Source organism: Pseudoalteromonas phenolica, from assembly GCF_005886345.1.
GTDB classification, from domain to species: Bacteria; Pseudomonadota; Gammaproteobacteria; order Enterobacterales; family Alteromonadaceae; genus Pseudoalteromonas; species Pseudoalteromonas phenolica_A.
This window is the reverse complement of sequence record NZ_PNEC01000048.1, coordinates 1-54178: the sequence shown is the minus strand read 5'-3', so window position 1 is coordinate 54178 and position 54178 is coordinate 1. Positions and strand designations below refer to the sequence as shown.

The 54178-nt window shown below is 41.9% G+C and carries 55 protein-coding genes and 2 tRNA genes; 32 read left to right on the top strand and 25 right to left on the bottom strand.

Features of this window, described 5'->3' with window-relative positions; all coding sequences use genetic code 11:
- Positions 1 to 492: 492 nt before the first annotated feature.
- Positions 493 to 1983 (bottom strand): guanosine-5'-triphosphate,3'-diphosphate diphosphatase, encoded by a 1491-nt coding sequence (gene gppA, locus CWB72_RS16460; protein ID WP_138633612.1) that lies wholly within the window; start codon positions 1981 to 1983, stop codon positions 493 to 495.
- A gap of 39 nt (positions 1984 to 2022) precedes the next feature.
- Entirely contained in the window at positions 2023 to 3291 is a 1269-nt protein-coding gene (gene rhlB, locus CWB72_RS16455) for an ATP-dependent RNA helicase RhlB (protein ID WP_138633609.1), read from the bottom strand.
- Positions 3292 to 3381: 90 nt separating this feature from the next.
- Here rhlB and trxA point away from each other — a divergent pair, with 90 nt between their 5' ends.
- The 3 genes from trxA (at position 3382) to CWB72_RS16440 (ending at position 6542) form a co-directional block, all read left to right on the top strand.
- Positions 3382 to 3708 (top strand): thioredoxin TrxA, encoded by a 327-nt coding sequence (trxA, locus tag CWB72_RS16450; protein WP_058028399.1) that lies wholly within the window; start codon positions 3382 to 3384, stop codon positions 3706 to 3708.
- A gap of 191 nt (positions 3709 to 3899) precedes the next feature.
- Positions 3900 to 5159 (top strand): transcription termination factor Rho, encoded by a 1260-nt coding sequence (gene rho, locus CWB72_RS16445; RefSeq protein WP_058028397.1) that lies wholly within the window; start codon positions 3900 to 3902, stop codon positions 5157 to 5159.
- Between the two features lie 120 nt (positions 5160 to 5279).
- A complete protein-coding gene (locus CWB72_RS16440) occupies positions 5280 to 6542 on the top strand; it encodes a methyl-accepting chemotaxis protein (protein ID WP_138633606.1) in 1263 nt (420 codons plus the stop codon).
- On the opposite strand, the gene CWB72_RS16435 is transcribed toward CWB72_RS16440, so the two are convergent.
- A complete protein-coding gene (locus CWB72_RS16435; protein WP_171037340.1) occupies positions 6519 to 9326 on the bottom strand; it encodes a tetratricopeptide repeat-containing hybrid sensor histidine kinase/response regulator in 2808 nt (935 codons plus the stop codon). The genes CWB72_RS16440 and CWB72_RS16435 overlap by 24 nt on opposite strands.
- Positions 9327 to 9450: 124 nt before the next feature.
- Between CWB72_RS16435 and CWB72_RS16430 the strand changes: the two genes are divergently transcribed.
- Positions 9451 to 10035: a DNA-J related domain-containing protein gene (locus tag CWB72_RS16430; protein WP_138633600.1), complete on the top strand. Its 585-nt coding sequence runs from the start codon at positions 9451 to 9453 to the stop codon at positions 10033 to 10035.
- Here the strand turns inward: CWB72_RS16430 and dbpA are convergent.
- Positions 10032 to 11417, bottom strand: coding sequence for an ATP-dependent RNA helicase DbpA (dbpA, locus tag CWB72_RS16425; protein ID WP_171037342.1), 1386 nt, complete (start codon positions 11415 to 11417; stop codon positions 10032 to 10034). The two genes, CWB72_RS16430 and dbpA, sit on opposite strands and share 4 nt — an antisense overlap.
- Positions 11418 to 11588: 171 nt before the next feature.
- Here dbpA and CWB72_RS16420 point away from each other — a divergent pair, with 171 nt between their 5' ends.
- The 3 genes from CWB72_RS16420 (at position 11589) to fre (ending at position 14835) form a co-directional block, all read left to right on the top strand.
- Entirely contained in the window at positions 11589 to 12377 is a 789-nt protein-coding gene (locus tag CWB72_RS16420) for a tetratricopeptide repeat protein (RefSeq protein ID WP_138633593.1), read from the top strand.
- Positions 12378 to 12613: 236 nt separating this feature from the next.
- Positions 12614 to 14092, top strand: coding sequence for a 4-hydroxy-3-polyprenylbenzoate decarboxylase (gene ubiD, locus CWB72_RS16415; protein WP_138633621.1), 1479 nt, complete (start codon positions 12614 to 12616; stop codon positions 14090 to 14092).
- A gap of 29 nt (positions 14093 to 14121) precedes the next feature.
- Positions 14122 to 14835, top strand: a complete 714-nt coding sequence (fre, locus tag CWB72_RS16410; protein ID WP_138633590.1) for an NAD(P)H-flavin reductase — start codon at positions 14122 to 14124, stop codon at positions 14833 to 14835.
- A gap of 52 nt (positions 14836 to 14887) precedes the next feature.
- Here the strand turns inward: fre and CWB72_RS16405 are convergent, their stop codons facing one another.
- The gene (locus tag CWB72_RS16405) at positions 14888 to 15181 is read right to left on the bottom strand and encodes a hypothetical protein (protein ID WP_138633587.1); all 294 of its coding nucleotides are present in this window, start codon (positions 15179 to 15181) and stop codon (positions 14888 to 14890) included.
- 332 nt (positions 15182 to 15513) lie between these two features.
- Here CWB72_RS16405 and CWB72_RS16400 point away from each other — a divergent pair, with 332 nt between their 5' ends.
- The 3 genes from CWB72_RS16400 to CWB72_RS16390 all read left to right on the top strand — a co-directional run bounded on the left by CWB72_RS16400 (position 15514) and on the right by CWB72_RS16390 (position 16949).
- Positions 15514 to 15837, top strand: a complete 324-nt coding sequence (locus tag CWB72_RS16400) for a hypothetical protein (protein WP_138633585.1) — start codon at positions 15514 to 15516, stop codon at positions 15835 to 15837.
- A 46-nt stretch (positions 15838 to 15883) separates the two neighbouring features.
- Positions 15884 to 16576, top strand: coding sequence for a helix-turn-helix transcriptional regulator (locus tag CWB72_RS16395; RefSeq protein ID WP_138633582.1), 693 nt, complete (start codon positions 15884 to 15886; stop codon positions 16574 to 16576).
- A 166-nt stretch (positions 16577 to 16742) separates the two neighbouring features.
- Positions 16743 to 16949, top strand: a complete 207-nt coding sequence (locus tag CWB72_RS16390) for a hypothetical protein (protein WP_138568805.1) — start codon at positions 16743 to 16745, stop codon at positions 16947 to 16949.
- A gap of 168 nt (positions 16950 to 17117) precedes the next feature.
- Here CWB72_RS16390 and CWB72_RS16385 read toward each other — a convergent pair whose 3' ends face one another.
- On the bottom strand, positions 17118 to 17297 hold the full coding sequence (locus CWB72_RS16385) for a hypothetical protein (RefSeq protein WP_138633579.1): 180 nt from the start codon (positions 17295 to 17297) through the stop codon (positions 17118 to 17120).
- Between the two features lie 202 nt (positions 17298 to 17499).
- On the opposite strand from CWB72_RS16385, the gene CWB72_RS16380 reads away from it, so the two are divergent.
- A complete protein-coding gene (locus CWB72_RS16380) occupies positions 17500 to 17907 on the top strand; it encodes a CBS domain-containing protein (RefSeq protein WP_138633576.1) in 408 nt (135 codons plus the stop codon).
- Positions 17908 to 17982: 75 nt separating this feature from the next.
- Here the strand turns inward: CWB72_RS16380 and add are convergent, their stop codons facing one another.
- The 7 genes from add to cyaY form a co-directional block, all read right to left on the bottom strand.
- Complete coding sequence (gene add / locus CWB72_RS16375; RefSeq protein ID WP_138633573.1) at positions 17983 to 18981, bottom strand: adenosine deaminase; 999 nt, start codon at positions 18979 to 18981, stop codon at positions 17983 to 17985.
- A gap of 303 nt (positions 18982 to 19284) precedes the next feature.
- Positions 19285 to 20391, bottom strand: coding sequence for a heme biosynthesis HemY N-terminal domain-containing protein (locus tag CWB72_RS16370; RefSeq protein ID WP_138633569.1), 1107 nt, complete (start codon positions 20389 to 20391; stop codon positions 19285 to 19287).
- Positions 20388 to 22217: a uroporphyrinogen-III C-methyltransferase gene (locus CWB72_RS16365; protein WP_138633566.1), complete on the bottom strand. Its 1830-nt coding sequence runs from the start codon at positions 22215 to 22217 to the stop codon at positions 20388 to 20390. The genes CWB72_RS16370 and CWB72_RS16365 overlap by 4 nt, the downstream gene beginning before the upstream one ends.
- A 16-nt stretch (positions 22218 to 22233) precedes the next feature.
- The gene (gene hemC, locus CWB72_RS16360; RefSeq protein ID WP_058028367.1) at positions 22234 to 23172 is read right to left on the bottom strand and encodes a hydroxymethylbilane synthase; all 939 of its coding nucleotides are present in this window, start codon (positions 23170 to 23172) and stop codon (positions 22234 to 22236) included.
- A gap of 21 nt (positions 23173 to 23193) precedes the next feature.
- Positions 23194 to 24147 (bottom strand): DUF2914 domain-containing protein, encoded by a 954-nt coding sequence (locus CWB72_RS16355; RefSeq protein WP_138633563.1) that lies wholly within the window; start codon positions 24145 to 24147, stop codon positions 23194 to 23196.
- 16 nt (positions 24148 to 24163) lie between these two features.
- Positions 24164 to 24817 (bottom strand): alpha/beta hydrolase, encoded by a 654-nt coding sequence (locus CWB72_RS16350; protein ID WP_130255689.1) that lies wholly within the window; start codon positions 24815 to 24817, stop codon positions 24164 to 24166.
- Positions 24817 to 25137 carry an iron donor protein CyaY gene (cyaY, locus tag CWB72_RS16345; protein WP_058028361.1) on the bottom strand — a complete coding sequence of 107 codons (321 nt, stop codon included), beginning with the start codon at positions 25135 to 25137 and terminating at the stop codon, positions 24817 to 24819. Before cyaY ends, CWB72_RS16350 begins: the two co-directional genes overlap by 1 nt.
- 121 nt (positions 25138 to 25258) lie before the next feature.
- Here cyaY and lptM point away from each other — a divergent pair, with 121 nt between their 5' ends.
- The 5 genes from lptM (at position 25259) to xerC (ending at position 29225) form a co-directional block, all read left to right on the top strand.
- On the top strand, positions 25259 to 25441 hold the full coding sequence (gene lptM / locus CWB72_RS16340) for an LPS translocon maturation chaperone LptM (RefSeq protein ID WP_138568812.1): 183 nt from the start codon (positions 25259 to 25261) through the stop codon (positions 25439 to 25441).
- Position 25442: 1 nt separating this feature from the next.
- Positions 25443 to 26696, top strand: a complete 1254-nt coding sequence (lysA, locus tag CWB72_RS16335; RefSeq protein ID WP_138633560.1) for a diaminopimelate decarboxylase — start codon at positions 25443 to 25445, stop codon at positions 26694 to 26696.
- A gap of 96 nt (positions 26697 to 26792) precedes the next feature.
- Positions 26793 to 27623, top strand: a complete 831-nt coding sequence (gene dapF, locus CWB72_RS16330) for a diaminopimelate epimerase (protein WP_138484661.1) — start codon at positions 26793 to 26795, stop codon at positions 27621 to 27623.
- A gap of 48 nt (positions 27624 to 27671) precedes the next feature.
- Positions 27672 to 28280 (top strand): DUF484 family protein, encoded by a 609-nt coding sequence (locus CWB72_RS16325; RefSeq protein WP_138633557.1) that lies wholly within the window; start codon positions 27672 to 27674, stop codon positions 28278 to 28280.
- Positions 28281 to 28355: 75 nt separating this feature from the next.
- Positions 28356 to 29225 carry a tyrosine recombinase XerC gene (xerC, locus tag CWB72_RS16320; RefSeq protein ID WP_138633618.1) on the top strand — a complete coding sequence of 290 codons (870 nt, stop codon included), beginning with the start codon at positions 28356 to 28358 and terminating at the stop codon, positions 29223 to 29225.
- Between the two features lie 2 nt (positions 29226 to 29227).
- Here the strand turns inward: xerC and CWB72_RS16315 are convergent, their stop codons facing one another.
- Entirely contained in the window at positions 29228 to 30526 is a 1299-nt protein-coding gene (locus CWB72_RS16315) for a hypothetical protein (protein ID WP_138633553.1), read from the bottom strand.
- A 136-nt stretch (positions 30527 to 30662) separates the two neighbouring features.
- On the opposite strand from CWB72_RS16315, the gene CWB72_RS16310 reads away from it, so the two are divergent.
- Together CWB72_RS16310 and CWB72_RS16305 are read left to right on the top strand one after the other, a co-directional pair.
- Positions 30663 to 31367, top strand: a complete 705-nt coding sequence (locus tag CWB72_RS16310; RefSeq protein WP_138633550.1) for an HAD-IA family hydrolase — start codon at positions 30663 to 30665, stop codon at positions 31365 to 31367.
- A 26-nt stretch (positions 31368 to 31393) separates the two neighbouring features.
- Entirely contained in the window at positions 31394 to 32290 is an 897-nt protein-coding gene (locus CWB72_RS16305) for a dTDP-4-dehydrorhamnose reductase family protein (protein ID WP_138633547.1), read from the top strand.
- A gap of 57 nt (positions 32291 to 32347) precedes the next feature.
- Here the strand turns inward: CWB72_RS16305 and CWB72_RS16300 are convergent, their stop codons facing one another.
- Positions 32348 to 33187, bottom strand: a complete 840-nt coding sequence (locus tag CWB72_RS16300) for a glycosyltransferase family 8 protein (RefSeq protein WP_138633544.1) — start codon at positions 33185 to 33187, stop codon at positions 32348 to 32350.
- Positions 33188 to 33253: 66 nt separating this feature from the next.
- Here CWB72_RS16300 and CWB72_RS16295 point away from each other — a divergent pair, with 66 nt between their 5' ends.
- Positions 33254 to 33937, top strand: coding sequence for a pseudouridine synthase (locus tag CWB72_RS16295; RefSeq protein WP_138633541.1), 684 nt, complete (start codon positions 33254 to 33256; stop codon positions 33935 to 33937).
- Between the two features lies 1 nt (position 33938).
- Here CWB72_RS16295 and CWB72_RS16290 read toward each other — a convergent pair whose 3' ends face one another.
- A complete protein-coding gene (locus tag CWB72_RS16290; RefSeq protein WP_138633538.1) occupies positions 33939 to 34322 on the bottom strand; it encodes an MAPEG family protein in 384 nt (127 codons plus the stop codon).
- 453 nt (positions 34323 to 34775) lie between these two features.
- Here CWB72_RS16290 and CWB72_RS16285 point away from each other — a divergent pair, with 453 nt between their 5' ends.
- The gene (locus tag CWB72_RS16285) at positions 34776 to 35648 is read left to right on the top strand and encodes a DMT family transporter (RefSeq protein ID WP_138633535.1); all 873 of its coding nucleotides are present in this window, start codon (positions 34776 to 34778) and stop codon (positions 35646 to 35648) included.
- A gap of 73 nt (positions 35649 to 35721) precedes the next feature.
- Here CWB72_RS16285 and CWB72_RS16280 read toward each other — a convergent pair whose 3' ends face one another.
- Both CWB72_RS16280 and CWB72_RS16275 read right to left on the bottom strand, forming a co-directional pair.
- The gene (locus tag CWB72_RS16280) at positions 35722 to 36651 is read right to left on the bottom strand and encodes an SPFH domain-containing protein (RefSeq protein WP_130255702.1); all 930 of its coding nucleotides are present in this window, start codon (positions 36649 to 36651) and stop codon (positions 35722 to 35724) included.
- Between the two features lie 80 nt (positions 36652 to 36731).
- Positions 36732 to 39026 (bottom strand): penicillin acylase family protein, encoded by a 2295-nt coding sequence (locus CWB72_RS16275; RefSeq protein ID WP_138633532.1) that lies wholly within the window; start codon positions 39024 to 39026, stop codon positions 36732 to 36734.
- A 376-nt stretch (positions 39027 to 39402) separates the two neighbouring features.
- On the opposite strand from CWB72_RS16275, the gene CWB72_RS16270 reads away from it, so the two are divergent.
- A complete protein-coding gene (locus tag CWB72_RS16270; RefSeq protein WP_138633529.1) occupies positions 39403 to 40023 on the top strand; it encodes a YceH family protein in 621 nt (206 codons plus the stop codon).
- An 87-nt stretch (positions 40024 to 40110) separates the two neighbouring features.
- Positions 40111 to 40947 carry an ammonia-dependent NAD(+) synthetase gene (gene nadE / locus CWB72_RS16265; RefSeq protein ID WP_138568824.1) on the top strand — a complete coding sequence of 279 codons (837 nt, stop codon included), beginning with the start codon at positions 40111 to 40113 and terminating at the stop codon, positions 40945 to 40947.
- A gap of 18 nt (positions 40948 to 40965) precedes the next feature.
- Here nadE and CWB72_RS16260 read toward each other — a convergent pair whose 3' ends face one another.
- On the bottom strand, positions 40966 to 41853 hold the full coding sequence (locus CWB72_RS16260; RefSeq protein ID WP_138633526.1) for a sulfite exporter TauE/SafE family protein: 888 nt from the start codon (positions 41851 to 41853) through the stop codon (positions 40966 to 40968).
- Positions 41854 to 42018: 165 nt separating this feature from the next.
- Here CWB72_RS16260 and folM point away from each other — a divergent pair, with 165 nt between their 5' ends.
- The 3 genes from folM to folX are packed head-to-tail and all read left to right on the top strand — an operon-like array spanning position 42019 to position 43665.
- The gene (folM, locus tag CWB72_RS16255; RefSeq protein WP_138633523.1) at positions 42019 to 42726 is read left to right on the top strand and encodes a dihydromonapterin reductase; all 708 of its coding nucleotides are present in this window, start codon (positions 42019 to 42021) and stop codon (positions 42724 to 42726) included.
- An 11-nt stretch (positions 42727 to 42737) separates the two neighbouring features.
- Positions 42738 to 43292: a GTP cyclohydrolase I FolE gene (folE, locus tag CWB72_RS16250; RefSeq protein WP_058028330.1), complete on the top strand. Its 555-nt coding sequence runs from the start codon at positions 42738 to 42740 to the stop codon at positions 43290 to 43292.
- Positions 43293 to 43302: 10 nt separating this feature from the next.
- Entirely contained in the window at positions 43303 to 43665 is a 363-nt protein-coding gene (gene folX, locus CWB72_RS16245) for a dihydroneopterin triphosphate 2'-epimerase (RefSeq protein WP_138633520.1), read from the top strand.
- Between the two features lie 21 nt (positions 43666 to 43686).
- On the opposite strand, the gene CWB72_RS16240 is transcribed toward folX, so the two are convergent.
- Both CWB72_RS16240 and CWB72_RS16235 read right to left on the bottom strand, forming a co-directional pair.
- On the bottom strand, positions 43687 to 44127 hold the full coding sequence (locus CWB72_RS16240; RefSeq protein WP_252371577.1) for a YqaA family protein: 441 nt from the start codon (positions 44125 to 44127) through the stop codon (positions 43687 to 43689).
- 257 nt (positions 44128 to 44384) lie between these two features.
- Positions 44385 to 47879 (bottom strand): S8 family serine peptidase, encoded by a 3495-nt coding sequence (locus CWB72_RS16235; RefSeq protein WP_138633517.1) that lies wholly within the window; start codon positions 47877 to 47879, stop codon positions 44385 to 44387.
- A gap of 383 nt (positions 47880 to 48262) precedes the next feature.
- Between CWB72_RS16235 and CWB72_RS16230 the strand changes: the two genes are divergently transcribed.
- Positions 48263 to 48712, top strand: a complete 450-nt coding sequence (locus CWB72_RS16230) for a c-type cytochrome (RefSeq protein ID WP_138633514.1) — start codon at positions 48263 to 48265, stop codon at positions 48710 to 48712.
- A gap of 58 nt (positions 48713 to 48770) precedes the next feature.
- Here the strand turns inward: CWB72_RS16230 and CWB72_RS16225 are convergent, their stop codons facing one another.
- Complete coding sequence (locus CWB72_RS16225) at positions 48771 to 49421, bottom strand: cytochrome b/b6 domain-containing protein (RefSeq protein ID WP_138633511.1); 651 nt, start codon at positions 49419 to 49421, stop codon at positions 48771 to 48773.
- Positions 49422 to 49500: 79 nt separating this feature from the next.
- Positions 49501 to 49683: a PA3496 family putative envelope integrity protein gene (locus CWB72_RS16220; RefSeq protein ID WP_138633508.1), complete on the bottom strand. Its 183-nt coding sequence runs from the start codon at positions 49681 to 49683 to the stop codon at positions 49501 to 49503.
- A gap of 252 nt (positions 49684 to 49935) precedes the next feature.
- Here CWB72_RS16220 and CWB72_RS16215 point away from each other — a divergent pair, with 252 nt between their 5' ends.
- On the top strand, positions 49936 to 50724 hold the full coding sequence (locus CWB72_RS16215; RefSeq protein WP_138633505.1) for a YggN family protein: 789 nt from the start codon (positions 49936 to 49938) through the stop codon (positions 50722 to 50724).
- 51 nt (positions 50725 to 50775) lie between these two features.
- On the opposite strand, the gene CWB72_RS16210 is transcribed toward CWB72_RS16215, so the two are convergent.
- Positions 50776 to 51555, bottom strand: coding sequence for a diacylglycerol/lipid kinase family protein (locus CWB72_RS16210; protein WP_212747898.1), 780 nt, complete (start codon positions 51553 to 51555; stop codon positions 50776 to 50778).
- Between the two features lie 266 nt (positions 51556 to 51821).
- Between CWB72_RS16210 and CWB72_RS20640 the strand changes: the two genes are divergently transcribed.
- From CWB72_RS20640 to CWB72_RS16190, 5 genes are all read left to right on the top strand, one after another.
- Positions 51822 to 51965 (top strand): hypothetical protein, encoded by a 144-nt coding sequence (locus tag CWB72_RS20640; RefSeq protein WP_171037339.1) that lies wholly within the window; start codon positions 51822 to 51824, stop codon positions 51963 to 51965.
- Positions 51966 to 52131: 166 nt separating this feature from the next.
- Positions 52132 to 52222: transfer RNA gene (locus CWB72_RS16205), tRNA-Ser, on the top strand.
- 17 nt (positions 52223 to 52239) lie between these two features.
- Positions 52240 to 52332 (top strand) — tRNA-Ser (locus CWB72_RS16200).
- Between the two features lie 190 nt (positions 52333 to 52522).
- Positions 52523 to 53047, top strand: coding sequence for a hypothetical protein (locus tag CWB72_RS16195; protein ID WP_138633499.1), 525 nt, complete (start codon positions 52523 to 52525; stop codon positions 53045 to 53047).
- 13 nt (positions 53048 to 53060) lie between these two features.
- Positions 53061 to 53432, top strand: coding sequence for a hypothetical protein (locus CWB72_RS16190; RefSeq protein ID WP_138633495.1), 372 nt, complete (start codon positions 53061 to 53063; stop codon positions 53430 to 53432).
- On the opposite strand, the gene CWB72_RS16185 is transcribed toward CWB72_RS16190, so the two are convergent.
- Positions 53429 to 53614, bottom strand: a complete 186-nt coding sequence (locus CWB72_RS16185; RefSeq protein ID WP_138633492.1) for a hypothetical protein — start codon at positions 53612 to 53614, stop codon at positions 53429 to 53431. The genes CWB72_RS16190 and CWB72_RS16185 overlap by 4 nt on opposite strands.
- Positions 53615 to 54178 lie beyond the last annotated feature (564 nt).

The following is a 54178-nucleotide window of genomic DNA, read 5'->3' as shown; positions in this document are numbered from 1 at the left end:
AAGTTTTTTGAATCCGAAGATCCGTGCTCAATGAATTCTGTATAAATTGACTATATAGTCACTCATAAGAAATTGAGACTCTAAATTTTTTTGCTCCTGAATCAAGAGCTGTTAGAACTCAACCTGTACGAGTGCCCACACAGATGATTGCTTCATATTTTTAAAGAACATTCCGGTTACCCGGGTGTAACTCGATGAGTTACCGCAGCCTTGCTGCGAAGTGGAGCGCCATGATAACGACTTCACTTTTTATGTCAACACTTAATTTAATCTTTTTCTTAAAAGAAAGGTTAAAGCTAAGTTTTATTTGACTCAACATCGTTTTGATTTGCTTTTCAGCGTCTCGCCCCGTGTCAGTGGGGTCGCATTATAGGGTGAGCAGAAAATTACGCAACCCCTTTTTTAAAGAAAAATGCAAAAAACTAACTATTCGCGTGTATTTTGAACGAAACTGTATAATTTCGATGTTTTAAGTAGAATTTATGAGCTGTTTTAGCTACTAAACTGCCAATTTAACTTTGATTGATACACGCTTTCTTGCTCAAGCTCACTTTTCATAAGTGGGTGTTGAGCTAACCAGTCTTCAGAAAAGCTAATATTAAGTCTGTTTTTATCTGCTTTTACTTCAAAGGTAGGTAAAACATCATCTTTACGACGCATAGATAAGATAACGGCTAGCCTAATTATGCGTACTAACTTTTCGGTCAGTGCTTTATTAGCACCAAGATGTGAAAACAGTGCATCATTTAAATCAGCACGGTGGCCTTTTAAAAGACTGACAATAACTTTCTTTTCTGCTGGCGAGTAACCCGGCATATCGGTGTTACTTAATATATAGGCACTGTGATGATGATATTGTTTGTAATCTATAAGCAAACCAATTTCATGCAAGTGCGCTGTTGCGCAAAGCAACACATTAACTTGCTGTAAATCTAGTTGCCAGGCATGATTAAGTTGTTTTGCTATTAATAAGGCAACATCTGAAACGCGTTTAGCTTGCTCTTTATCGGTATGAAAACGCAGCGCAAAGCTTTCAAGCGTTCTTTCACGGATATTCGAATGGTGTAGATCTGAAATCATGCTATACAGCACACCTTCACGAAGTGCGCCACCTGCCAGCCCCATCTGCTGAATATTCAGCGCTTCAAATAATGCAATGAGAATTGCTAATCCAGAGACAAACACCAAGCGACGTTCTTCGCTCAGACCAGGCAAAGAAAGTGTTGATACATTCTTATGCTTTATCGCTTCGGCTTTTATAAACTGTAACTTTTCTAAAGAAAGCAGATCGGTTTGACCTGTCGCAGCTAAAATTTCTTGAATTGCTTGCACAGTACCAGATGCGCCAATAGCAAGCTCCCAACCAGTCTCAATATATTGAGATTTAATTGGTGTAATCACAGTATGTGCTGCGGCAATTGCTTGCTCAAAATTCTTCTCAGACAGTAAACCATTTTGAAAATAACGCTCTAAATAAGTGACACACCCCATGTCTAGGCTTTTATAGAGCAGCGCTTCAAACCCTTTACCTATGACAACCTCGGTACTGGCACCACCAATATCGATTACCAATTGTTTCCCTTGGCATGCAGAAGTATGTGCCACACCTTTATATATAGTGCGCGCTTCTAATTCGCCACTGATGATATTGATTTTGTGATTGAGGATTTTTTCGGCTTGGGCTTTGAACTCTTGGGCATTGGTAGCAAGTCTCAGCGTTGCCGTTGCGACAATGCTGATATTTTGCTTCGGTATATCTTGCAACCTTTCGGCAAATAGTGCCAAACACTCCCAACCTCGTTGCATTGCATCAGAAGATAACATGTTGTTTTCGTCTAAGCCTGCAGCCAGTCGAACTTTACGTTTAACTCGGCCGATGGTGTGAACACCACCGGCAATGTGTTTTGCAATCAACATATGAAAGCTATTAGAGCCTAAATCAATAACGGCAAAAACGTTATTATTGTCTATATTTTTGGCCACTTTGTACCTCTAGCTGCAAGATCCCGCAATTACAACTTCTTAAGTGTTCGCTTTCGATTTATTGTAATTTGATTGACGTCGATTGTTTCCCTTTCTTGGGCCAGAGTGATGACGTCTTCTCTGTGTATTCGGTTTAGGTAAATCTTCAATTAATGCTGTTTTATCATAATGAGACAGAGGAATCGAATGTTCTATATATTCTTCAATCTCATGTAAGTTGTATGCATACTGTTCACACGCAAAACTAATTGCATGACCTGATGCACCAGCACGACCTGTACGACCAATTCTGTGAACGTAGTCTTCACAGTCATCCGGTAAATCAAAGTTGAACACATGACTTACTTCAGGGATATGCAAACCACGCGCAGCCACATCGGTTGCCACAAGAATATCTAAATCGCCTTTAGTAAATTGCGCCAAAATTGACTGACGTTTCTTTTGATTTACATCACCTGTTAATAGACCAACACGATGTTTATCCGCTTTTAGCCACGCATACACGTTTTCACAACTTTGCTTAGTATTTGCGAATACGATTGCTTTATCAGGCCACTCTTCTTCTATTAATGTTAGAAGTAACGGAATTTTGTCGTCATGAGATGAATGGAATAACTCTTCTTGAATACGTTTACCGGTTTTTACATCTGGCTCAATTTGAACATGCTCTGGGTTAGTCATGTGCTCAAAAGCCAATTCTTGTACGCGGTAAGATAAAGTTGCAGAGAAAAGTAGATTTAATCTTTCTGCTGTCGGAGGCATACGATTAAATAGATAACGGATATCTTTAATGAAGCCCAGATCAAACATACGATCTGCTTCATCAAGCACAACAACTTCGATTTCATTAAGGCTATAAGCACCTTGCTTATAGAAGTCGATTAAGCGGCCTGTAGTACCAATTAAAATATCGACACCTTTTTCGAGTTGCGCCCGTTGTTTTTCGTAATCTTCGCCACCATATACTAAACCTAAGTTTAGACCACAGTGTGGCGCAATAATTTTTGCATCTTTATGGATCTGAATCGCAAGCTCTCTCGTAGGAGCCATGATCAGCGCTCTTGGGTGCTTTCTGGATTGACCTTCTGTTTGCATTAAACGGTGGCAAGTGGCAGTTAAAAACGCCAATGTTTTGCCAGTACCGGTTTGTGCTTGACCAGCGATATCTCGCCCGTCACAGACAAAAGGTAAACACTTTGCTTGGATTGGCGTGCAATATTCAAAGCCATTCGCAGCTAAACCGGCGACCACTTCCGGTGCAATAGCAAAGTCAGAAAATTTTTTATTGGTCAAATGTGTCTTAGTCATAGCAATTAAGCATAACGTTTAAACTTGCAATAAGAAACAAGAGTGTTTAAATACGCAGTAAATAATTCGCCAATTCTAACGGAGAACGCAATGAGCGACAAAATTATCCAGCTTACTGACGACAGCTTTGAAGCTGATGTAATTAAATCAGATCTACCAGTACTAGTAGACTTTTGGGCAGAATGGTGTGGCCCTTGTAAAATGATCGCGCCAATCTTAGACGAAGTTGCTGAAGAATTTGCAGGTAAAGCAGTTATCGGTAAATTAAATATCGACCAAAACGCTGGTACACCACCTAAGTTCGGTATTCGTGGTATTCCTACACTGCTACTTTTCAAAGATGGTGCTGTAGCTGCGACTAAAGTTGGCGCGTTATCAAAGACTCAGTTAGTTGAGTTCTTAAACGACAACATCTAAGTCTGTATATGTACGCCTCGCCTTTGCTAGGCGTATATCCCACCTATCTGCCCATAGTTTTTTCTACTAAATTTGTTTAAAGACTGGACGACTAGCAAGCTAACTGCTAATTTATAAAGCCACTAACCTTTAGCTTTATCAAATCAACCTCTCATCACTGAGATGACAATTGTTATAAAGAACCCACCAATATGCATTTACGCGAATTAAAAGACAAGTCAATCAACGAACTTGTAAAACTAGCTGAGTCCATGGGACTTGAAAACGTAGCCCGTCTAAGAAAACAAGACATTATTTTTGCCATTCTAAAAGCACACGCTAAAAGCGGTGAAAACATTTATGGCGGCGGCGTTTTAGAAATTCTACAAGATGGCTTCGGCTTTTTACGTTCATCAGAAGCATCTTACCTAGCTGGTCCTGATGATATTTATGTTTCACCAAGTCAAATTCGACGCTTCAGCATGCGTACTGGTGACACAATTAGCGGTCTTATCCGCCCACCTAAAGATGGTGAGCGTTACTTCGCACTACTTAAAGTAAATGAAGTTAACTTCGATAGACCTGAAAACTCTCGTACTAAGATCTTATTTGAAAACTTAACGCCTATTCATGCGAATGAGCGTTTTGTGATGGAACGTGGTAATGGTAGTACAGAAGATATTACTGCCCGTGTTCTTGACTTAGCATCTCCAATTGGTAAAGGTCAGCGTGCTCTGATTGTAGCTCCGCCGAAAGCGGGTAAAACAATGCTGCTACAAAATATCGCGCAATCGATTACCTACAACAACCCAGATGCAACACTGATGGTGTTACTGATCGATGAGCGTCCGGAAGAAGTAACTGAAATGCAGCGCCTTGTAAAAGGTGAGGTTGTTGCTTCAACGTTCGATGAGCCAGCAAGCCGTCACGTACAAGTTGCCGAAATGGTTATCGAAAAAGCAAAACGCCTAGTTGAACACAAGAAAGACGTTATCATCCTGCTTGATTCAATCACACGTTTGGCACGTGCTTATAACACCGTTATTCCTTCATCGGGTAAGGTACTAACAGGTGGTGTTGATGCGAATGCACTACATAAACCTAAGCGTTTCTTCGGTGCTGCACGTAATGTTGAAGAAGGTGGTAGCTTAACAATTATCGCAACGGCTCTTATCGATACAGGCTCTAAGATGGATGAAGTTATCTACGAAGAGTTCAAAGGTACTGGTAACATGGAATTACACCTAAATCGTAAGATTGCTGAAAAGCGTGTATTCCCTGCTATTGACTTCAACCGCTCAGGTACACGTCGCGAAGAATTACTCACTAAGGCGGATGAGCTTCAAAAGATGTGGATCTTGCGTAAGATTGTTCATGAAATGAGTGAAATTGATGCGATGGAATTCCTCATAGACAAACTTTCTATGAGTAAAACCAACGACGAATTCTTTGAATTAATGAGAAGAAAGTAAAACGAAATTCAAAAGCCCGCTGATGCGGGCTTTTTTGTGCTTGTCTGACCTAGTATTCATGCTTATTTTTTACTATCTTAGTTATAGAAATGCATGCTTAGACAGGGAGCAATTCGATTCATGAAACCCTTTCGAATAATTCTAACAATTCTGATTGCAAATGTTTTTTCTATACTCATTATTTTGCCACTACTGTCTATTTCTTGGTCAAAGATCGGTATTATCATCGCAATCCAATGTACAATTGCAATATGCTTTTTTTTGTATCTTAAACAACAAGGCATTAGTAATGATAATTTGCAAGCACTAATTAACTCAATCAATAACGATAATCTTATTGATCTCACTTTTCGTTATGATGAGCACCAAAAGACTTTACCTGCTTCATGCCTTGCAGTTAATGCTAGTCTTGCAACTATGGAACATATCATCAGTGAAGTTCATACTTCTTCATCGCGCCTTTCTCCAATGGCTGCTAGCCTTAAAGACACCTATGCTTCAATGACACAAAAAGCAACAATCCAACACGTGCATGGTGAGGATCTAGCAAATTCAATTCAAAGAATGCTAAAAGTCTCCAGAGACTTAGATGATAATTTAGATAGAATCTACACTTCAGTTGAAGATGCAACTACAGCTGTTAAACAGACACGTATAGATACTGATAAAAGCCAAGATAGCTTAATAAGTTTAGCTAAAAATATTGAAGAAACTAGCAAACAGATTGAAACGCTAAAAGTTGACTCAGATGCAATTAGTTCAGTGATAGAAGTAATCAATTCAATTGCTGAACAAACGAACCTACTAGCACTTAACGCCGCAATCGAGGCAGCGCGTGCTGGTGAACAAGGCCGAGGTTTTGCAGTTGTGGCAGACGAAGTAAGGAGTCTCGCAGCACGAACAAGTCAATCAACTCAGCAAGTTCGAGAAGTAGTTAACAAAATTCAAGTTGGGACAGATAGCGCTCATCAGCTTATGCTAAATGCGTTAGAAGAAACAAAGAAAACAGTCACTCTATCCGAAGCATCAACAAAAGAAGTGGACCAAATTGAGTCAGCGATGCTCAACATAAACGATATGTCACATAATATTCATGAGCAAATTCAAGATCAAAAAGCCGTTTCAGATGAAGCACAACTGAGCATTGAATCAATGGTTGAGCTTAATTCAGACGCTCTTTCAAACTCAAAAATTCAAGCGGTATCGAGTAATGATCTGCTTGCGCTTGCACAGAGCATCCAAGAAAAGCTAGGGATATTTAAGGTGAATGAGAAAACCTTTGAGCTAACACCTAGGACTGATAATACTCGGTTAAATCAATCACAAACAATCTCTGAACCTCAGCCATTACCTGAGGAGTCAGGAGATGTTGAGTTGTTCTGATAATTCTATTTGCTGCATTTCATTACAAAGCATTAAATACCAATGCTGTAACCCATGAGGGTCAACTTCTTTTGGGTTTTTTAGAGCCAGTTCTATATGTTTCGCAATCTTCGCTATATCCTCAAAACCAAAGGTACTGGCAGCACCGGTTAAACGATGACATACAGCTTTTAACTCAGTCCAATCTTGCTTCTGCCAAAGTTCAATAACTTTATGCCTTTCTTGATCCATACTGAGAGCAAAACTTGCCACTAGATCGCTCATATCAACTTTTATATCAAACTCTGAAGCCTCAGCCTCTCGCTCTAAATGTTCGCTCAACACTTGGACTAGTTTATCGCGATTTAAAGGCTTACCTAAATGACCAGCAAAGCCCAGCGTTAGATAAGATTGGATTTCATGCTGCATAACATTCGCCGTAAGAGCAAATATGGGTCTATCAAACCCTGCTCTCTGCAGCAAGTCGAACGCTTCCAATCCATCTAGAACTGGCATCTGAATGTCCATCAAGATCATATCTGGAAACTCACTTAGAGCCTTTTCTAATGCGACTTGGCCATTTTCAGCCGTGATCACTTCGACACCTAATTGCGTTAGTATTCTCTCAAATAAAGCTCGATTATCATCGTGATCTTCTGCAATGAGAACTGTGCCTGAAAATTGACTAACTTGGCTAATTTCCTGAGCCGGATTAACTAGATTATTTATTTCAAAGCCCGGTTCTAAACGCGCACAAGGTATAACAATATAGAACTGACTTCCCTGTTTCGGTACGCTTTTTACCTGAATACTGCCCCCCATCATAGTGGCAAGTTGCTGAGATAAACATAAACCTAGCCCAGAGCCACCAAAGCGACGAGTAATGCTATTATCTCCTTGCTGAAAACAATCAAAAATATGCTGAAGTTGCACCGTATCCATGCCTATACCCGTGTCATTAACGGAGAATTTAACTCCATTATTTTTTTGGCTCACCACCAGCTCAACATGGCCAAATTCTGTGAATTTAACAGCATTACCGAGTAAGTTAATTAATACCTGTTTAAGGCGAACATAATCCAATCGAACGGCATAAGGAGAAGGTAACTGATTGTCCACAAAGAAGTTTAAGCCTTTGGCCTCGCAAACATGTTGGAACATATCTGTGACATCCTCTAGCAACTGGTCTAAGGTAAATTCAGTAAACTCAAGTTCGAAGCGCTGTGCTTCTATTTTACTTAGATCGAGTACATCACTGACCAGCCCCTTCAAATGTTCACCTTGCCTTTGTATAACCTGCAAAGATGCTTGAATACGCTTATCGTACTGATACTCATGTAAGAGCGCTTCACTGTTACCAATAATAGATGTGAGCGGTGTGCGGATCTCATGGCTGATATTGGCTAGGAACTGACTTTTTACTTTGTTAGCCTCGCCTAATTCATCTGCTAACTTTTGTAATTCGGCGGTGCGCTTAGCAACTTGCTGACTCAACTCAATATTGGCCACATGCTCCATGCGCTTTCTATACATACTAACAATCGCAACAGAGCCCGTGATAAAAAGCAAAATAATTAACCAAGTCAACTGCTCTCGCTGCTCCATTTGCAAAGTCTGAACTTCTTGCTGTTGTTTCAGCGAAGCTATTTCTTGGTTGAGCTCAGTGGCCTCTATTTTGCTCTGATACTCATTTAATCGAGCCACAAGCTGATCATTGAGCAGTTGCCTTTGTAACTTTTGGAATGCGGAAAATGTTTCAAGTGATTTTTTGTGTTCACCTAAGGCGGCCTGTACGACAGCTAAAATTGCTAAACTTTCTTTTTCTCGCAGCTTTGAGCCCTGTGCCCGAGCTAGCTCAATTGAAGCTTCAATACTCTCTAATGCGGCGGTAAAGTCACCGAGATACACCTGCAACTTAGCCAGCGGATAGAGTGCTTCCATACGGCCTGAATCTAAATCAACTTGCTCAGCATATTGCAATGCTTTTTGTGCCTCTTCATAGCCACGTTCCATTTCACCCAGCGCTACACTCAGATTTGCTAAATTACTGTACTCAAAACTTAGCCGCCTTGCCGAGCCTATCTTCTCATAATAAGCCACTGCGGCTTGCAAGCTCGCTCTAGCCAAACTACTTTGTCCTGTTTCACTATAAATCACACCTAAATTTGCCTGAGCTAATGCTACGCCGTATTCATCATTCAATTGATTAAATAAGCGAATTGCTCTAAGCAACATATCTTTGGCAATTTCATAACGATATTGACGAATGTAGGCACCTGATAAATTTAGTAGCATATCTGCTTTGTCTTGCGCTGTGCCATGTAACTCATACAAGCGGTGTGCTTCAACATAATGGCGGATAGTACTTTCTAAATCATGCGCTTTGAGTAATGCTAACCCCAAATTGTTGTGGATATTGGCCAATTCTAAAGGGTTATTTCTTAATTTTGCGATATTAAGCGCAGTTTGATAATGATTGATAGATTTATCGTATTCTCCTTGATAATACGCAGTGATCCCTAGCATTTTAAATGCGGTAAACTTCTCATTACTACTCAGAGGCTCAGGGTTGATGTCTGCAAGTTCAGTAAAATACGCCTCTGCATCTTTCAGCTTCTCACGATTTAACGACTCTCTACCCATTTGCGTTAATAAAATACTATACTCTGGGATATTGAATTTAATTGAGTCAGCTAGCTTTTTAGCTTCAAGTTGCGCAAATTGCCAATCAGAGAGCTGCTTAATTGATTCTAACTTAGTTAATAATGGCGCTGTAGAATTGGCTAAAACTGAAGTAGATGCCAAACCCAAATTCAGAAGCAAAAGAAATATGTATTTACGCAGTGGCTTTATCAACATCCCTGCCCTCATTGCCTGCTAAAAAATAATCATGTTAAAGTGAAGATACACCAACACACTAAGAGGGACAATGTTGCGCCCGATTCTAGATGAAATTTTTTCAGTACTGAGTAATGGTGCACACTTTAAGGTGCATACGCTGGCAGCTCATTTGCAAGCTGTTGAATTGCTTCAGCAACTTGACGACGACCCCAATCAAGATTTATTCAAGCGTAACTTTGTGTTGATGAATAGCTTATATACTTTGCAGGCTGAGTTAATTGAAGACGATATCTACTTACATATAGATAGCATGGATATTTACCTTGCAGACAAAGGCCAAGCCCCTGAATTAAACACACCTCTCAGCACTTATTATTTAGATTGGCAGAACTACCAAACAGATAATGAAGAAATAACATCATTGCTAGATTCTTTTTGGCAGCGATATACTCAAAGCATTCATCGCCCTCAGCATACATTGAGCAAAACCCACTTCGATGAGCTTTGTCTGCAATGGCAGTTAACAAAGCCACTGGAAGAAAAAACCATTCGACGACGTTGGCGGAAACTTGCCATTCAGTACCACCCAGATAAAGGCAATAATGACGATACACGATTCAAGCAGTTACAGAATGAGTATCAACAACTGCTTGGGCACATTAAATCAATTTAATTGACGCGGCGTACTTGGTATTTCTTACCTTTGATTTTGTTATCTCGCAGCTTTCTAAAAGCCGGTTTACTTGCTTCGCGCTTCACAGCAACAAACGATTGGTTTTCAAAAGTATTAATTTTACCAATTTGCGAAAAGCCAATGCCCTCTTCACCCGTTAAGCAACCCACTATGTCACCCGCTCTCAGCTTTTGCTTTTTACCGCCGTCAATATAAAGGGTTTGCATTTCAGGTTTATAAGGTGGTTTATCTAATAAGCTCAGCGAGGGTAAAACCGCAGGCTCAAATTCACGATCATATAGCTGCTCAATTTGCTTAACTCTGAACGCCTCTTTTTCACCAAAGATAGAACATGCCAAACCTTTTTTATCACCACGACCTGTTCGGCCCACCCGATGAACATGGGTTTTAGGGTCAAGTGCGAGATGATAGTTAATCACCATGTCCATATCATCAATATCCAAGCCTCGCGCCGCAACATCAGTCGCCACTAAAATAGAGGCGCTCTTATTGGCAAAACGCATCAACATCATGGCGCGCTCTTGCTGAGCTAAATCGCCATGCAGTGCCGAAGCATAAAAACCGACTTCTTTTAATTCTTCAAATAAGCGCTTAGCTTCCACCTTGGTATTACAAAACACCACACAACTTTGTGGTTGATGCTTCATCAGAAGTAATCGCAGTGTATTAAAACGCAGCTTGTTATTACTGAGCTTATAAAAAGTTTGTTGGATGCTTTTATTGATCCCCACTTCTTCAACTTTAACTAGCTGTGGGTTGCGCATCAGTTGCGCAGAAAGTGACTCAATATTTTTGGGATATGTTGCACTAAATAAGAGGCTTTGACGCTCAGGTGGTAAATAAGCAACGATGTTTTCTATCGCATCAGTAAAACCCATATCGAGCATTTGGTCGGCTTCATCAAGCACTAAGGTGTTTACTTGCGTTAAGTCGAGCGTGCCCTTAAACAAATGTTCTTCTATACGTCCTGGCGTACCAACAATGATGTGTGCACCATGTTCAAGAGAACTTATTTGCGGCCCAATAGGCACACCACCACAAAGGGTAAGAATTTTAACGTTTGCTGTGCCACTCGCCAGTTTTCTAATTCCTGTAGCCACTTGATCTGCCAATTCGCGTGTAGGGCAAAGTACTAAGCCTTGTACATGCATACTCGATACATCGAGTTTAGATAATACACCAAGCGCAAACGCCAGCGTTTTACCTGATCCCGTTTTCGCCTGTGCTATCACATCTTGTTGGTCGAGGATCAGTGGCAAGCTTTGCGCCTGAACCTCTGTCATCTGTTTAAACCCTAATTGCGCAATGGTCTCAAGTAATACGGGTGATAAAGCCAAGGTGTTAAATTGCATGATGCTTATCGTCTCTCTAACAAAGCCAATTTAATGGCTTAGTTTACCAGTAAATGCGCTCGACCACACATTTACAGCATTGTTATTAAGCTTCAAAATCAAACCGCTCAGTGTTTATGCACATGACTAGATTATAAACTTATGGCAGACTGAAGTTTTAATCGGTACAGGGAAGCTGTTATGCAAACCATTTTTCAAAAGTCTCTTTTTTACTTTCACGACCAAACTGACAAACTCTACAAACATCACCACCGCACTTTGTTTGTTATTGCACTCATTGTGATTGCTTACTTTGCTTACAGCATTTTTGAAAACAAGCAGCAACAGGCTGAGTTTTTATCAGCCCCCAAAGTCGATGATGTACTTATCTTAGATATGGGTCATCTGATTAAAGACCGCAAATACCAAACCCAATATCGTGTTGCACAAGTACTCTCTGTAGAAGAAGACTCCATCACCCTAAAACAAGGGAGTTACACTTATCGTAAAAAGCGTGGTGCAGAGCGTGCCATTAAACTAGACAGCTTAATGCTCAGTAACTATTTTCGCCCTGCATTAATTAGCTTTAAAAAATCAGAACTTGCAGCACTTCATGAACAGGGAGCAATCGACGAAATATTCCGCCCAACAGACATCTATGTGATGGGTGGCATAGTCAGACACAGAGCGGCTCCTGAACATATACCACATAAATTAAAGGTCTCATTTAATCAATTTAACCAAGAAGGCGTACGAGCCTATTTAGAAAGAGACTTCGAGGAAGCAAGAAAACTTTTCACACAGGCCGCTGAGCAAGGTTATGACTATGGACAATTCAACCTCGCCGATATGCTTGAGTACGGAGAAGGCGGTAATGTTGATTTAGCTGGTGCGTATAAATGGTATAAGGTCGCTGCAGCTCAAAACAATTTAAAGGCTAAGGCTGCGCTTGAGTCGTTTTGTAGAAAGCACAAAGCTATGTGCCGTTGAACCTACTTACCGGTATATTCGCTTTAATAACAAATATGCCGCTCCTTGTGGCAGCTGATCAAGATATTTCAATACGTTTCTACAGTGCACTTATTTTTCAACTAACTTAAACCATCCGAAAACAGATCAAACAAAATCACACCTTCTAACGTATAACTTGCTCAACCTAAGTGGTGATGCCATTTTCGCCACATCTTGATATACTTCGCGACAATGAAAAGTGCCCTATGCCAATGATGAAATACAAAGACTTAAGAGACTTTATTAAACGCTTAGAAGAACAAGGTGAACTTGTTCGGGTTAAACAACCTATCTCTACTAAGTTAGAGATGACCGAAATAGCCGATCGCACTCTTCGTGCTGGCGGCCCTGCAATTTTATTTGAAAACCCTGATGGGTTTGATATTCCTGTTTTAGCCAACTTATTTGGTACACCGAAGCGTGTTGCGATGGGCATGGGTCAAACCGATGTCAGCGAGCTGCGAGAAGTGGGTAAGTTATTGGCTTTCTTAAAAGAGCCAGAGCCACCAAAGGGCATTAAAGAAGCCTTAGGACAAATTCCCGTGTTCAAGCAAGTGCTAAATATGCCAGCCAAAGAAGTGCGCAAGGCACCTTGCCAGCAGGTTGTATTAAGTGGTGATGATGTTGATTTGACTAAATTGCCGATTCAACATTGTTGGCCTGGTGATGCGGCACCGCTGATCACATGGGGATTAACTGTTACTAAAGGACCATTTAAAAAGCGCCAGAACTTAGGCATCTATCGCCAACAATTGTTAGGTAAGAATAAGATCATCATGCGCTGGTTATCACACCGAGGTGGTGCACTTGACTATCAAGAGTGGTGTAAAGAGCACCCAGGAGAACCTTACCCTGTCTCGGTAGCACTAGGCGCAGACCCAGCAACAATTTTAGGCGCTGTCACGCCCGTACCAGATACGTTAAGTGAATATGCATTTGCAGGTTTGCTGCGCGGTTCAAAAACTGAAGTTGTTAAGTCTGTGTCTAACGACCTACAAGTACCTGCCAGTGCCGAGATTGTACTTGAAGGCTATATTGAACAAGGCGAGTTAGCACCTGAAGGCCCTTATGGTGACCACACGGGTTATTACAACGAAGTGGATGACTTCCCAGTGATGACCGTCACACATATTACCCATCGTGAAAACCCGATTTATCACAGCACTTATACAGGTCGTCCGCCTGATGAGCCAGCCATTTTAGGCGTGGCACTGAACGAAGTATTTGTGCCTATTTTACAAAAGCAATTCCCAGAAATTGTCGACTTTTATTTACCGCCTGAAGGCTGTTCATATCGAATGGCCGTGGTCACCATGAAGAAACAGTATCCAGGTCATGCGAAACGCGTGATGATGGGCGTTTGGTCGTTCTTACGTCAATTCATGTACACCAAGTTTGTCATTGTGTGTGACGATGATGTCAATGCGAGAGATTGGAATGATGTCATTTGGGCCATAACTACGCGAATGGATCCGGCACGTGACACCACCATGATCGAAAACACCCCGATTGATTACCTCGACTTTGCCTCTCCCGTGTCTGGTCTTGGCTCAAAAATGGGAATGGATGCCACCAATAAATGGCCAGGTGAAACCGATCGCGAGTGGGGTGAACCCATCGTGATGGATGAATCAACCAAACAACGAGTTGATGAAATTTGGGACTCGTTAAACATTATGTCTCTAAATAAATAAACGCAGCACGCGTCGTGAAAGGTTTAATAATGCAAGTGTTAAATGCAGAAGTAGTAAATATTACCCCCTTAACAGAATTTGTTTACAAGGTAGAGCTAAAACCAAGCGAGCCTGCAGAGTTTAAAGCAGGTCATTATCTTCAATTAGTACTTGGCGAAAAAGACAAACGCGCTTTTTCAATTGCCAGTCGCCCGAGCCAAAAAGAGCTGCTTGAGCTACACATTGGTGCCTCTGAAGAAAACAGCTATGCCATGCAAGCGCTTGATCATTTACGTGAGCACCACGCAAATGGCACACAAGCAATCGTAGAGGTGGGCTTAGGTATTTCTGAGTTACGTACTGAATCACAATTACCAATCGTGTTATTAGCGGGCGGTACAGGTTTTAGCTATGTAAAATCAATGGCCGACCATTTAGCTGAAGTTGACTCAGACCGTCAGGTACATTTTTACTGGGGGGTTCGTGACGAATCAGCGCTATATGCAGCAGAAGAGATGCAAGCTTGGGCTGCGAAAAAGCCAAACTTCACATTCGTACCTGTCGTTGATAATGCCAGCGACAACTGGGCAGGCCACACAGGTTTTGTGCACAAAGCGGTATTAAAAGATTTCGACTCGCTAGCAGCCTACGAAATCTATATGGCGGGCCGTTTCGATATGATTGGTCCAGTGCGTGATGACTTTATCGCTCATGGTGCAATTCGCGAGAACATGTACGCCGATGCCTTTGCGTACATTAAGTAACGCAACATCATATAAAAAACGCCAGCATATTTGCTGGCGTTTTTTATTATGTTTAATCTAGGCTAATGGAAAACTCGACTTGAGTTCTTTCTGGATTCATTTCACCGGTTTTCAGATAGTATGCAGTTTCACTAACAGTATTCTCTAGCAGAAAAGATGCAAACCGAGCTTTCATATGCGCATTTTGAACATCTAACTTTAAATCCTTCAGTAAACTTTGTTTATCAGTCGTTACTGAAAACTCTTTGAGAAACTTATTAAAGGAGCTTGGACCTATAAGCTCAGATGCTATCTGCGCATCATGGGTTGCTTTATAACTTGATGAAATAGTAATTAGCAGTTCCACAGGCACTTCTTTTAGTTCATCTCTCAGTAGTGCAAACTTCCACACACTAGAGTTAGTGTCTAAATATGCTATGGCTAGTTTGTTATTATCAGCTCAAAGGTGATTTTGCCTAAGCTTGCTCTTAATTTTTCTTTCATGTCCGTTGAAGCTTTACTACCAGTACCGATTTTCATCTTACCGCTTTGATAGACATAAGAAAACGGCAAAGTCTATAGCAGAGTCTAAATCGAATTGTCCTACTGACAGCTAATAAAACCCTACTGACACTCCCTGACATGACGCTGTGGTTTACTTATTTACGTCAACCAACAACAGTCAATACGGAGATAATTATGTCTAATAATGCCATTGAAATCGTGCAATTCAAGTTGCAAGAAAACGCAGATCTTGCTCAGTTCGAAGCAGTAAACACCGCTTTCCAAAACTTTATTGATCAACAACCTGGTGTGCTCTACCGCTCACTTGCAAAATTAGCAGATACCCACAGCTATGTTGATGTGGTGTATTATGAAACAATGGCTGATGCCAAGCGCATTGGTGATGCATTTATGGAAAACCCAATTTGTCAGCAGTTCGCGCAACTGATTGAGAAAGACACTGTGAAATTAGAGCGCTACAATGCTGTGAGTCAGACACCTTGTGAACAAAGTGCCTAAACATTTAATCACTCTAATCATCAAATAAAACAGAAAGGACAATGGTGTGCATAAATCTGAGCGGTTATTTCAACTGGTCAACATTCTAAAAAGTCGTCGACTCGCAACCCGAGCTTGTGACTTGGCAACACGTTTGAATGTGTCAGAGCGCACCATTTATCGTGACATCCAACACCTTCAAAGTTCGGGTGTGCCCATTGAAGGCGAAGCAGGCATTGGCTATCTCATTAGTGACTATGATTTGCCACCTATGATGTTCACCATGGATGAGCTGCAAGCGCTGTTACTTGGCAGTAAAATGGTCAGCGCATGGACAGATCCTGATTTAGCCGAAAAAGCACAAAGCGCCATCACCAAAATAGAAGCTGTACTGCCCGCCCAGTTAAAACAACAGACAACCGATCAGCCTTATTTAGTCTCAGGCTGGAGCCATAACACCGAGCATCAATCGCTTACTTATACCCTGCGCCAAGGTATCGAACAAAAACGTTGTGTAGATTTACATTACAGTGATGCCAAACAAGCGCTCACTTCACGCACTGTCGAACCGCTGGGGTTAGTTTATTGGGGTGGTAAATGGACACTGGTTGCTTATTGCCAGCTCAGAGCTGATTATCGTGAATTTAGACTCGATAGAATTCAAGGTGCAACTCTATTAGCCGAAGATTTTAACCTGCAAGAATCGAAGAATCTTGACCACTATGTGGCACTTATCAGGGAGAAATATGGTGATTGTTAGTATTTATCTACCAAGCTATTTGCCACTATCTATTCATCTAAATCAGTAATTATCTTGTTACACTTTAACCTCCACATTCTTGAATACTCTCTTCATTTAAAAGAGCTAATGTGAGATAAAAGATTCACTCCAAATGGAGTAATTCATTAATTTTAAGGAAAATAAAATGATTAAATTAAAAAAGAAAAGTATAAAATCACTTTCACTTGATAAATCAAAGTTGCCAATTGACCTAACTGCCGAAGTTGCAGGCGCAGGAGACAAGCCTTACAGCTATTATGCCAATTGTACCACCCAACCAATGACTAACTTATGTACAAATCTTTGTACTCCTAGCGTTGGAGCTGGTTGCGCAACATCAAATATGTGCTAATTTCGCATTTTTCTTAAAGTCAGTTAACTCTTACTGACTTTAATTGAAGCTTTCATTACAGATACCAGCTTCTGTAAAGACTAGAAAAGCTTACCTTCTATAGATATATAAAAATCAACAATTACAGACAGTTTTCAATTTTTCTTTCACCTTCAAGTAAATAAAGTATCAAAGCAGGTTTCTTTTTAAATAATTTACTGTCCAACACACTGGATGGCTTACACAAACTATTGGGCTAGCTGTTGGTTGAGGCGCTGCACCACCTACATGTGGTGTTAGCTCACTTGGCAATGCTTGCTTGTCTTTACTTAAGCTTTTTACGGCTTTCTTATTGAGTGTTAGTTTCATGTTTATATTCCTTATCATGTTAATACCCGTTATGGGTAAAAAAACATACACCTAAGCACACCAATTGCGCACTGAATAAGATTCAACCAAAATAAGATCACCCACTCAGTTCAATAAAAGCAATCAAACCAATCTAAACAACCCATTTTACCAATCAAGCTTTATTGCTGATACTAATATCAACCAACAGGAGAACCGTATTATGCAAGCAATTAAAGACATTATGACCAGCCAATTTCCGGCTATTTACGCACACACAGAATTAACGGACATTATTGAACAACTGCAAAGCCATGGACTATTTGGCGCGCCCGTAGTCGATGCACAAAAGCAGTTAATTGGTTTTATCTCTGAACAACAACTACTTAATCCTCTTTTACAAAACAGCTATTTTTGTGACGGTAAAATCATCGCACAAGATTTGATGAGCAAAGACGTGTTAGCAGTAAAAAGCAACATGTTGGTGGTCGACCTAGCTACGCAAATGCAGGGCGATAAACCAAAAATTTACCCTGTAATAGAAGACAATAAAGTGATTGGATTAGTGACGCGCTCGCGCGTTATCAATGCGCTGAAGCAAGCTTATTTGAGCTGTGCTAAAGCTTCATAAGTTAATCAAAGTTTAGACTAGACGGTAACCATCTGGGTATTACCGTCTATTAGTTTTTATAGAGATAGCAGCAGATTAACCCGCTTTTTTCGCCAGTAAGGCTTGTTTGTCTGAATCACTTAAGAATGCAATTTCAAGCGCATTTTCTTGGGCTTTTTTCACATCATCAGCGGTTAAGCCTGCTACTTTTGCGGCTTCAATAAACTCATGCTGTAGCTCAATCCCCTGCACGGCTGGGTCATCGGTATTAATACATGCTGCAATGCCGTGATCTAAGAATTGTTTAAGTGGGTGCTTGGTTAAATCAGCCACGGTACTTGTTTGAATGTTACTGGTTAAGCAAGATTCAATACCAATGCGGTTATCACGCAAGTAATCCATTAGTTTTGGATCTTCAATTGATTTCACACCATGGCCAATACGCGTTGCACCTAGTTCTTGAATTGCCTGCCACACACTTGATGCGCCTTCAGCTTCACCTGCATGGATGGTTACGCCTAAATACGCGTCGCGAACTTGCTTAAAGTGATCAACAAATAATTCACCGGGGAAGCCAAGCTCATCACCAGCCAAGTCAACGGCTGCCATATCGTTTTTAAATGCTAAGATTGCATCAAGCTCATGCTGGCATTTTTCTACACCGAAAGTACGCGACATAATACCGATCAGGTTAACCTTGATATCACGGTTAGCGGTTGCCGACTTAATGCCATCAACCACAGCTTCTACGACACCTTGCGGGTGTAAGTTATGACTTTGCGCCATGTAATATGGGCTGAACCTTAATTCGGTGTAATCGATGTTTTGTGCAATGGCATCTTCTACGTTTTCTATCGCAATACGACGACACGCATCATAGTCACCCAATACCTTCACACCCCAGTCTAGCTTTTGTAAAAAAGCCACAAGGTTTGGCTCAGTGCTCTGCACTTGAACATGTGGTAGTAAACCTTCTAGGTCATTGGCCGGAAGCGGTAAATTAAATTGCCTACCTAACTCCAAAATAGTGTTAGCACGCACATTGCCATCTAAGTGGCGGTGTAAGTCTAATAACGGGAATTTCTTATCGAACATAAATACCAATCCTCTATCAATCGTGACCTACTCAGAAGACTTATCGCACGGCTTCTAAGACTCGCTTCAAAAAGGCCTTATGTGGAATCGCAATACACACTCAGGTTTTAAGTAACATCTACTTTTTGAAGATAAAATTTTCCAGATCATACGCATGTAGCGATTATGATCAAGGACAGGTGTCCTCCAGAACGAGCTCATTCGACCTCTTTTGATAAAAAAGCCCCAGCTACATAACTATAGCTGGGGCTCAATCTGTGTCTAATTTTCTAAATAACCAAAGCTCAGGTTAAATAGTTAGCGTTATTTTGCGGCCAATAATAAATAAGCTTTTTGGAACTGCTGGGTTTGCTCATAACTGTTTAGAACCGGTTTTAAATGGGTTCTATCGAGCTCTGTTAGCTGACAATTGTCGAATACTTTCGCAGCCAATTCATACTCACCTGCCGCGTTGGCTAGACAACCCATGGCAAATAACAATTGCGGTTGCTCAGGGTGTTTTTTCAATGCATCTTGCAGTGATGAACGCAATTTAACATCTGGGTTTTTGGCATGCACAACCACATCAGCAAAGGCTTGATACTGACCTTTCTTGAGCCATTTTTGTAATGTCGGCAGTAAGTTTTGCCATTGACCGGCTCTGGCTTGCGATTGCATGTAAAGTGCTTCACTTTGCACTTTTAGCGCTTTTGGTAGTTGCTCAAATTGGCCAATCGCCAGCTCCACGTTCGCATTAAACCAACGTGCCATAAATGCTTGCCACTGTGCTTGCGACCAATCTAAACGCTTGTAATGCTGATTTATCGCCGCCGCTAATTCGGCATATTTTTCGGCCTGTAGTAGCCCGGCCAAATAACTACTCACCGCAGCCTGAGTTGGTTTTTTCTCTGCCATTGGGGCATCCAACAAAGCCAAGGCCTGCTCATTCTGATTGGCATCCAACCAAAGTTTAGGCACCTTGCTCTGCGCAGCATCACTGATACTTTGTAAATGTGCGAGTGCTTGTGCTTTATCACCTTGCTGTAAAGCAGCTTTTGCCAATAAGGCTTGCTGCGCGTCTTGCCACTCTTCAGGCGCTTGTCCTTTATTAAACGTACTTTGCACTACAGCCGAATCATCATTGATGCTTGCCCATAAACCTTGCTGCCACACTTGCTGTGCTTTAAGTGCTTTTTTACCACGCCAAAAACCCGTGGTTTTGCCGTACATGCGAAGCAATGTTTTTAATAATTTAAGCACTAGCCACAACGCAATAAAGCCCAGCACAAACATGATCACAAAAGCGACGATGGTGCCTTCGATTGTGGTGTTATTAAATGCGATAAGCACATAGCCTTTCTCATCTATTAATAGATGACCTGCAGCCAAGGCTGCTGCGACAAGGGCAAATGCTAAAATTGCTCTTATCATGGCGCAACCTCTTCAGCTAACCAGCTCTTCAATACTTGCTCAGAGCTTAGCTGCACTGGTCGACTAAACTGAAGCGGCTGTTGTTGTAGCTCAATCAATGCTGATTGCATGGCTTTAACTTCAGCCTTATCAGCTGCAAAATAAGCCTCAAGGTGTTGCTGTGCTTGCTTTAGAGCTGTGAAGAATACGCTGGCTTGCTTATCCATTAGCGCAGTTTGCGCTTGTGATAAATAGCCGCGTAGTTGCGCTTTTAATAATTGCTGCTCTTGGGCATCAAGTAGCGGATCTATCACAGTCACATCACGTTCGCGGATCTTAATAAAGTCATCCACCAGCCCTTGCCATGTTCTCTTCAGATTGGTTTGCCAATCGCTAACCTCTGTCGATAATTCAGCTGGCGCTTGCTGACGCGTCTCAGGTAACTGCAAAGTCACTAATGGCAGTACATCAACCTGATTCAATAAACCATGTAATTCTAAATAAATACTTTCCACCGCGGGTTGTGGTTGAGCGTTGAGTAAAGCAATGTCATCTGCCAGTGCTTTTAATACTTCCGTATTATTGCTCTGTGCTAACAACACATCGTGAACACGCTTTAATACCGCAACACCGCCTTGGTAGTCTTGCTCTGCGGCTACTTTAAATACCGCTAGGCGATGTAAGTAAACCGCTTCATTAATTGCTGCGCCACTGAGCTGTTGATCCGCTTGCCGTAACTTGCTGTCTAACTGTGCTGCAAAGCTCTCTTGTAATTGCGCTGCTTGCGATGACAAAGACTGGTTCACCGCTTGTGACACACGCGATTGCTCACTTTGCAGAGCAGCTAAATTCTGTTTTGACTGTTTGAGTTCATTTTTTAAGGCGCTATTTTCGGTTTTTAAGGCATCTAACGCCGCGTAAGTTTTGTCGCTGATCTGCTGTCCGTGGACAATTAAACCGGTTGTCATGACACCCGTTGCCGTTGCTATTAACAAGGCTAATACACCCACTTTACTGATCTTTTGCTTCATCGGTTTGGTCTCTGGCACGCTCGGTTTTTCACTCGCAGCGGTTGGTTGTTTTTGTTCTTCACTCATGGTGCTTACCTGCTGTTTTTGAGACGACTTAATGCAACTGAACACGGCATCATCACTAGCACCGTCGGCAAGGTATATCTGCGTCTCAGCAATTTGGTACTCTTGTTGTAAATAATCACAGCTACGTTGACTAACAAGATAAAAATCTCGCTGCTTTAACCAGTCTAAATGTTGTTCTGATTGTGTGTTAAAAACAGCATCAATCGCAGCGTTACTGCTCAGCACTATAGCGGTTATCTGTTGCTCACACCAGTGGTCTAACCAGCTATCAGCAGTTTCTTCTAGCGCCGCGCGTTCATATACAACACATTGATTTAGAATGGCACCGCGTGATTTACAGGTTTTGGCTATCAGCGTGCGCCCCCCCTTACCTTTAACAAGTACACATTGTTTTGCGTCTAAATCTTGTAATGCTTTTAAGGCCAATAAGCCTTCAGAATCTTGTTGCTCTGGAAAGTCTGCTTTGCGAGAAAAGTGTGCCTCTATGGCCTGTGCGGTTTGCTCACCCACTGCAAATAGTTTGGCATGGGCTGGTAAAGTTGGATATTGCTCAGCAAGAGACTGCACCGCATCTTGAGAAATGAAAATAATGACATCGGCATTATCGAGTGGCGCAAGCTGCTGAGCGTCCAGTGTTATCGAGGTAAGCGATAACACTGGGGTATGAAGATATGCAATCTGATGCTGCTCGAGTTGCGCCTTAAGCTGCTCACCTTTACCGCTTGGCCGTGTGATTGCAATCTTTGTCATACTAGATTTAACCTTATTACGCGTCTCTATAAACTTCAGCTAGAATTTTGTCAGCACCTTGCGCTAATAACTGTTCGGCAAGTTGAACACCTAGCTGCTCAGCGTTCTCAACAGAACCTGACACTTCATCGCGTAAAATCTCAGAGCCATCAACTGCGCCCACTAAACCGCGAATATGAACTTGTTCACCATTTACTAGCGCATAAGCACCGATTGGCACCTGACAACCGCCTTCTAAACGACGGTTCATGGCACGCTCTGCAAGTACACGAATACGTGTTTCAGTGTGCTCTAACGGTGCAAGCAATGCTTTTACTCGCTCGTCATCACTGCGGCATTCGATGCCTACTGCACCTTGACCATTGGCTGGTAATGATGTTTCTGGTTCGATGAAGTCAGCAATGCGCTCTGGCATTTCTAAACGAAGTAGTCCAGCAGCAGCCAAAATAATCGCATCGTAATCGCCATTATCTAGCTTAGCTAAACGTGTATTTACATTACCGCGTAAGTCACGAATGTCTAAATCCGGGCGTAATGCACGTACTTGGCACTGACGACGTAGACTCGAAGTACCGACTACTGCGCCTTGCGGCAGCTCATCTAAGCTTTTGTATTTGTTTGATACAAACGCATCGCGCGGATCTTCACGCTCACAAATGGTGTTAAGTTCTAACCCTTCAGGGAATTCAACCGGCACATCTTTCATTGAGTGCACCGCGATATCGGCGCGGCCATCTAACATGGCTTGTTCAAGCTCTTTTACGAATAACCCTTTACCACCGATTTTTGCCAGTGGCGTATCTAGAATAATGTCACCCTGGGTCGACATTGGCACCAGCTCAACGGTAAGGTCTGAGTGAAAACGCTCAAGTTCGGCTTTCACAAATTCTGCCTGCCACAGTGCCAGTGCGCTTTTGCGGGTTGCGATACGTAAAATATTTGCTTGTTCTGTCATGCTTTTGCCTGTTGGACGCGATTAAAGCGCCGATGGAATAATTCGAAAAGTTTTTTGTGCCAGTAACTCGCCTTGCTCTGTTACGGCTTCAACACGCCATTGACCTGTTTGGCTTGGCATGATGTTTTTGCTTGAATAAGTACGGTAGCGGTCTGCGCTGATCGTCAATGGGATTTCTGCCATTAACTGATCTTGATGAAACCATAAATGGCTAATAGTTTGACCTTTTAGCTTGCGCACCTCTGTGAAGAAAAATAGTTTTTCTTGAAACTCGGTTTGCTCAATCGACTCTTTTAACACATCAACTGGCTCACGCTCACTGATGCCTGTAGTCAGTACAGCACGGCTAATAAATTGCACATCAATTTGTGCACCTAATGCCACTGAGGTGACTTTCGCGTTGTCTGAAAACTGTGTTGATGACGTTTCTGCATCTTGTTCAGCCTCAGGTGAATTAGTTGCCGTCTCAACAGTTTCTTTCTCAACGCTGATTTCATCAGTCACTTGCACAAGTTCAGGTTCGCTATCAAGGGTTTGCACTGTATCTGTTTGCTCAGTTAAAACTGCGCTGGCTGTTTCCACACCAGCTTGGTCATCAACAGACGCGGCGTTTTGCTCAGGCTTTTGTTGCTCAGGCTCTGCTGCAGCAGTTTGCACTGGAGCCATAGCTTCTTCGGCAATCACCTCGGTTTCTGGCTCAGAAATAGCAGCAACATCATTTTCTAACTCGTGTTGTGCTGTGTCTGTAACAAGTTCTGGTTCTGAAATAACGACTTTGCTTGGCTCAACCATTTCAATATTTTGCACTTCATCGGCATTTACTGAATTCATCAAGCCATACACGATAGCCAAAGCGGTCAGCATTAACATGCTAGCTGCCATAAAAATGCGTCGCCAATGCCACTGATAATGCACAGTTTGCGGTTGGACAGGTGCCTTACTCACACTGGTTTTTATGACAATCTTCTGTGACATGTTTTGCTCCGTTTAATTAAGCCAGTTTTTCAAGCAGCCAAGTGCGAATTGCGGTTAGTTCTTCAGCACATACCTGATGTGCCATTGGGTAATCTTGCCACGATACAGAATAGCCTTGTGTGGTGAGCGTATCAAACGCTTGGCGACCTGCCATCATAGGCACGACTGGATCTTGCGAGCCATGCGCCATGAAAATATCTAACTCGGCTTGCACAGCCTCGTCTGCCAGCTTTTGCGGCGCACACATATAAGTCGATAACGCCATCACACCGGCTAGCTTTTGCTTAAGACGGGGTGCTAAATGCAAGGCTATCACCCCACCTTGAGAGAAACCAGCCAAGATGATTTTATCGGCAGGTATACCTTTGTCTAACTCAGCTTGAATTAAAGCTTCAACTTGAGCAGAAGAGTCTCTCACACCCGTTTCATCGGCTCTTTTATCTAGATCAAAAGACTTGATGTCATACCAAGCGCGCATCACCATACCACCATTTATGGTGACCGGTTGTTCTGGCGCGTGAGGAAAAACAAACCGTACGCCAAGCTCTTCGGGTAAACCAAGTTCTGGTGCTATAGGTAAAAAGCCATTACCTGAATCACCTAAACCATGTAACCAAATGATCGACGCTTTATGCGTGCTTTGTGCAGGGTATTCTACAAATTCAAGCATTAGTCGTGCTGCCACTCTATAGGTGCGCCAGCTTGCTTAGTCGCCGCTTCGCTCATAAATTGCCAGAATTCTGCACCCGAGCGGTTGTCGATCCACTGTTCGCCTTGTAGCTCAAAGTGGTGACCATTAAACTTAGTTGCAACCCAAACTTGATGAAGTGGTGCTTGTTTATTGATGATGATCTTACTCTTATCTGGGAAAATAATCTCTAAAATGCCAGATTGAGACTCATAGTCTAAATCAACATCACAGTCATCAATTTGCTCTTCAATGGTTAACATTAACGCGTCGGCAAGTTCGTGGTATTCATGATCGGTCATCACGGCATCCTTCAATAAGCACGGTTGTATAAGTTATGACGAAATTTCACAGCCCCAATAGCTGCATTTTCTATGAATTCTGTTACTCTGCGATTATAAAGGCACTGACATCATTAATCTAATGAAAGCGAACCCCTCATTCACAAGCTTATTATTTTTGGTCATCTTTACCAGCTTATTCGTGACTGGTTGTGGCCAAAGTGGCGTGCTCTATTTACCAGAGCAACAGCAACAAGATAACCAAACACCTGCGAGTAAACAACCAAAGCAAGACCAACAGAAACAACAGCAAGAGGAAAAATAAGATGGATTTTTTCGAATACAAAAATAATCAGCTGTTTGCAGAAGAGGTTTCGGTAGCAGATATTGCCGAGCAATATGGCACACCCTGTTATGTGTATTCTCGCAAAACTTTAGAGCGTCACTATCATGCATTTACCGATGCCGCTGACGGCCATCCGCATTTAGTCTGCTACGCAGTTAAAGCAAACTCGAATCTGGCTGTGTTAAATGTCTTGGCCAAACAAGGTGCTGGCTTTGATATTGTCTCGCAAGGCGAACTTGCACGCGCTCTTCAGGCCGGTGGCGATGCCAGCAAAGTGGTTTTCTCTGGTGTTGCAAAAACTGCACAAGAAATTGCTTTTGCTCTAGTACAAAACATCAAATGTTTTAACGTTGAATCAGAAGCCGAGCTTGAGCGTATCAGTCATGTTGCCAGCGAGCTGAATAAAACTGCACGCGTGTCTATTCGTGTGAATCCAGATATAGATGCTAAAACCCACCCTTATATTTCTACTGGTTTAAAAGAAAATAAGTTTGGTATCGACATCAATCAGGCATTCGATATTTATCAAAAAGCCTATGCGCTACCAGGCATTGAAGTGGTCGGTGTTGATTTTCATATTGGCTCGCAACTTACTGAAGTGGCGCCATTCTTAGCCGCACTAGACAAAGTTTTGGCCTTAGTAGATAAATTAAAAACCGCAGGCATCGAACTTGAACATTTAGACATTGGTGGTGGACTAGGTGTACCTTATGATAGTGAAAAACCGCCTCACCCGAGTGCTTATGCTGCAGAGGTGAAAGCTAAATTAGTAAACTACCCACATCTAGAATTAGTCTTTGAGCCGGGTCGCGCGATTGCTGCGAATGCCGGTATTCTAGTGACCAAAGTCGAATATATTAAGCCAACAAAAGACAAACACTTCGCGATTGTTGATGCGGGTATGAACGACATGCTACGCCCGTCTTTATATCAAGCATGGCAAAACATCATTGCTGTTGCGCCGCGCGCAGATGGCACACCGACACAAAATTATGACGTAGTGGGCCCTGTGTGTGAAACCGGTGATTTCTTAGGTAAAGATAGACCGCTTGCCATTCAAGCCGGTGATTTACTTGCACAGCGCAGTGCCGGTGCTTATGGCTTTACCATGAGCTCAAACTATAACTCACGCCCTCGTGCGGCTGAAATCATGGTTGATGGCGACGAGAGTCATTTAGTTCGTCAACGCGAGACGCTCACTTCGCTTTGGCAAGGCGAGCAATTACTGCCATAAAGAAGCGCATTCCCGCACCAAGCTCAGTGGATATCACTGGGCTTTTGATAATTGCCATGGCAAAGTAGTAGCAGCTTGGAGTTACATTAAGACATTATGTTTGTAAATTTTTCTAAAATGCATGGTTTGGGTAACGACTTTATGGTCGTTGATAACGTCACTCAAAATGTATTTTTATCACGCGACCAAATCAAGAAACTCGCTGATCGTAATTTCGGTGTGGGTTTTGATCAACTGCTCATGGTTGAAGCGCCATATTCACCCGATCTCGACTTTCATTATCGTATTTTTAATTCTGATGGCACCGAAGTTGAACAGTGTGGTAATGGCGCACGCTGTTTTGCACGCTTTGTGCGTATGAAAGGCCTCACCAACAAACATAAGGTCGCTGTCTCTACTAAGGGTGGCAACATTACCCTGTATACTGAAAAAGATGGCCAAGTCACCGTAAACATGGGCAACCCGCACTTTGCGCCAAGCAGTGTGCCATTTAAAGCGAAAAAGCCAGAGCTCACTTATATTCTTCGCGCCGGTGAAAGCACGGTTTTTTGTGGCGTAGTGTCTATGGGTAACCCACATTGTGTATTAGAAGTCGACGACGTGAATACCGCTGAAGTCGAGACCTTAGGGCCATTACTTGAAAACCACGAGCGCTTTCCTGAGCGTGCTAATGTGGGTTTTATGCAGATCATCAACCCTGAACACATTAAACTGAGAGTCTGGGAGCGCGGCGCTGCCGAAACTCTCGCGTGTGGCAGCGGAGCGTGTGCTGCTGTGGCTGTGGGTATAATGCAAAAGAAATTAGCCAGCACAGTGCGAGTAGATTTACCTGGCGGTTCATTACAAATACGCTGGCAAGGCGAAGGCAACCCTGTGCGTATGACAGGCCCAGCTGAGCATGTATTCGATGGGCAAATTTCTCTGTAAAGAATAAGCTTTTAAGCGCGCTCGAAATAAAAAGTCGGAGTAATTAACATGAAGCAAACAGATCAAGAACAACAAGTCTGCGACTACTTAAAACGCAACCCCGACTTCTTTCAACATCACCCTTATGTGTTACTCGAATTAGAGTTGTTCAGCAAAAGCCAAGGCTTACCTAATTTGGCCCTACAACAGCTGCGTTTATTAAGAGAGCAAAACCAAGCATTAAAACAGCAGCTCTCTGGGATGGCTAAAATTGCACACAGCAATGAACAGATATTCAAAACTCTGAGCGATTGCCAGCGCCAGATTTGGCAAGCTAGCTCATTGAATGAAATCTCTAAAGTGATCCAAACCGCGTTTGCCAATACACCTAATATTTCGGCGACAGAGCTGCTCTTTCAGCCGGAGCAAGTAACCCAAGCGCTAAACACCACACTTGAAGATAAGGCACAATACTTAGGTCGAACACCAAAACAGTTAGATAGCGTCTGGGAAAAAGCCCCGAGTACTGGCTCTGTGGCCCTGTATCAACTTGAAGACAGTGATGCGGTACTGGCTTTTGCCAGTGACAACCCTGCGCACTTTTGCCCTAATAACGACGACTTGTTGATGCAAGAGTTTTTAGCAGGCTTAAAACTTAGAATTGCCGCGCTTGGATAGCATGTTGTGAATAGCCAATTCAATGCCTCTCACAGTGAACTTAAAGAGGAGTTTTCTCAGCCAATCGAAGCTTTTATGGCTTATTTACGTCATGAAAAGCAATACTCAGAACACACTTTAGGACAGTATAAACGTCAACTTATACAAGCCGCTTTGGTCTTTCAGCAAGACAGCCATGATTGGCTAGGTGTATCACCCGAACATATTCGACGTTTTAGCATGCAACTGCGAAGCAAGCAATACAACCCTCGCAGTATTAATTTGAAGCTTAGCTGCATTCGCAGTCTATATAAATTTTTAAAAGCCAAACATCAACAGCATCAAACTTTAATCAACCCTGGGGAAGGCATAAAAGGCCCTAAGTTTCAAAAACCACTGCCAAAGAATCTCGATGTCGACCAAATGGCGCAGTTATTAGAATTACCTGAAGACGAAGCCCTCGCTGTGCGCGACAAAGCCATGATGGAGTTAATGTATTCAAGTGGTTTGCGTGTCAGCGAGCTAGTAAATGCCAACTTAAATGATATTCGCGAAGGGGAAATTCGGGTGTTGGGTAAAGGCAGTAAAGAGCGCGTAGTCCCCGTTGGCAGTAAAGCCCTCGCTGCATTAGAGGCATGGTTAAAGCTACGTCCACAATTTGCCATTGAAGGCGACCCTGCCTTGTTTGTTAGCAAGCAAAAGCGCCGTATCTCCACCCGACATGTGCATGAGCGTATGAAAGACTGGGGTCTAAAACAAGGCATTAGTACCCCAGTGCATCCGCACAAACTGCGTCACTCCTTCGCCAGCCACATGCTTGAATCAAGTGGTGATCTGCGCGCCGTGCAAGAAATGCTCGGGCACAGCAGTTTGTCAGCAACCCAAGTCTATACCCATGTCGATTTTCAACATCTGGCCAAGGTTTACGACAAAGCGCATCCGAGAGCGAAAAAATCAAAAAATTAGCCTTAAAATGTGTGCACTTCAATTTCACCTGATACAAGCCTATTATCATCTAAATAAAAATGACCTGACCATCCACCATCTGAGCTTGAAAACTCGGCTACACCCATAAATACATTAATCTTCCCAAGCTTCTTTAACTGTTTAAGTGTGACGTCTTTTTCTAACCCAAACAAACGCCAGTTGCCAAATGCATTCAGTGAAGGCTCACTTGCAAAAAGCATTGAATTATTTACTGACCAAGGTTCAAGCAATTCAATAGCTCTAAGGTGACCTCTTGCACTAAAAACAAACTGCTGATTACAACCTGAGAGCAAATTTCTTTTTCCTTTTTGATCAAAAAAATCTATAAGATTAAGAGAATCGAGGTTGGGCAACTCACTTATATTATTAGCATTGATGCAGCTGAGGTCTAATTTAGATAACCCAAAATTCACCTTGCCTATGGCCAATGATTCCACTTTCAAGATTGTTTCATCATTAATCGCATCTCCCACAGATAAAAACTCGAGATGCTTAAATTCCTGTTTTAATGATTTTAGCTCTGATTCAGATATGCCATCTGCTAGATTAACTGCATCACCGTTTTTTACTTCTAGTGATACATTTTCCGAAACTATTTCGATTTTATTATTGAGTGACACTGGCAATAAAGAACTGCTATAACGGTAACCTGACAAAGCATTATTTTCGAAGTAAAAAGCATGATTACGGCCTAATAGAGCCAGCTTATTTTTGCCTAAAGGCCAAACCAGTGAAAAGCGTCCATATTGTGCTTCTACGCTTTCAAAGCTTTGTCCAAACTTTGCGCCAAATACTTTCTCATTGGAAATACTAGTGTCATTGAGTTTTAGCTCTCGCTTTGCTCGTAATGGAGGAGATATATTAAGGGTTAAAGTGCTGGCATTACCGATATTAAGTTCTAATGTATTGAGCTTATGCACTTCATTACTAGCAATTGTTCTGTTTTCCTGCTTACAGTCCTTAACTGCGTTCAACAACAGCCTTGCTTTAACATGTTTAGTTTCTACACCTGACTTATCTTCTGTTATTTTTTCAAAAAATATATGTTCGACCTGATAATCAGAATCTAACCTCTTTAATTCCTCAAAGGCTCGAGCTAGGGCTTTTGAAGTTACATTTTCAGTGAGTTCTTCCCACTCTTTCTTTAAACTTTTAATAGAAGATTTTACTACTAACTGCTTATTGTCTGGTAAAGCAGAACACTCTGCAGCTTTTTCAAAAAGTTTGTTTTCAGCAAAAACAAATGGACTTAAAAAAAGTAAAGGTAATAGTCGAGTCATTTTATTCCTTAAAATACATGTGGTTGATTCTTAATCTAGCATTTAGCAAGTATAAAAGTCACCTTGAGGGCTTCATTAATTGTTAAACTATTCATTCACAAAGAACGTACAAATACAAAAATTTAGAGTATTCAAAATGCGATTCAACCGAGCTATCACGCCCGTTAAAGTTTTAAGCTTTGACCTAGACGACACCCTTTACAACAATCACCCGATAATCAAAGCGGCACTTCAAGCACAGTTTGATTACCTTGCCACTATCGAGCAGTGGCATGCTAAAGGCCCAAACTACTGGCGCGAGTGTCGTAATCATATTGGTGAAACACAGCCAGAACTTCAGAGTGATGTGACTAAATGGCGTCAGGTTGCATTAAGGTATGGCTTTGCACAATTGGGGTTTTCTGAAAGACAAGCACAAGAATATGCAAACGCAGCATACAAAGCATTCGCCGATGCGCGCAGCAATATTGTGGTTAGCGATGATGTACTTGAGCTACTAGCGCAATTACGTGAGAAATATACCCTCATCGCCATCACCAACGGCAACGTTGAAGTCGACAAATTTAACTTAAAAGGCGAATTTGATTTAGTGTTACAGGCCGGTCCTCACGGTGAAGCCAAACCGAGTCGTGCCTTATTTGATAAAGCCTGCGCGCTGTTAGAAGTTAACCCAAGTGATATTTTGCATATCGGCGATAGCCTTGATACCGACGTACAGGGGGCGAATAATGCAGGCTGTTATAGTATTTGGCTCGACAACCAGAATTGTATATACAGTTACAAAGGACTTGCTGATATTGAAATAACTGACATTATGCAGTTAGCGCTTTTAACAAAATAAAGAACAACAACACACAGAGATTATTTATGGAGCAAACAGTGACACACGCCACTAAGGTTATGATCACAGGTGCGACAGGGTTGCTTGGCCGCGCCTTACTTACTGAGTTAGCCCCGCATTTTGATGTAGTTGGCACTGGCTTTAGCCGTGCTGAAGGCAACATCATCAAGTTAGACTTGCATGACCAGCAAGCGGTTGCAAATAGCTTAATTGAGCATAAACCACAAGTCGTGATCCATGCCGCCGCTGAGCGCAACCCAGATATTTGCAGCAACAAGCCAGAGCAAGCCATAGCCCTGAATGTCGCCGCTTCACAATTTTTAGCCGAACAATGTGAAGCCATCGGCGCAAAATTGATTTTAATCAGTACCGACTATGTGTTCGACGGCCAAGATGCCCCCTATTTAGAAAATGCCGCACCGAATCCTCTAAACCTATATGGACAAAGCAAGCAACAAGCGGAGCAAGCCGTATTAGCTGTTGCGAAAACTCATAGCGTGATCCGTGTACCAGTTTTATACGGTGATGTAACGCATTTAGGCGAATCAGCAGTCACCACACTTGCACAACAACTCAGCGCCACAGCGCCTTCAAGTCACGACAACTGGGCGATCCGCTATCCAACTCACGTAGCCGATATCGCCATGAGTATTCGTGACTTAGTCCAGCAAGCTGACAAATTAGGTGGTATCTTTCATATTTCTGGCACTCAGAAAATGACTAAGTACCAAATGGCATGCTTAATGGCTGATGCTCTTGGCTATGACAGCAACCTACTTGAGCCTTTAGGTCAACCAAACGATGGTACACCACGCCCTTATAACTGTGCCCTCGAAAACAAGCGCTTAAAAGCCATAGGCATTCATTATGAACGCGGCTTTGCCAAAGCGATTGCTGAAATTATTGTCAAACACAGCACCTAAAAGCTACTTTTAGGTGCTGCTCTGTTAACTTAATACAAGAATGCAAAGTCACGTTGACTAGTGCGGTACGTTACGCTCGCACAGCACTTTTAACAAAAAGTTTGGTAGTGGATACTTCTTATAAATCTTATTTAAGTACTGCTGCCATGCCTGCGCTTTTAGCCGCTTAATGTCTTCCTCACTTATAATTCCTGTGTACAACTGTGCAAAGTCTTTTAGAAATTGTATGTCACGTCGACGATTATTCTTTGCATATCCTTTGCCCGCATAATGAATAAAGTCAGCGTCTAAATAACCTTCTTGTCCAAACATATCCATACGATTAAAAGCTTTATCAAACGAACTATGTTTTATTTTGTGCCTATGTAACGTGTAGTTAAAGTAACTTTGATCATAATGCGTAATGACATTACATACCTTTTGTAAATCTTCAAGTTTAGTTTTCTTAAATAACTCACATTGTCTTGAAGTAAGAATAATGCCTGCATTGTAATACACAGGTCTATTGTTGTTTTTAGCCCAATTGACTTGCCCCAATGTTTCACAGATCATTGCAACATCTTCTGCACGCTCTTGAATTACACCTTCATCGAACCAATAAGCTGTTTCAAGATCTGGGTAAAGCTCAAACACGTTTCTAGCATGCGGCGTAATTAAAACATCAGCGTCAACATATAAGACACGATCATACTGCTGCTGAAGTTCACCAATTCTCAACTTTTCAGTCCATGCAGCACTTGCATTGAATTTAGGGTCTTGGATATTTATTGGATAGTGCAAGCTATCAGAGATAATAAGATCAGCCCCAACCTTGTCGGCATAGTGCTGAAAACTTAAAATAGCGGCTTGATACATAGGGTTGTCGCCAATGGCGAGGGTAAAAATTGCTTTTTTCATAACCTTCCTCTTTGCTCACAGCCAGTTTATTTACAAAAACCTTTTTTGTCACTTTATGAGTAACTAATGCCTAAAACGCGCCTTGCTAAATATATTGGTCATGCGGGGGTTTGCTCCCGTCGTCAGGCTTCTCGCTTAATTGATTTAGGCGAAGTGGCGGTGAATGGTCGACCTGCAAACCACATCGATCACGTTGATGAACTTGATGAGATCATTGTGCAGGGCGTGAAGCTTGAAGGACCAGCCAAAAAGGTGCTCTATGCTTACCATAAACCTATTGGGCTAGACTGTAAGCTAAAACCTGAAGATCCAAGCAGTCTTATTCATCACTTACCGAAAGGTGAGCGTGTTTACCCAATTGGCCGCTTAGATAAAGACTCTCGAGGTTTGTTATTACTGACAAACGATGGCGAATTATGCCACCAGTTAATCCATCCAGATCATCATCAAGAGAAAGAATACCTAGTCGAAGTCGATAAGCCCCTTGATGCCGATTTCTGTACAAAAATGGCAGCGGGCGTGCCTGTTGATGGTCAAATCACTCTGCCCTGTGAAGTTTCTCTGGTTGATGAAACCCGCTTTAAAATCATTCTCAAGCAAGGGCTAAATCGACAGATCAGAAAAATGGCCAAATATTGTGGTTATAAGGTGATAGATTTATATCGAGTGCGTATTGCCAACTATGTGTTAAACCCAAATGAAGTCAGCGAAAACACCTACCAAGCCATCACCTTAGGTGATTTATTCTAGTTTAAAAGCACACCACGACCATCGCTAAGGCACTAACTAACCCCACCAGCCACACCGATGAACGGGCAATATGCCAGTCAAGGTAATAACATATGCAATAGGCAACACGGGCAATAATGTGGGTAACAGCTAAAATTTGTGTGGTCTCGTTTATGGTATTCGTGCCTAACACCACAGCTAATGCGACGGCAAATACCGTTAATGCTTCAAAGCTATTTTGATGGGCAGCCAAAGCCCGTGCACCAAAGCCGGTAAGCTGCGTTTGTTGCGCTCTAGGGTGTCGATTATCGTAACCGCCTAATCGGTTCATCTCGATGGCAACAGGCGCTTTTGCCAAATAAGGCAATAACATGGCGATAAAAGCACAAACGAGTAGCGTGGTCATTTTATTTACTCCAAACTGACAATATTCATAGTCTAAATATTTTGAATTCAAAACAACACGCTAGCAAAAACTGTAGACAAAAAAAGCCACCCAAAAAGCAGGTGACGAATTATTTTGTAGCATCTGTTATCAAGTATACGCGCAATAATGAAAAACACACTGCGACAGATTGTCGCAGCTTAGGTGCTTGCCATTCTAGCTTCAAAAACCTCTATTAAACTTTGCCCTTTCTAAGCTTTATATTTTCAGATGATGCTTTAGATAATAAAAATAAATGCCTAAAACCAGCAATTCGTGATCAATGATTATGATAAATATTCATACCACTCATATACTTGCAAGACAAACAGAGTATTTCAATATAATGTTGTCGAGTATGAGCAGTTTTAGACGACGTGAGTGGACAGGCTAGCTCACTAGATAAATTATTTAACAATAACAAATTGGTATCCTATGACCTGGATCGCTTTCACACTGTTAGCCGCCTTTTCACAAGCATGGCGCAATGCCCTTCAAAGTAAACTAAGTAACCATGCGAGTGTCGCAGGTGTCACCCTCGCCCGCTTTTTACTCGCCAGCCCACTTGCGGCACTCTATTTACTTGGCCTTTACCAATGGCAGCCTGCTGAGGTTCTATCACCTAATAGCAGCTTTTTATTTTATGTATTTGCAGCAAGTATTATGCAAGTTGCCGCTACTGCGCTCATGGTGGTGCTCTTTAAGCAAAATAATTACGCCGTCGGCGCAGGACTTGCCAAAAGTGAAGCCTTAGTCGCCGCCATTTTGGGCATGCTGTTTTTTGGCTCTACGTTATCGTTATTAGGCTGGTTAGGTGTTGCAATCGGTGGTCTAGCAGTGCTTCTTCTGAGCGGTTTTACCTTAAAAAATCTCAATCCCAAAACGGCACTCATTGGCTTAGCCTCGGGCACTGCATTTGCGCTTACTTCTCTTTGGGTGCGAGAAGCGAGTATCGCATCAGGGTTACCTTTTCCACACAGTGCCGCTTGGGTATTACTCTTTGTATTACTCACCCAATCTGTGATGCTATCAGCGTATATCAGCATTAAAGAGTCACACACTTGGCGCACTTTACTCAGCCATAAGCCGCTGACTTGTGCGATAAGCTTTACTAGCTGTATTGGCTCAATTGGTTGGTTTAGTGCCATGAGCTTACAACACGTTGCTTATGTGAAAACCCTTGGGCAAGTTGAAGTGTTCTTTACCATCTTGCTGTCGATTTTCTGGTTAAAAGAACCGGTAAAAAAACGCGATGGTCTAGGGCTAGGCTTAATCGCTGTTGCGGCCATATTAGTGATGATGACCTAGCCACACTGCTAGTAATAAACGTAAAAAGGCTCATCCATGATGAGCCTTTTACTTTGCTAATACACAAAAAGAGTTAGTTCTTCTTATTCATATTCCAAAGTACACTTTGCCCTTCGCCCATCATGGTTGTTGGCATCTGGCCATTCCATTGCTGAGCGCGCATATAGTCAACTAAGGTTGCGTTATTTTTAATCGCTTCTGCTTTTTTCAGTATTGCCTCTGCTTCTGCTAAACCTTTTAATTTAATGGCTTCAGCTTCGGCTTGTGCCTCTACTTTAATTGCGTAAGCTTGGCCGTCCGCTTTCGCTTTGGCCGCATCACGTTGTGCCAGTGCCGTATTCACTTCACGCTGTGCTTCTAACTTTTGACGCTCTAAGCGGTGCTTTTCTGCAGCCGCAAGGTTCTTCTCTGTCTGCTTGGTTTCGATAGACTGAATGTATTTTTGCGGAAGCTCTAAGTTTTCGATTTGCGCCGAGTCTAATTTCACCGGGTAGTCTTTCATTTCTTCCAGTAGTAGCTCTTCGATACGAGCAATGACCTGAGAGCGATTTTGGATAAGCTCTTCGGCTTTATATCGTGCTAAAGCATCTTTAGTTGCTGAGCGAAGTTTAGGGTCGAGAATACGGTTCTCAAATTGCGTTAAACCACCATAACTTTTAAATAAGTCGAACGCTTCAGCACGGATCACCGTCCAGTTAATTGATACCTCTGCGGTTACTGGCATTTGTTCATGAGTCGCGGCACGTAACTTTTCGACATTTTTACGTGTACGGATCTCTAGCATCTCAACACTATCGACAATGGGTACCTTAGTATGCAGACCCGGGTTAACTTGCTCAGTGGCTTCACCAAAGCGCTTGATAATACCCACATGCCCTTCGTCAACGGTATAAAACGCACCATTAGCAATAATCAGTAAACCGATTGCCGCCGCAGCACCACCAAACAAGCCCTTTTTCTTAAAAAAGTTTGTGCTAATGTCAGGTAAGTTATTGTATTCCATGCTTCACCTTTTTTAATTTTCGTCCAGTACTGTGCCTATTTATAACACAATAAAGAGATAAAAATATAACCCCTCACTATTTATGGCTGTGGTGTGAACGTGATTTCGTGAGTTAAAACTTGTGGCAATAACGGCGTATTCTCGCCTTGTGCATACTCTTCAAAGCCACTGCGATAGAAAGGTGAAAGTGGGTGACCACTTTGACCACCAGCCACGGTCATAATGGCTTTTTCTAACTCACCTGGCTGAACTATAAAACGCTGTGATGCGCCAAACTCAGGACGTTGTACCGCTGGCATGTAGCTATCACCAAAGCCGTCGTACTTAGGCATATTTAAGAAGTGACTCAATATCGGCAGTTGCTTGCTAAACGGATGTTGAATTTGTAATGCATTCACTTCACCCCATGTCCATGCTGCCATATTTGGACCAAACTCTGCAGCCAACTTTTGCTTTGCTTGTTCATAAGCTGCAATTTGCAGCGCCTGCCAGTTATCATGGCCGTGCAACCAAGATTCTGGTTGGGTATTGAGCAATTGCCAAAGCGCCGGCTCTAAATAATTTTTCAGTGCGCTTAAACTGCTACCTGACTTTTTCATGTTGCGCTCAACCGACACAAACACAGTATCAATGAGGCTATCACGATAATAGCGCACTAAGGTGTAGCCCACTGACTCAGCGCATGCGCATTGCTGCCAATCATCTAGCCAGCTTAAGTCAATTTGATACTTAAACTGGGTTTCGGTGTCTTGTCGTAATAGCGACGATAATTGCTTATGCCATGGCATTAAGAAACGCGCTTCGTTATCAAGCTGAATGGCATAAAAGTCTTTTTCGCTAAATTGTGACTTTTCTAATAATCGATCTCTGATCTGTGCTGAACGCGCCCCCAAGGCATAACCGCCATCACCAAAACGCTGATGAGCAACAGCCGAGACCACACGAGAGTTACCCGTCCAAAGTTTACCGCTTTGCGGATTCACTACTTGTGGACGCTGCACTTCATTAAATTGCCAAAGCTTGGCGTAGTGCTCACTTGATTGTGCAATGTCTGCAGGGTTCGTTCTAGCAGGAACTGCACCCATTGGTTTCCATGCTGCATTACCTTGGTCGTCTACCACCATTAAATTTTGTACTGGAATACCCACATGCGGCGCCAGTCCGACGGCTTCTTCAACCGATTTCGTGCGTTCAAACCTAAGTAACTCTAAGTTTACTGCATAAGACTGATGTGCCACCCAACTCAGTGCATATTGCTGACCTTGGATTTCTTTCACTGGACCGTAATCAGACATGGTCAGTTCATACACTGCATGCTCACCGTTTGGTAATGCAATACGCTCGTTTACTTGCCACGTTTTATCTTTCGCTGTTAGGGCTATCCAATCCGCGGTGTCTAAATAACCGTTGGTGAAGCCCCATGCAATGTGATCATTACTACCGACTACAACTGCAGGCGTGCCCGGTAGCGTCACCCCTGTCACTTGGTATTTTTCGCCTTGGTGGCGGTAGTTTAATTGTGCGCGATACCAAATTGATGGCACATTCAAACCCAAATGCATGTCATCTGACAGCATGGCTTTTCCGGTTTTGGTTAATGCGCCGGTTACCGCCCAGTTGTTACTGCCGTAGTGGTCTTGCTCTTTAATATGCGTTACTTGTGATATTGCATCACGACTGATTAGCTCTGGAATTGCAACTCGCGCTTGTGGCAGTTTTGAGCCATCTAATGCAGCCTGATACTGACTCGGCTGCAAAATAAACTCGCGCAGTTGCTCACCGTACAGCTTATCTAAATGAATTAATGCTTCATCTCTAAAATAGGTGCCAGCTTGTAAATCGAGATACATGCTAAAGATCACCAATAAGCTATCTTCACTTAACCAAGGCTTTGCCTGTGCGCCACTTAATAGGTATTCAAAGCTAGCTATGCCCGCTTGATTTCTGCCTTCGTTAACCCCTTGGGTATAAGTTGCCAGTAGTTGCTGATCAGCTTCGGGCAATAATTTAAGAATTTCTTGGCTGCGAGCACGCAACTGATGAAAACGCATCTTCTTATCGAGCTCTAGCGCGCCTTTACCAAATAACTCACTTAACTCTCCCGCAGCGTTGCGGCGTAATAAGTCCATTTGGAAGAAACGATCTTGCCCATGGGCAAACCCCAATGCATAAGCTGCATCTTGGCGCGTGTTTGCGGTGATCACCGCTTGCCCTAATGAATCTCTTGCCAGTATTACTGGCTTAGAAATAACGTCTGAGGTGCCTTTACCGTCTAATGCCGGTAGGCTGAGCGATAGCAAACCATATAAGCCTGCGGTAAGAATTAAAATGAGGATCAACAACCCAGATAACCCACGCTTGAGCCAACTTAACATTGCGGTGTCTCCTTGTGCTTTATTATTTGTATACTAGCCATAAATAAGTGACGCTATTGTGTCAGCGAAACTACATTATGTTCATGTTACACCCAGCTTTTCAATCTTGTTCCTCTCTGATAACCAACTAAATCAATTCTTTATCTATTCTTATACCAATCCTCTTAGTTAAGTGATCTATTTTGAGGCAAGGAAAATTGTTGATAGCGAGGCTAAAATTTTGCTATTTAGTTGTTCTAAATAAGAAATTTTTAACGAAGCTAGCGTCAGTTTTAGTACCTCAAAAATGATTAAGTATTATTGAGGCTTGGTATTACTGGTATATTAATTCGCCTTAACGTACATTTGAGAAATAGCCTAATTAAGGAGCTTGGCGATGGAATTGAATCAAATTGAACAACGTATTATTGGTGTGTTGCTAGAAAAAGAAATCACCACCCCAGACCAATATCCTCTATCTTTAAATTCTCTGACGACGGGTTGCAATCAAAAATCGAATCGTGAGCCGGTTTTAGAGTTAAGCGAAGCTGAAGTCTTAGATACCGTTGATAGTTTAATTGCTAAAAGAATAGTGGTTAGAGATGAAGCAGTTTCGGGTCGAGTCGATAAATACCGCCACCGTTTCTGCAATACCGAATTCGGCGATTTACAGTTTAATGAACAACAACTCGCGGTTGTATGTGTATTGCTATTACGTGGCCCGCAAACTCCCGGCGAGCTTCGCAGCCGTACTAACCGCCTAGCGAATTTTGCTCAGGTCAGTGAAGTAGAACAAGTATTACAAGATCTCCAACAGCAAAGTCTTGTTCAGCAACTACCAAGACAGCCGGGTAAACGCGAAAGCCGTTATCAACACCTGTTTATTTCGAGCACAGAAGCAGAACTTGTAAGTGCTGGCGCTGAGCCATTGGCTGAATCAGACTTAAATAGCTTATTAGAAGAAGTGCAGCAACTTAAGCAAGAGTTAGCTAAGATAAAACAGCATTTAGGACTTTAAATGTAACAAATAGCCCTTTAAATTCAGCAAATATCACAACATAATAGAGCTTGCACTCAATAAATCAGAACTCACAGAGGAATCATCATGCGCCAAGCCATTTTAGCCGAAATGCGCGTTCAGCCTAATATCGACGTCGACTTTGAGATCACCCGTCGTGTTAACTTCATAAAACAACGTCTTGTCAGTGCACATTGTAAGTCACTGGTATTGGGTATTAGTGGTGGCGTAGATTCTTCAACTTGTGGCCGCTTATGTCAGCTTGCCGTTGACGAACTTAATAACGAGTTAAACACCACTGAGTATCAGTTTATTGCGATGCGCTTACCTTATGGCGTGCAAGCGGATGAAGACGAAGCGCAATTAGCTCTTGGTTTTATCAAGCCGAGCAAACGTCTAACTGTGAATATTAAAGGTGCGGCAGATGCACTGCATGCTCAAGCCCTACTGGCCATGTCTGATAGCGATACCGCTTTACCTAGTGACAGCCATGTGGACTTTGTAAAAGGTAATGTGAAAGCTCGTCAGCGTATGGTTGCGCAATATGAGATTGCCGGTCTTACGCAAGGTTTAGTGGTTGGGACTGATCACAGCGCTGAAAACATCACAGGCTTCTATACAAAGTTTGGTGACGGTGCCTGTGATCTTGCGCCTTTATTTGGCCTATCTAAACGCCAAGTTCGCGCATTAGCTAGCAAGCTTGGTGCTCCAGCTGCCTTAGTAGAAAAAGCACCGACAGCCGATCTTGAATGTGATAAGCCAGGTCTAAAAGACGAAGATGCGTTAGGTTTGAGCTACGAGCAAATTGATGACTTCTTGGAAGGTAAAGACGTAGACGCTGAAGTGGCTGACAAGCTGATTGCGATTTACCTACGCACGCAACATAAGCGCCAACCTATTCCTACGGTTTACGACGAAGTATAAGCAATAAAGAAAACTGGGTTATGAGCTAACTAGCTCATAACCTGTCATACCCACCTCGAGCACAATTAAACTCAGCAAAAACATCACCACATAACCCACTTTTACTTTTGCAAATACATATGCTCCAAGTGGCGCGCCAATTACCACCACAGGAATAGCAGCAAGTAAGTAGCTATGAATTTCTGCCGTGATCTGCTGTAAATAAACCACATTGATAAGACTGCCGATCACTGAGGTAAACGCCATCACTAACACCGATGTCGCCGTCGCTTTTTTCACATCGGCTTTATAGCATAGCAATAACAGCGCAAATAATGCTATATCAGCCCCTGAGCCGACCAAGCCACTGGCAATGCCACCTATAAAAGCCACCAGCATTAAGCGTTGTGGATGTGGCTGAATGTCATCAATACTTTGTTCATGGTGGGTCTTGCGCCACCACCTAACCAGCATGGTCACGGCAAAGCACAGCAGCAATACACTAAATACCGACTTAACCCACAACCTTGGCACAACCGGAGCAACATACAATAAACTTAAAATCACACCCAGAGATGTCATTGGTAGTGCAAGCAGCACCACATTGCGATAATAAGGAATGCCGCGACAGATAATGGTTAAGCTCGCAGCCGTCATGCCAAAACTTTGTATCGCTAAAGAAAACACTTTGGCTGTGACCGGTTCGATATCAAGTACCTTGGTCATGATCGGAAACGCCACCGCACCACCTCCCAAGGCTGTACCACCTGCCACAAAAGACCCCAACGCCATGGTTAAGGCAACCTCAAATTCTTGATAAACCTGCATCAGCGCAGGCTTTGCGCCTTGTAACAATAACAAGGTGGCATAAACTCCAGCAGTAAACCAAAACGGCCAAACAGACTTGTGTATAACTCTTGCTAACATCTAACCCCCACAGACAACGCTGTCAATTATACCCAAGTTGCTTACTTAAAGTTCACATTTGTAGATGTATTAATCTAATCTTGTGCAAGCGCTTGATCGATAAAAATAAAAAAAGCGTATACACTGGTTAAATAGAAAAAGTTTAACAACATAGATAGGTCTTACATGACAGCACCCATACTGATTACTGGCGGCGCACAGCGCATTGGCTTAGCACTCACAGAACACTTTGTTGCTCAAGCTCAGCCCGTAATAATGACTTATCGCACCCGTCACGCATGTATTAATGAACTCGAAGCCAAAGGCGTTACCTGTATTCAATGCGATTTCGATAAGCCCGACGCCGTTACCGAGTTGGTTAATCAAGTAACCTCAATCACTCCCAGCCTTCGTGCTGTGATCCACAACGCATCAAGCTGGGATTGTGAAGCCAGTTGTGACGACTATGCCAACTTATTTGACCGCATGATGCATATTCATGCCAAAGTGCCTTACCTATTGAATATGGCTCTGAGCCCGCTGTTACAAAACTCTGGCTACATTACCGATATCATTCACCTAACCGATTATGTGGTTGAGACAGGCAGTCCGAAACATATTGCCTATGCAGCAAGCAAAGCGGCTTTAGACAACTTAACTAAGTCTTTCTCAGCGAAGTTTGCACCGAGCATTAAAGTAAACTCAATCGCGCCGAGTTTGATCATTTTTAATGAGCATGACGACGACGCGTATAAAGCAAAAACATTGAAAAAATCCCTGATGGGCATAGAGCCAGGCTGCCGAGAAATCATCAATAGCGTTGAGCTATTATTAAGCAGTAACTACATCACAGGCCGCACCCTAGCTGTTGATGGCGGACGCCACTTAAAATAAAGAGATAGATTATGCATGACGATTTAAAGAAAAGTTATCACGAAATCTTAACTGCAGTAGGTGAAAATCCAGAGCGTGAAGGTTTATTAGACACGCCGAAACGCGCCGCCAAAGCGATGGAGTTTTTAACCAAAGGCTATCGTGAGACGCTAGATGAAATAACCAATAATGCCGTGTTTAGCTCAGATGCCGACGACATGGTGCTGATTCAAGATATCGAGCTTTATTCGATGTGTGAGCACCATTTACTGCCCTTTGTAGGTAAATGCCACATTGCTTATATTCCTAATGGTAAAGTACTCGGCCTATCTAAGTTTGCGCGTATTGTTGATATGTTCGCGCGACGCTTTCAAATTCAAGAGCAGCTTACTCACCAAATCGCCAAAGCAGTTGAAGAAGTTACGGGCGCAAAAGGTGTCGGCGTCATTGTTGAAGCAAAACACATGTGTATGATGATGCGTGGCGTTGAAAAACAAAACTCAAAAATGCGCACTTCAGTGATGCTGGGTAACTTTAGACACGACCCTAAAACTCGCAATGAGTTTTTACAGCTAGTAAAAAACTAAGGAGCAGTGAATGCAAAACGCGATTATTAACATCACTAATTTAAGGTTACGCACTTATATTGGTTTTAACCAAGAAGAGCGTGAGAAAAAGCAAGATGTGGTACTGAATATAGAAATTCATTACCCCGCTGATAGCGCCTGTATCAACGGTGATATTGTTGAGCATGCGCTTAACTATAAGACCATTACCAAAGCGGTTATCAAACAAGTCGAAACAGGTCACTTCTTACTACTTGAAAAACTGGTTGCTGACATTTTAGAGATCTGTCACCAACATGAATCGGTCACTTATGCAAAAGTGCGTATCGATAAGCCGCATGCGCTGCGCTTTGCAGACTCCGTCTCTTTGACTCTAGACTGGCGTAAAAGCTAATTTTAATCAATTTTAGAGCGGTTATATCCACCGCTCTATACCTAATGCGACCGCAATAATAAAGCCATAACGCAGTGCTTTACCAATACTCACCAGTAACACAAATAATGAAAGCTTCACTTTAAAGACCCCACCCAATAACGTGAGTGGATCGCCAACTACTGGCAGCCAAGCAAACAGCAAGCTATACACGCCATATTTATCAAATACCCGTTGGCCTTTTGCAATTTGCTCCGCTTTAATCGGGAACCAGCGCCTGTCTTGAAACGACATCATTTTTAAGCCCAACCAATAATTGACGCAACTGCCCAATACATTGCCCACGGTTGCAGATAGCCAAAGTAGCCAGAGTAAGCCTTGCTGTTTGACTACCAGCCCTGAAAGTACCACTTCAGACGAACCAGGTAATAGCGTGGCTGATAAAAATGCCGACGCAAAAAGGCTAAGATAAATCCAGATCACAAGTAAGAAAATGTTGAATTGTAAAACAGTATTATCTGATCAAATTAAGTGGAATGTAAGAGGAATGTAAGAGGATAAATTTTAGCTAAACCTGTATCTGCGCATTTATACGTAGCTATGTTATCAACGCATTACTGAAATTTGAACTATGCCATATTTTGCTGTACACACACCGTTGCATTGCCATAAAAAAACCCAGACTAAAAGTCTGGGTTTTTAAATTAACTAGCTGAGATTCAGGCAGCTAGATAATACTTTTACTTCTGCTTACGACGGCGAAGTGCTGCAAACGGTGCTGCAAGAAGTGCTAACCATGCTAGTGAACCTGAGTCACTATCATCATTGTCATCACCACCTTTCACATTGTTCACACGTACTTCAACTTCAACAGCCTCAGAGTGGTTCTTACGTGAGTCAACAGCCACTACTGAGAAACGGAAATCACGGTCATACTCATAATCGATTTCTGCAGTTGTGAAAATTTCACCATTAGGACGAACATCTACAAGGTTAGTACCACTTACTTTAAAGCCTTCAATGTCACCATCTTCATCGTTATGCTTAAGCACACCAATTACATAGCCTAACTCTACGTTTTCATCAGTGTAGAAAGTTTGACGAGTTTCGATAGTTGGCGCATTGTTATTACGGCTTTCAACAACCTCTTCCATCATATCTGCATCAGCTACAGCAACGATTTGGTTAAGACCGTTGTTTACAGATACCGGCCAGCTAGCATCAATATATGCAGACTCACCCATACCTAAAGTTCTAACTTCTTCACCAGCAGCATTTACAAAGCGGGCAGCATTAATACCAAATGGAATAACACTTTCTTCTAGACTATGTGTTTCAGACCAAACACCAATTTGATAACCTGCATAACCTGTTACAGCTTTAACTGTGTAAGCATCACCAGATTTCTTATCACCTAAGCCAATTCTATCAGTACAAGCTGAGAGTGTAATTGTATCGCTTCCTGTAGTATGGAAAGCACCATACAAGAACTGCCAGCTAGGCTCGCCATTTTGTATGACACCTGACACAGTGCGAGAACGACCTGGTACTGCGGCACTTCGACCAACATCATTATAATTAGCAAGTTGATAATCAAACGTACCATCATTGTCGACGTCAAACATAAACTCAACACCAACTTGGCGCATATGCGTAATATTGTCTGAGAATTGCATTGAAGCTGTTAGTAAAGCGCCAGAAGCACACCAATCAACATTGATTAAGTTTGTAGATGCCGCTTTAATATTGAATGCTGCATCTGTTTGATCACTAGTGCCGATTAGCATATCTGCATAAAGTTCCAGATCTTCGTGACCTGTGTTAGTAACTTTGACATGCTTCTCATTGTCCATTTCAACTATGTCTAGTTCGCCACCTACGAATGCCTTAGGTAGTACATGGTAAACAACTTGAAGGTTGTTTGTGCCCGAAGCAAATAGGTCGTTAAATACAAGTGCACCGTCAAACTCAGCCAATGTTAATGCGTCAGCACGTGGCACTAGCTCACCTGCAGATAACGGGTTCTCAAGCATCCACTCAGGTAAAAGAGCAGGGTCGATTGTTACTGTTACATCAAACTCTACAGAGCTGTTCGCTGGTACTTTTAACTCGCTTGGGTAATCCCAAGAAAGTGCACCAGTTTCTTCATCATTTGCGTAACGAGCATCAATTGATAGCTCATACATGCGATCTTCGTCAGAGTGGTTATTCACTTCAACAGTTTTAGTATAAGAAGTTACTTCACTTAACTCATCGAAACCGAATGATAGTGCAGCTTGCTTAGTGTCAAACTCTGGGTGATGAACCATAGCAACTGTAGGAGAAGCAATTGCTTTCTCTACGTCAACTAAACCTGCACCGATTAAGCTGATTGGCGCTAGAGGTGAATCTGGGTTGAGTGAAACTGGGTCAACCGTTACATTTAGATCCGCAGTATTCATTAGAATTGCTTTTACTTCATGTGCACTTAGCTCAGGGCGTGCTTCACGAACTAGTGCAACCGCACCTGCTGTGATTGGGCCTGAGAATGAAGTACCTGTTGCAGGAGCTAGCTGGTCCTGAGTACCAGTTGCTGCAACCATGATGCTTGTACCAGGTGCTGTAATTTCAGGCTTAAGTAGGCCGTCCATTGAAGGACCACGTGAAGAGAAGCCAGCTACTGCACCTGCAACTTGAACCATTTCTACTTTTATATCTAAAGTATCAGTACTTGCTGCCTTAATAGCGTCTTTAATTGCAGCGCCATCAGCAAATGTTACACCGAAAGAACGAATAGTTACCGCTTCGTCAAAACCACCCATTGGTGCAGGAGTACCATCATCTGTGTGATTAGCAATTAGTACATACTCGGCACCTAACTCTTGTGCGTTAAGTACTTTTTCAGTGAATGCACATGAACCACGATCGATAAGTACTGTCTTACCTGTGAAGTCCATACCTGCATATGGGTTAGTTGCATTGCCTTCACCGTCATCGCCATCACAGCCTTCAGCTTCGTTTACATCTTCAGTTTCTACAACATCGCCAGGGTAAACGATTTCACCTAGCACCATTGAGCCTTCGAAAACACCTTGAGGACCAAAGCTTGCAGGCTGAATAACAACATCAGCACCAGCCATCATTGCAGTTGTGTTTGCTTCTTCAAGTGTAGGGTGAGTCATTGCACCAACTGAAAGTGCATTAGGTGTAGTAGATGGACCGCCGATACGGAAAGGATGGTCACCATCGTTACCTGCTGAGATAACCATGTTAGTGCCAAGGCGAACTGCACGTTGAATTAGGTATTGAGTACCATCTTCTGTGTAAGTGTCACCGAACTCGCCACCTAGTGACATGTTGATAACATCAGCACGATCGCTTAGGTCACCGTCACCATTTGGATCCATAGCTGCTTCAAGCGCATTTGCTTGTGCTGCGTAAGGACAACCACCGCCACATACAGAGTAAACTAAAAGCTCAACATCTGGTGCGATACCTGTTACAGAGTGAGATACAGATGTACCGTGGCTTGTATAACCGTCGTCAGAACCAGGGAAATCTTGGTCATTTTCAATTGGGTCAGCATCATCGCGCATGTAGTCGTAACCACCAACTACTTGGCCTTGTGGCCATGCTACCGCTGCTGGGTCTGCTTGTGCAGCTTCATATGCTTCTACTGTACCTTCACCACCGAAAATTTTGTGCGTGTAGTCAATACCTGTATCTAATACAGCCACTTTTTGACCAGCTGCTGTGTTACCACTTTCATTTACTGGTGCAGCTTTAATGTAGTCATTTACATCAGCTACATGTAGATCGAAATCACGAAGTGGTAAAATGCGAGCAACATTAGGGTTAAGCTTAAGCGCTTTTAGTGTTGCATCACTTGCAGCAACGATAAGTGTCGGTGCTAGAATTTTTGTAGAACCGTAAACTTTAGCGTCGCTCTGAAGAGAGAATAACTCTTTAGAAAGGTCAGCTTGTGCTTGCTCAATAACAGCATAAGTTGCACGTGCAGCATCAACGTCATTATTGCCTTGTGCAACTAAATCTGCAGCAGTTGTTTGCTTTAACACAACTAATACTGCGTCAGCACGCTTCTCAGCAACTTGCTCTGAATTTGATATTTCACTTATTGTGTATGCACTGCCTAGAGCTGCATTGGTATTAAGTTCTGTTGCTACAGCAGATGTAGCCATTAATGCGCCTGCAACTGCGCTAGCAACCGCAGTTGCTTTGAATGAATACTTAGACATAGTTTCCCCTAGGTCCTGATTATTAAAAGAAGATGATGTTCTTTTTTTGTTTTGAGTAGGATTCAACATCAATATAATGCTATCAAGCTGCAAATTACAACAAAGCAAACACAATTAAGTTACAAAAATTAACCAAAATCCCACCTAAAAAAAGTAAACCACTGATTTAAATAAAATTAAACTAGTAAAGAATTGTAAATATAAACATTTAAGTTAACGAACATTTCAAAAATGGATACAAACCATCTAAATCAGCTTTATAAATAAAGCCTATTTCTCAAGAAATGCTAAATAAATGTTATGTTTAGTCACTCATCATGATTGACTTGCCTTTTCGCACTGATTTACGTACAAAGAATTAATCTAACTTTTAGGGGCAAAAAATGAAGAAGATGATTTTATTGGGGGCGCTATTAAGCAGCCTTTCTCTTAGCGCTAATGCACAATCAATGTTTGAAAAATCAGAAGATGCCATTGAATATAGAAAAGCGACTTTCCAACTGATCCGATATCAAATTGGTGATATGGGTGACATGCTAAAAGGTAAAGTACCTTTTGATGCTAAACGTTTCGAAAAGCGTGCAAATGCAGCCGCTACACTTTCAGCTTTACCGTGGGAAGCTTTCACTAACGATTCGCAAAAGGGCGATACAAGCGCACTGCCTGCTGTTTGGAATGATAGAGCAACATTTGATAAGAAAGCTGCTAAGTTTGCTGAATATGCACAAGCACTTGCGACGGCTGCAAAGTCTGGTGATAAAAAAGAGATTGCGCCAGCATTTAGAAATTGGGCAAAAGGTTGTAAAGATTGCCATAAGTCTTTCAAAGATTAATAGCTTTTCTATAAGCGAACAAACGACGCATTGGCGTCGTTTTTATTTTTCTCGCATACTAGTTAATTAGCTGATTTAAAGGTTCCAGTCCCCATAAAGCTAATATTATTCCTGTTAGAATGGTGAATACTACATACGCAATCCAACCAGCTTTCATTTTAGGTTGTGGAAGAGTTGATTCTGCCTTACCTGTCAACAAAGTTTTAACTAACTGCTTTCCTCTTAAACGGTATATGGCAATCGCCAAAACATGTAACACAACTGCAGCGATAAGAAAATCAATGTTGCTGTGATGAATGGAGCCTGCTAATTCAACCAAGTCATAACTCACATACTGAACCAATGGCCCATCAACTAAAATATCATCCGTCGTAAATAAACCAGTAATTAATTGCAATAGCACTAAAACAAAAAAGGCAGTCACCATAAGGCTGCCAGCAGCATTGTGACCTGCTCGCTCCTCTTTATCACTTTTTAATGCAGCTACAACTTTCTTTGGTGAGTTAATTAATGCAGATAACTTCGCAGTATCACTACCAATCACTCCCCAAATTAATCGAGTAATCATTAATGCTAATAGTGAATATCCTGTTACAAAATGAATATCTAGCCAACCCTCTTCACCACTAACATATAAAACTCCAAGTGCAATCACTAGCAACCAGTGAAAGCCACGAATGAAGCCATCCCATACTTTAATTCTATTCATAACATGCTCAAATCATCTCTTTGTTATAAGCACATTATGCAAAACTATAATGAAGAGTCTAGCGTATTGAGGTGATCTCTTAATCAATGTCACCAAACTCATCTTCACCCAAACATTCCCTTAAACGCTTTTGCTCAAAATAGTCTTCAAGCCTTTTTCGAGCTCGCTGTTTTTGTAAATTCGTACCTTGTGAATTCAAACCATCTAATTCTAGATCATCGCTTTCATCAAATGGATTATCATCTGAGAAGGAATTACGCATAAAGACACCCTCATTACTTTAAGCACATTTGCACTTTTAATTGATAGCGTGGTTTCTCAGCATTTCAAACTTTGAGCAAGTAGAAATTACATAAGTTAAATAGTTAACAATTTGGTCAAAATAACTACTCAAAAAGGCTAATTTCACTAAGCTCACTTTCACCAAAAACATAAACCCCTGATATAAAATAAATTTATCTTTGGCATCTATCTTGAGAGACAATATATGAACTCATCAACAGGATTGATAATTATGAAAAAGTTAATGTTAGCGACGTCTTTAGTATTAAGCACTTCAGTAGTGGCACATGAAAATAATGGTATTCAGATCAGTAGCGACCAATGTCAAGTAGACTTTCAAAATGATGTACGTATTACACCAAACCAGTTGCAGATCACTGCTGATAGTAATAAGCAGCTGACAATTGATAGTTTTGGCGAGCTATATGTCGATGGCCAGGCAATAACATTAACAAATGCCCAAAAAGTAGCACTGTCGAATTATGCTGATTCCCTAAGAGTGCAATTGCCTCAGGTAGCCAATATCGCTTTGGATGGCGTTAAACTTGCTGGTGTCGCACTGGATGAAGTCGCACATGCTTTTAACTTACAAGGGCTAGATTCATTAAATGGATTAATGGATGAGCTACATGTTGAAATTAGTGATACTTTTTATCAACAAGGCGCTTTTGTCATGGGCGAGAAAACTTTTCATGAGTTTGGCGAGAATTTTGACCATAAATTTGAAACTCATATCGAAGAAGCAGTTGAATCTGCCATGATGGAATCAATCGGCAGTATTTTAATGATGGTCGGTTCAGAAATGGTCAGTTCTGGCGGCAACATGGAAAGCTTTGAAGCGCGTATGGAAGACATGGGCAGACAAATCGAAGAAAAGGTTCAGTTACAAGCTAAGCAACTAGAAGAAAAGGCACATGGTCTGTGCGATAAATTTGAGGTGATAGCAACTGCAGAAACAGACCTAGTTAAAGAGATCCCTGCAATGCAAGGCTATCAACTATTTAATTATAAATCTAAGTAAAGCATTTAATAATTATCTCCGTTTATAGAGCTGATCCATTCAGCTCTTTTTTTATAATCGAATAGTTAACGCGCCAGGGCAGCATTTTATAATAGCAGGTGTGTTACCAATAATTTCACCATCCGCCTCGATTATTAGGCCATTCTCGGTAATCATAAAATCAGTACCAGTTTCAACTGAAACAAATCGAGACTGCTCATGTTGTTGGATCAGCATTAAAGCAAAACTCCAAATACGCGATAATAAATGACTCGCTTTGAAATGCAGCTTAACCAAGTGACCGCTTTTTACCTGTGCACTGGGTGCGACTTTCAAACCCGCAGCAAAATATTGCCCGTTGGCAAAGATAGTCATTAAACTCACATCATTGCTTGAAACTTTATCAAAACTAAACAGCTGTTTTATACCAGAGAATATATAGCTGAGTTTATGCCGGCTTTTAAAGGTATTCATGTCTTTTACTACGGCGGCATTAAAGCCAATGCCCGCCATATTTATGAAATAACGCTCATTGATTTTACCGAGATCTACTTTGGTCGTTGATTCTGAAAAAACCAAAGACTGCCAATGATGTTTGTTGTAGTTAAACTGTCTGATAAAATCATTACCTGTCCCAGCAGGCAACACAGCAAGAGCAACATCTGTTTCTGCTACCGCATTGGCAACTAGGTGTAATGTGCCATCGCCACCAATCACAACTACTGTTTTGACATCAATTAGCCTGCTTTTTATAGCCAGAACATCTTGCTCAAATGATCCCGAAGTATAAAACCAATGGCATTCAATATTTCTTAATACACATTCTTTTTCTAACCAAACCTTATATTTCAAGATTCCAGGTTCACCGTTTGGCTTAACCACTACCAACATAAACTTTAATTAAACCTATTTATTAGATAAATATTCACAAAGCATATAAACCACCTATAAAAACCTTAACCTAAGCGGAATAAATATTCAAAACCACTAAAAACAAAAATAAAAACATTAGAAAAACTAATCTGAAAAACACAATTTATATTGTTTTAAATTCAAACAAATCGGATGCAAAATACACTCTGTAGAAAGTTATTTAGTAAACCAATTAGGAGTTCATCATGATCCAGACAGCTGCGGCGTGCAGCAACACGCAACCTCGCTTAAAGAAAACCAGAGTTAAAAAGCCTAGCTTTAGTTGGCAAGCTCTTTTTGCAGTATGTGGTCAAAAATTGTCAACGGATCATATGGCACGTTATAAATAACTGCCACTTAAGATAATATGCTTTTGATTTTACTATACACAATTTAACCGATGGAGCTATCAGAGCAACAAAAAAGAAGTTTTTCTTTAATTTTAGGTTAAAATTTCAGCAAACGAATCAAAAGCTATTTACAGCAGCAAAATCGCTAAGTATTATCTTTGCCCATGGAGAGATGGCTGAGTGGTTGAAAGCACCGGTCTTGAAAACCGGCATACGTTAATAGCGTATCTAGGGTTCAAATCCCTATCTCTCCGCCATATTCTAAGTTTGCGCCGGAGAGGTGGCCGAGTGGCTGAAGGCGCTCCCCTGCTAAGGGAGTATAGGGTTTGTAGCCCTATCGAGGGTTCGAATCCCTCCTTCTCCGCCATTAACTTGTATTAAAACCGCTTAATTGCGGTTTTTTTATGCCTAAAATTCTACTCTGACTAAGAAATATTCCATACTTCTGTTCATAGTTATTTAAATTAAAGACTGCTAACAGTGTACAAAAACAAAGCAAACAAACTTGAATAATAAGATCTTTAAATGCAAACTGATGAAAATAATTGGAGCTTTCTATGATCAAATTACTAACCTTGCTACTGGCAGCAATATTTTTGCTTGGATGTACACAAACTACAGAAGAAAACAGCACTGCGGTAAAAGAGAAGCCCAAAATGGCAAATCAAGTAGTGTCTCAAGTTGAGAATAAGCCCATCGCGGCAAGCAAAGCCAGTTCCTTACAATCAACAAACAAAGCACAAATTGATCAGCAAGCAGTAGCAAAAGAAGCACTAAAGGTTCTACGCAGTGAAGTAGCTCTAATAGAAGCTAATAATAGCTGTGACTCGAGTAGGCAATGTCAAGTGATAGAAGCTGGTAGCAGGGCTTGTGGAGGCCCAAGCCACTATATGATTTATTCTACCAAACACACGCCTACCTCTAGAGCTGAGCAGGTTGCAAAAAAACTGACTAAGTACGAAAGTATCTATAATGCACAAAACAATATGGTTAGTATTTGCGCCATGCTCGTAAAACCAGGTACTCAATGCAAAAACAATAAATGTGTTAAACTCACCGAAAGTTCACAGTTAGCATATTGAGAAAAGGTATTTCATGAAAACAACTTTTGCGCTAGCCGTATTATCCTGCATAGCACTATCAGGCTGCCAATCTTCAACAACTATCAGCAGTCCCCCAGAGAGCTCGTTACAAAGCTATATTTCAGATTTAAGCTGTGATGCAAGCTATCAATGTAAAGTCATTGGCGTTGGAGAGAGAGCTGCTTGTGGTGGTCCAAGTAAATACCTTGTATTTTCAACCAAGTCTCTTGATGAAGAAACGGTTGAACGTTTAGCTGCTGAAGAAACAGCGAAAGAAAAAATACTAAATGAACGTAATGAAATTCAGGATAGCTGTAAGCAAGTTTTACCTATTCAATCTTTATGCGTAAAAAGCGCTTGTCAAAGCTTCCCTATTGGCAACTAAAATGACAAAGCCCCTATTGCAGAAAGTAACATGATCAATAGGGCACACCCTCCAGCTTTGAAGATCATCGTTTGATCCATTTCCTTCTTTATCCAAAATAAATAAATAAAGCGAGCAAAATAACTTGCCGCAGTGCCAAAAAGAGCAAACATTATAAGTAGATAAATTAAATAAATAGTCACACCACCACCTTACACCATAACACTTAAAGCATAGTCATTTATAAAGCACAAACAAGTAGAGATACAACAATAACTTAAAGGCAGAGGTGCATGAGTTATTTTTTCTACAATCGGCTTCTCTAATTATTATATACCCCATTATAAAGAGCTGCCTTTACTAACTTCATTTTACTAGAACCAAGCTACATTGGGCCTAACAATCATTGCATAGTGCAAAATCAGCGGCTGCTAACGCAGTGAATGCGCTTCTTTTGCTCAAGAAAGGTGTAAAGGCTAGCGACAGTGAAATAGTGCAAAGTTAATGACAGTGAGCGAAGCAAGTGCACTTACTTTGCACAAGGTGAAATGAGCTAATTTAGCTTCAGTTGAGGGTTGATTAATTAATGATTATGAAAAGTGTTTCAGAATGAAGAGAGTGGCTACTGTGAAGGCAGCTCATTTCACCTTGCGCTAATTCGTCTTTTTATCACAGTGCATCCCCTCATCATTGTGCAGAACGATTTAGCACCCTAAACGCAAAAAACCCGCTGCATTACTGCAACGGGTTTCTTTAAATAGGCCCTG

What these genes read in the sequence shown, in the direction of transcription:
- rhlB (WP_138633609.1), bottom strand. Translation starts at nt 3,291, where the DNA reads ATGACTAAGACACATTTGACCAATAAAAAATTTTCTGACTTTGCTATT.
- trxA (WP_058028399.1), top strand. Translation starts at nt 3,382, where the DNA reads ATGAGCGACAAAATTATCCAGCTTACTGACGACAGCTTTGAAGCTGAT.
- rho (WP_058028397.1), top strand. Translation starts at nt 3,900, where the DNA reads ATGCATTTACGCGAATTAAAAGACAAGTCAATCAACGAACTTGTAAAA.
- CWB72_RS16440 (WP_138633606.1), top strand. Translation starts at nt 5,280, where the DNA reads ATGAAACCCTTTCGAATAATTCTAACAATTCTGATTGCAAATGTTTTT.
- CWB72_RS16430 (WP_138633600.1), top strand. Translation starts at nt 9,451, where the DNA reads ATGTTGCGCCCGATTCTAGATGAAATTTTTTCAGTACTGAGTAATGGT.
- CWB72_RS16420 (WP_138633593.1), top strand. Translation starts at nt 11,589, where the DNA reads ATGCAAACCATTTTTCAAAAGTCTCTTTTTTACTTTCACGACCAAACT.
- ubiD (WP_138633621.1), top strand. Translation starts at nt 12,614, where the DNA reads ATGAAATACAAAGACTTAAGAGACTTTATTAAACGCTTAGAAGAACAA.
- fre (WP_138633590.1), top strand. Translation starts at nt 14,122, where the DNA reads ATGCAAGTGTTAAATGCAGAAGTAGTAAATATTACCCCCTTAACAGAA.
- CWB72_RS16400 (WP_138633585.1), top strand. Translation starts at nt 15,514, where the DNA reads ATGTCTAATAATGCCATTGAAATCGTGCAATTCAAGTTGCAAGAAAAC.
- CWB72_RS16390 (WP_138568805.1), top strand. Translation starts at nt 16,743, where the DNA reads ATGATTAAATTAAAAAAGAAAAGTATAAAATCACTTTCACTTGATAAA.
- CWB72_RS16385 (WP_138633579.1), bottom strand. Translation starts at nt 17,297, where the DNA reads ATGAAACTAACACTCAATAAGAAAGCCGTAAAAAGCTTAAGTAAAGAC.
- CWB72_RS16380 (WP_138633576.1), top strand. Translation starts at nt 17,500, where the DNA reads ATGCAAGCAATTAAAGACATTATGACCAGCCAATTTCCGGCTATTTAC.
- add (WP_138633573.1), bottom strand. Translation starts at nt 18,981, where the DNA reads ATGTTCGATAAGAAATTCCCGTTATTAGACTTACACCGCCACTTAGAT.
- CWB72_RS16370 (WP_138633569.1), bottom strand. Translation starts at nt 20,391, where the DNA reads ATGATAAGAGCAATTTTAGCATTTGCCCTTGTCGCAGCAGCCTTGGCT.
- CWB72_RS16365 (WP_138633566.1), bottom strand. Translation starts at nt 22,217, where the DNA reads ATGACAAAGATTGCAATCACACGGCCAAGCGGTAAAGGTGAGCAGCTT.
- hemC (WP_058028367.1), bottom strand. Translation starts at nt 23,172, where the DNA reads ATGACAGAACAAGCAAATATTTTACGTATCGCAACCCGCAAAAGCGCA.
- CWB72_RS16355 (WP_138633563.1), bottom strand. Translation starts at nt 24,147, where the DNA reads ATGTCACAGAAGATTGTCATAAAAACCAGTGTGAGTAAGGCACCTGTC.
- CWB72_RS16350 (WP_130255689.1), bottom strand. Translation starts at nt 24,817, where the DNA reads ATGCTTGAATTTGTAGAATACCCTGCACAAAGCACGCATAAAGCGTCG.
- cyaY (WP_058028361.1), bottom strand. Translation starts at nt 25,137, where the DNA reads ATGACCGATCATGAATACCACGAACTTGCCGACGCGTTAATGTTAACC.
- lptM (WP_138568812.1), top strand. Translation starts at nt 25,259, where the DNA reads ATGAAAGCGAACCCCTCATTCACAAGCTTATTATTTTTGGTCATCTTT.
- lysA (WP_138633560.1), top strand. Translation starts at nt 25,443, where the DNA reads ATGGATTTTTTCGAATACAAAAATAATCAGCTGTTTGCAGAAGAGGTT.
- dapF (WP_138484661.1), top strand. Translation starts at nt 26,793, where the DNA reads ATGTTTGTAAATTTTTCTAAAATGCATGGTTTGGGTAACGACTTTATG.
- CWB72_RS16325 (WP_138633557.1), top strand. Translation starts at nt 27,672, where the DNA reads ATGAAGCAAACAGATCAAGAACAACAAGTCTGCGACTACTTAAAACGC.
- xerC (WP_138633618.1), top strand. Translation starts at nt 28,356, where the DNA reads ATGGCTTATTTACGTCATGAAAAGCAATACTCAGAACACACTTTAGGA.
- CWB72_RS16315 (WP_138633553.1), bottom strand. Translation starts at nt 30,526, where the DNA reads ATGACTCGACTATTACCTTTACTTTTTTTAAGTCCATTTGTTTTTGCT.
- CWB72_RS16310 (WP_138633550.1), top strand. Translation starts at nt 30,663, where the DNA reads ATGCGATTCAACCGAGCTATCACGCCCGTTAAAGTTTTAAGCTTTGAC.
- CWB72_RS16305 (WP_138633547.1), top strand. Translation starts at nt 31,394, where the DNA reads ATGGAGCAAACAGTGACACACGCCACTAAGGTTATGATCACAGGTGCG.
- CWB72_RS16300 (WP_138633544.1), bottom strand. Translation starts at nt 33,187, where the DNA reads ATGAAAAAAGCAATTTTTACCCTCGCCATTGGCGACAACCCTATGTAT.
- CWB72_RS16295 (WP_138633541.1), top strand. Translation starts at nt 33,254, where the DNA reads ATGCCTAAAACGCGCCTTGCTAAATATATTGGTCATGCGGGGGTTTGC.
- CWB72_RS16290 (WP_138633538.1), bottom strand. Translation starts at nt 34,322, where the DNA reads ATGACCACGCTACTCGTTTGTGCTTTTATCGCCATGTTATTGCCTTAT.
- CWB72_RS16285 (WP_138633535.1), top strand. Translation starts at nt 34,776, where the DNA reads ATGACCTGGATCGCTTTCACACTGTTAGCCGCCTTTTCACAAGCATGG.
- CWB72_RS16280 (WP_130255702.1), bottom strand. Translation starts at nt 36,651, where the DNA reads ATGGAATACAATAACTTACCTGACATTAGCACAAACTTTTTTAAGAAA.
- CWB72_RS16275 (WP_138633532.1), bottom strand. Translation starts at nt 39,026, where the DNA reads ATGTTAAGTTGGCTCAAGCGTGGGTTATCTGGGTTGTTGATCCTCATT.
- CWB72_RS16270 (WP_138633529.1), top strand. Translation starts at nt 39,403, where the DNA reads ATGGAATTGAATCAAATTGAACAACGTATTATTGGTGTGTTGCTAGAA.
- nadE (WP_138568824.1), top strand. Translation starts at nt 40,111, where the DNA reads ATGCGCCAAGCCATTTTAGCCGAAATGCGCGTTCAGCCTAATATCGAC.
- CWB72_RS16260 (WP_138633526.1), bottom strand. Translation starts at nt 41,853, where the DNA reads ATGTTAGCAAGAGTTATACACAAGTCTGTTTGGCCGTTTTGGTTTACT.
- folM (WP_138633523.1), top strand. Translation starts at nt 42,019, where the DNA reads ATGACAGCACCCATACTGATTACTGGCGGCGCACAGCGCATTGGCTTA.
- folE (WP_058028330.1), top strand. Translation starts at nt 42,738, where the DNA reads ATGCATGACGATTTAAAGAAAAGTTATCACGAAATCTTAACTGCAGTA.
- folX (WP_138633520.1), top strand. Translation starts at nt 43,303, where the DNA reads ATGCAAAACGCGATTATTAACATCACTAATTTAAGGTTACGCACTTAT.
- CWB72_RS16235 (WP_138633517.1), bottom strand. Translation starts at nt 47,879, where the DNA reads ATGTCTAAGTATTCATTCAAAGCAACTGCGGTTGCTAGCGCAGTTGCA.
- CWB72_RS16230 (WP_138633514.1), top strand. Translation starts at nt 48,263, where the DNA reads ATGAAGAAGATGATTTTATTGGGGGCGCTATTAAGCAGCCTTTCTCTT.
- CWB72_RS16225 (WP_138633511.1), bottom strand. Translation starts at nt 49,421, where the DNA reads ATGAATAGAATTAAAGTATGGGATGGCTTCATTCGTGGCTTTCACTGG.
- CWB72_RS16220 (WP_138633508.1), bottom strand. Translation starts at nt 49,683, where the DNA reads ATGCGTAATTCCTTCTCAGATGATAATCCATTTGATGAAAGCGATGAT.
- CWB72_RS16215 (WP_138633505.1), top strand. Translation starts at nt 49,936, where the DNA reads ATGAAAAAGTTAATGTTAGCGACGTCTTTAGTATTAAGCACTTCAGTA.
- CWB72_RS20640 (WP_171037339.1), top strand. Translation starts at nt 51,822, where the DNA reads ATGATCCAGACAGCTGCGGCGTGCAGCAACACGCAACCTCGCTTAAAG.
- CWB72_RS16195 (WP_138633499.1), top strand. Translation starts at nt 52,523, where the DNA reads ATGATCAAATTACTAACCTTGCTACTGGCAGCAATATTTTTGCTTGGA.
- CWB72_RS16190 (WP_138633495.1), top strand. Translation starts at nt 53,061, where the DNA reads ATGAAAACAACTTTTGCGCTAGCCGTATTATCCTGCATAGCACTATCA.